This is a genomic window from Collinsella sp. AF19-1LB (genome assembly GCF_003459655.1).
Taxonomy (GTDB): Bacteria; Actinomycetota; Coriobacteriia; order Coriobacteriales; family Coriobacteriaceae; genus Collinsella.
The window spans coordinates 1-49547 of sequence record NZ_QRWO01000024.1 but is presented as its reverse complement, the minus strand read 5'-3'; the positions used below and the strand labels follow the sequence as shown (position 1 = coordinate 49547).

The 49547-nt window shown below is 59.7% G+C and carries 41 protein-coding genes, 1 tRNA gene and 1 other RNA gene; 10 read left to right on the top strand and 33 right to left on the bottom strand.

Annotated elements, in window-relative coordinates; all coding sequences use genetic code 11:
• On the top strand, nucleotides 1-684 hold a 684-nt coding region (locus DWX39_RS11035), incomplete at its 5' end, for a hypothetical protein (protein ID WP_199411473.1).
• Between the two features lie 348 nt (nucleotides 685-1032).
• Here DWX39_RS11035 and ffs read toward each other — a convergent pair.
• An RNA gene (gene ffs / locus DWX39_RS08105) (signal recognition particle sRNA small type) lies at nucleotides 1033-1128 on the bottom strand.
• A gap of 453 nt (nucleotides 1129-1581) precedes the next feature.
• Complete coding sequence (tadA, locus tag DWX39_RS08100; RefSeq protein ID WP_117759272.1) at nucleotides 1582-3363, bottom strand: tRNA adenosine(34) deaminase TadA; 1782 nt, start codon at nucleotides 3361-3363, stop codon at nucleotides 1582-1584.
• A gap of 51 nt (nucleotides 3364-3414) precedes the next feature.
• Here tadA and DWX39_RS08095 point away from each other — a divergent pair.
• A tRNA-Ser gene (locus DWX39_RS08095) sits at nucleotides 3415-3504 on the top strand.
• Nucleotides 3505-3507: 3 nt separating this feature from the next.
• On the opposite strand, the gene DWX39_RS08090 is transcribed toward DWX39_RS08095, so the two are convergent.
• A complete protein-coding gene (locus DWX39_RS08090) occupies nucleotides 3508-4092 on the bottom strand; it encodes a TetR/AcrR family transcriptional regulator (protein WP_158561641.1) in 585 nt (194 codons plus the stop codon).
• Between the two features lie 211 nt (nucleotides 4093-4303).
• On the opposite strand from DWX39_RS08090, the gene DWX39_RS08085 reads away from it, so the two are divergent.
• Entirely contained in the window at nucleotides 4304-4855 is a 552-nt protein-coding gene (locus tag DWX39_RS08085) for a LemA family protein (protein WP_082421874.1), read from the top strand.
• Nucleotides 4856-4884: 29 nt separating this feature from the next.
• Here the strand turns inward: DWX39_RS08085 and DWX39_RS11140 are convergent, their stop codons facing one another.
• The 6 genes from DWX39_RS11140 to DWX39_RS08055 form a co-directional block, all read right to left on the bottom strand.
• Nucleotides 4885-5334, bottom strand: a complete 450-nt coding sequence (locus tag DWX39_RS11140; protein WP_199411472.1) for a hypothetical protein — start codon at nucleotides 5332-5334, stop codon at nucleotides 4885-4887.
• Nucleotides 5335-5409: 75 nt separating this feature from the next.
• Complete coding sequence (locus tag DWX39_RS08075) at nucleotides 5410-5838, bottom strand: type I restriction endonuclease (RefSeq protein ID WP_117759270.1); 429 nt, start codon at nucleotides 5836-5838, stop codon at nucleotides 5410-5412.
• Nucleotides 5839-5847: 9 nt separating this feature from the next.
• A complete protein-coding gene (locus tag DWX39_RS08070; protein WP_117759268.1) occupies nucleotides 5848-6843 on the bottom strand; it encodes a YhcG family protein in 996 nt (331 codons plus the stop codon).
• Nucleotides 6844-6845: 2 nt separating this feature from the next.
• Nucleotides 6846-7031, bottom strand: a complete 186-nt coding sequence (locus tag DWX39_RS08065; protein ID WP_117759266.1) for a hypothetical protein — start codon at nucleotides 7029-7031, stop codon at nucleotides 6846-6848.
• A 547-nt stretch (nucleotides 7032-7578) separates the two neighbouring features.
• On the bottom strand, nucleotides 7579-8631 hold the full coding sequence (locus DWX39_RS08060; protein ID WP_035138743.1) for a branched-chain amino acid aminotransferase: 1053 nt from the start codon (nucleotides 8629-8631) through the stop codon (nucleotides 7579-7581).
• Between the two features lie 297 nt (nucleotides 8632-8928).
• On the bottom strand, nucleotides 8929-9567 hold the full coding sequence (locus tag DWX39_RS08055) for a VTT domain-containing protein (RefSeq protein ID WP_117759264.1): 639 nt from the start codon (nucleotides 9565-9567) through the stop codon (nucleotides 8929-8931).
• A gap of 224 nt (nucleotides 9568-9791) precedes the next feature.
• On the opposite strand from DWX39_RS08055, the gene cysE reads away from it, so the two are divergent.
• Nucleotides 9792-10496 (top strand): serine O-acetyltransferase, encoded by a 705-nt coding sequence (gene cysE, locus DWX39_RS08050; protein ID WP_117759262.1) that lies wholly within the window; start codon nucleotides 9792-9794, stop codon nucleotides 10494-10496.
• 112 nt (nucleotides 10497-10608) lie between these two features.
• On the opposite strand, the gene DWX39_RS08045 is transcribed toward cysE, so the two are convergent.
• The 4 genes from DWX39_RS08045 to DWX39_RS08030 form a co-directional block, all read right to left on the bottom strand.
• On the bottom strand, nucleotides 10609-12621 hold the full coding sequence (locus DWX39_RS08045; protein WP_199411471.1) for an ABC transporter ATP-binding protein: 2013 nt from the start codon (nucleotides 12619-12621) through the stop codon (nucleotides 10609-10611).
• A 1-nt stretch (nucleotide 12622) separates the two neighbouring features.
• On the bottom strand, nucleotides 12623-14347 hold the full coding sequence (locus tag DWX39_RS08040; protein ID WP_117759260.1) for an ABC transporter ATP-binding protein: 1725 nt from the start codon (nucleotides 14345-14347) through the stop codon (nucleotides 12623-12625).
• The gene (locus DWX39_RS08035) at nucleotides 14347-14847 is read right to left on the bottom strand and encodes a MarR family winged helix-turn-helix transcriptional regulator (protein WP_117759258.1); all 501 of its coding nucleotides are present in this window, start codon (nucleotides 14845-14847) and stop codon (nucleotides 14347-14349) included. Before DWX39_RS08035 ends, DWX39_RS08040 begins: the two co-directional genes overlap by 1 nt.
• Nucleotides 14848-15023: 176 nt before the next feature.
• On the bottom strand, nucleotides 15024-15314 hold the full coding sequence (locus DWX39_RS08030) for a hypothetical protein (protein WP_055251737.1): 291 nt from the start codon (nucleotides 15312-15314) through the stop codon (nucleotides 15024-15026).
• 294 nt (nucleotides 15315-15608) lie between these two features.
• Between DWX39_RS08030 and DWX39_RS08025 the strand changes: the two genes are divergently transcribed.
• Nucleotides 15609-16130 carry a nitroreductase gene (locus DWX39_RS08025; RefSeq protein WP_117759256.1) on the top strand — a complete coding sequence of 174 codons (522 nt, stop codon included), beginning with the start codon at nucleotides 15609-15611 and terminating at the stop codon, nucleotides 16128-16130.
• Between the two features lie 41 nt (nucleotides 16131-16171).
• Here the strand turns inward: DWX39_RS08025 and DWX39_RS08020 are convergent, their stop codons facing one another.
• From DWX39_RS08020 to DWX39_RS08010, 3 genes are all read right to left on the bottom strand, one after another.
• Complete coding sequence (locus DWX39_RS08020; protein WP_147336389.1) at nucleotides 16172-16747, bottom strand: hypothetical protein; 576 nt, start codon at nucleotides 16745-16747, stop codon at nucleotides 16172-16174.
• A gap of 84 nt (nucleotides 16748-16831) precedes the next feature.
• Nucleotides 16832-18049 carry a helix-turn-helix domain-containing protein gene (locus tag DWX39_RS08015; protein WP_117759252.1) on the bottom strand — a complete coding sequence of 406 codons (1218 nt, stop codon included), beginning with the start codon at nucleotides 18047-18049 and terminating at the stop codon, nucleotides 16832-16834.
• 273 nt (nucleotides 18050-18322) lie between these two features.
• A complete protein-coding gene (locus tag DWX39_RS08010) occupies nucleotides 18323-19357 on the bottom strand; it encodes a YeiH family protein (RefSeq protein WP_117759250.1) in 1035 nt (344 codons plus the stop codon).
• Between the two features lie 193 nt (nucleotides 19358-19550).
• Between DWX39_RS08010 and DWX39_RS08005 the strand changes: the two genes are divergently transcribed.
• A complete protein-coding gene (locus tag DWX39_RS08005) occupies nucleotides 19551-20252 on the top strand; it encodes a GntR family transcriptional regulator (protein WP_050766156.1) in 702 nt (233 codons plus the stop codon).
• A 118-nt stretch (nucleotides 20253-20370) separates the two neighbouring features.
• On the opposite strand, the gene glmS is transcribed toward DWX39_RS08005, so the two are convergent.
• Nucleotides 20371-22218, bottom strand: coding sequence for a glutamine--fructose-6-phosphate transaminase (isomerizing) (glmS, locus tag DWX39_RS08000; protein WP_117582939.1), 1848 nt, complete (start codon nucleotides 22216-22218; stop codon nucleotides 20371-20373).
• Nucleotides 22219-22535: 317 nt separating this feature from the next.
• Here glmS and DWX39_RS07995 point away from each other — a divergent pair, with 317 nt between their 5' ends.
• Nucleotides 22536-23669 (top strand): LacI family DNA-binding transcriptional regulator, encoded by a 1134-nt coding sequence (locus tag DWX39_RS07995; RefSeq protein WP_233508907.1) that lies wholly within the window; start codon nucleotides 22536-22538, stop codon nucleotides 23667-23669.
• Nucleotides 23670-23885: 216 nt separating this feature from the next.
• Nucleotides 23886-25091, top strand: coding sequence for an ATP-binding protein (locus tag DWX39_RS07990; RefSeq protein WP_117759248.1), 1206 nt, complete (start codon nucleotides 23886-23888; stop codon nucleotides 25089-25091).
• A gap of 138 nt (nucleotides 25092-25229) precedes the next feature.
• Here the strand turns inward: DWX39_RS07990 and DWX39_RS07985 are convergent, their stop codons facing one another.
• From DWX39_RS07985 to DWX39_RS07950, 8 genes are all read right to left on the bottom strand, one after another.
• Nucleotides 25230-26057 (bottom strand): PRD domain-containing protein, encoded by an 828-nt coding sequence (locus tag DWX39_RS07985; RefSeq protein ID WP_117759246.1) that lies wholly within the window; start codon nucleotides 26055-26057, stop codon nucleotides 25230-25232.
• 45 nt (nucleotides 26058-26102) lie between these two features.
• Nucleotides 26103-28004, bottom strand: a complete 1902-nt coding sequence (locus DWX39_RS07980; RefSeq protein ID WP_117759244.1) for an FAD-dependent oxidoreductase — start codon at nucleotides 28002-28004, stop codon at nucleotides 26103-26105.
• The gene (locus tag DWX39_RS07975; RefSeq protein ID WP_117759242.1) at nucleotides 28005-30284 is read right to left on the bottom strand and encodes a family 78 glycoside hydrolase catalytic domain; all 2280 of its coding nucleotides are present in this window, start codon (nucleotides 30282-30284) and stop codon (nucleotides 28005-28007) included. It abuts the gene before it with no gap.
• A gap of 82 nt (nucleotides 30285-30366) precedes the next feature.
• A complete protein-coding gene (locus tag DWX39_RS07970; protein ID WP_117759240.1) occupies nucleotides 30367-32043 on the bottom strand; it encodes a PTS transporter subunit EIIC in 1677 nt (558 codons plus the stop codon).
• A gap of 434 nt (nucleotides 32044-32477) precedes the next feature.
• Entirely contained in the window at nucleotides 32478-33905 is a 1428-nt protein-coding gene (locus tag DWX39_RS07965) for an arabinose isomerase (protein ID WP_117759238.1), read from the bottom strand.
• Between the two features lie 20 nt (nucleotides 33906-33925).
• A complete protein-coding gene (gene rhaD / locus DWX39_RS07960; RefSeq protein WP_117759237.1) occupies nucleotides 33926-34756 on the bottom strand; it encodes a rhamnulose-1-phosphate aldolase in 831 nt (276 codons plus the stop codon).
• Between the two features lie 199 nt (nucleotides 34757-34955).
• Nucleotides 34956-36440 (bottom strand): rhamnulokinase family protein, encoded by a 1485-nt coding sequence (locus DWX39_RS07955; protein ID WP_117759235.1) that lies wholly within the window; start codon nucleotides 36438-36440, stop codon nucleotides 34956-34958.
• A 220-nt stretch (nucleotides 36441-36660) separates the two neighbouring features.
• Nucleotides 36661-37311 (bottom strand): HAD family phosphatase, encoded by a 651-nt coding sequence (locus DWX39_RS07950; protein ID WP_117759233.1) that lies wholly within the window; start codon nucleotides 37309-37311, stop codon nucleotides 36661-36663.
• A 173-nt stretch (nucleotides 37312-37484) separates the two neighbouring features.
• On the opposite strand from DWX39_RS07950, the gene DWX39_RS07945 reads away from it, so the two are divergent.
• Nucleotides 37485-38363 carry an ATP-dependent sacrificial sulfur transferase LarE gene (locus DWX39_RS07945; protein ID WP_117759231.1) on the top strand — a complete coding sequence of 293 codons (879 nt, stop codon included), beginning with the start codon at nucleotides 37485-37487 and terminating at the stop codon, nucleotides 38361-38363.
• Between the two features lie 278 nt (nucleotides 38364-38641).
• Here the strand turns inward: DWX39_RS07945 and DWX39_RS07940 are convergent, their stop codons facing one another.
• From DWX39_RS07940 to DWX39_RS07920, 4 genes are all read right to left on the bottom strand, one after another.
• On the bottom strand, nucleotides 38642-39496 hold the full coding sequence (locus DWX39_RS07940; protein WP_117759229.1) for a Nif3-like dinuclear metal center hexameric protein: 855 nt from the start codon (nucleotides 39494-39496) through the stop codon (nucleotides 38642-38644).
• Between the two features lie 113 nt (nucleotides 39497-39609).
• On the bottom strand, nucleotides 39610-41040 hold the full coding sequence (locus DWX39_RS07935; protein WP_158561642.1) for a PTS transporter subunit EIIC: 1431 nt from the start codon (nucleotides 41038-41040) through the stop codon (nucleotides 39610-39612).
• Between the two features lie 303 nt (nucleotides 41041-41343).
• On the bottom strand, nucleotides 41344-42201 hold the full coding sequence (locus tag DWX39_RS07930; RefSeq protein WP_117759227.1) for a PRD domain-containing protein: 858 nt from the start codon (nucleotides 42199-42201) through the stop codon (nucleotides 41344-41346).
• A 411-nt stretch (nucleotides 42202-42612) separates the two neighbouring features.
• On the bottom strand, nucleotides 42613-43263 hold the full coding sequence (locus DWX39_RS07920; RefSeq protein WP_117759226.1) for an HAD family phosphatase: 651 nt from the start codon (nucleotides 43261-43263) through the stop codon (nucleotides 42613-42615).
• 287 nt (nucleotides 43264-43550) lie between these two features.
• Between DWX39_RS07920 and DWX39_RS07915 the strand changes: the two genes are divergently transcribed.
• Nucleotides 43551-44510 (top strand): DNA/RNA non-specific endonuclease, encoded by a 960-nt coding sequence (locus DWX39_RS07915; protein ID WP_117759225.1) that lies wholly within the window; start codon nucleotides 43551-43553, stop codon nucleotides 44508-44510.
• A 111-nt stretch (nucleotides 44511-44621) separates the two neighbouring features.
• Here the strand turns inward: DWX39_RS07915 and DWX39_RS07910 are convergent, their stop codons facing one another.
• From DWX39_RS07910 to DWX39_RS07895, 4 genes are all read right to left on the bottom strand, one after another.
• Nucleotides 44622-46697: a translation factor GTPase family protein gene (locus tag DWX39_RS07910; RefSeq protein ID WP_117759223.1), complete on the bottom strand. Its 2076-nt coding sequence runs from the start codon at nucleotides 46695-46697 to the stop codon at nucleotides 44622-44624.
• 310 nt (nucleotides 46698-47007) lie between these two features.
• Nucleotides 47008-47772 carry an amino acid ABC transporter ATP-binding protein gene (locus DWX39_RS07905; protein ID WP_117759221.1) on the bottom strand — a complete coding sequence of 255 codons (765 nt, stop codon included), beginning with the start codon at nucleotides 47770-47772 and terminating at the stop codon, nucleotides 47008-47010.
• On the bottom strand, nucleotides 47765-48418 hold the full coding sequence (locus DWX39_RS07900; RefSeq protein WP_006235606.1) for an amino acid ABC transporter permease: 654 nt from the start codon (nucleotides 48416-48418) through the stop codon (nucleotides 47765-47767). Before DWX39_RS07900 ends, DWX39_RS07905 begins: the two co-directional genes overlap by 8 nt.
• 139 nt (nucleotides 48419-48557) lie before the next feature.
• The gene (locus DWX39_RS07895) at nucleotides 48558-49418 is read right to left on the bottom strand and encodes a transporter substrate-binding domain-containing protein (protein ID WP_117759219.1); all 861 of its coding nucleotides are present in this window, start codon (nucleotides 49416-49418) and stop codon (nucleotides 48558-48560) included.
• Nucleotides 49419-49547 lie beyond the last annotated feature (129 nt).

Sequence of the window (49547 nt, the reverse complement as noted above, 5' to 3'; positions counted from 1 at the left end):
CCCCGCCTCTTACACCACATCTCTGCGCGCTACCAATCCCTTCCTACCATGCAAGCGAACGTCGATGCAGCTCAAGCCGAATGCGATAAGGCCCACAACCGGACAAGAGCCCTTGAGGCAGAATTAAATAAAATCGACTACACGACTCCTGCCGAAACTATTCGGCAGTTGCAAGAGGCGATCACAGAGGCAATAATGCAAGAAAATTCCTGTGAAGATGAGCTTGAGCACTGCCGAATGCGCCTCGAAAGTCATAAAAGCCTGATTTATTTCTTTGAAAGCGAAGTGGAGTTTAATAAAACCCATCTCGACGGAGAAACAGCCAAGCGGGATGTGCTCCTCGACGATTTGAAAAGAGCGCAAACGGCCTATGACGACGCCTGCAAGGCATACGAAGAGGCAAAGGCCGCGGCGGACAAGACCGCCTCGCCCGAGATAACGCAACCGACCGAGACGACGCCTCCCTCCAACTCGACGCAACCGACCGAGACGACGCAGCCCACCGGCTCGCCCGCGACCGGCAAATACGCTCCATCGAGCTCCACCAAGCAAGCAGATACGACCGCCGGCAAGCTCGCGAACACGGGAGATGCAGCGCCGAGTGCAATCGCACTCGCGGCAATCGCCGCCGCAGGCCTCGGAATAACCGCCACAGCCACACGCCGCATCAGGAACTCAAAATAGCCGCCAGCGGTTATTGTCTTCGCCAATCCACAAGCCCAGAGACAAAAAGAGGCCTGTTTCCCCACCTAGGGAAACGGGCCTCTTTAACTACAAAAATTCAAGCAACAGCACCGCCGCCTCTTGAACCACGTAGCCATCAATGCCCAAACAACGCCAACGAGCAGCAAAAGACACGGGATTAAATTATTCAGATAAATGTGACCCTTCAGGTGGTTTTGGTCGGCTACCCGCGAGTGCCGGCAGGGCGCTTGGTAGTCGAGCGATCCCGCAGGCAAAGCCGAGGACCAGCGAGACACCAAGCGCCCTGCCGGCACTCGCGGGTAGCCGCGGCACCAAAAAGCGCCTGCGCACTCGATGGATTCGGATGCCCGACAGAGGCTCCTTATGGCTGCTTCCTTCCGGACCTGACCAGATTCGGAACATGTCGTCATCCGAACCCATCGAACGCGCTAGGCGCTCGGTATATCTTACCTGCTCCCGCCCGATGGGGCAAGACAGCTAATTTGGGACGGGGCTTTTTTGACTACTTTTTGACTGGGGGCATCAGAGTGGCGAAAGTAGTCAAGAAAGCCCCGACCCAAAAAGACCGGTCTGACGCTGCACCACGAAAAGGGCCTATCTACTACGTTTTGGTCACAGGGGTCAACCATAGCCGGCTTTTTCGGAAATCGGCAAGCTCTCTACCTGCGGTTTTAATTTCACAAAATCCGGGATGGTCGAGGTAGCTCGGTCAAACGTAGTAGATGGCCGCATTTCGTGGCAAACGGTCCGACCCAAGGCCCAAGGCGGCCAGCCTCGGATGACCATTCACGAAGTTGCGGTGGAATACGGACTGAATTGGCGCCTTAAAGGCAAAAACACTCCGTATTTCACCGCAACTTATCGAGGGGATGGGTTTTAGAGGCGGGCGAGGTCGTAGGCTTGGGCGGCTGCCTCGCCGGCGCAGATGAGGTTGGTTGTGGCCTCTTGCACACCGAGCGCCTGGTCGAGGGGCATGGGCTTGCGACAGATCGGCAGTACAAGGTCGATGCCCTGCCCATACACCGCATCCAGGTTGACGGCGCGACCGCCCACGACGGCGACCACCGGCTTGCCATATCGCTTCGCACGACGAGCCACACCCACCGGCGCCTTGCCGGCAGCGGATTGCTCATCCATATTGCCCTCGCCCGTTATGACCAGGTCGACATCGCGCACGCGCTCGTCAAATCCCACGAGATCGAGCACCGTCTCCACGCCAGAGCGCAGCTCCGCACCGAGCGCCAGCAGCGCAGCACCTAGGCCGCCCGCAGCACCGGCACCGGGCACGCCGAGCACCGAGCCAAATGTCCGTGCGCCCTCGGGTGTGCGCATCAACCCCTGGGCTCGAGCTCCGGCAATCGCCGCATCGAGCAAACGACCGTAGCCGACCATCCAACTGTCGTACCTGCGTAGCGCCTCGGTATCATCTGTCGGCAGGCCCTTCTGCCCACCGAACACCGCTAGGGCACCTCGGCGTCCCACGAGTGGGTTCTCGACATCGGAAAGCACCACGACACGCACGCCGTTCAGCGCCCGAAGCGCTGGCGCCAAATCGATACTCACCACGTGTTCGAGACCCGCGAGACCGGGAGCGATATCGCGGCCGTGCTCATCGACCACACGCGCGCCCAGCGCCTGCAGCATGCCGGCGCCACCGTCGTTGGTGGCGCTGCCGCCCAAGCCAATATAGATAGTCTTTGCGCCCGTGCGAACCGCGCGAAGCATGAGCTCGCCCACGCCATAGGTTGTAGCGGCCAGCGCCGACGACTCCGTGCAAGGCGAGTACCCGATGCCTGCGGCTTCGGCCATCTCAATAACAGCCGACTCGTGCTCGCCGTCCACCAGTATCCGGGCGGACACGCGGTCGCCAAAGGGGCCTGCCACCTCGCAGGTCACAATCTCACCGCCGCACGCGGCAACGGCATCGAGCGTTCCCTCACCACCATCTGCCAGCGGCAACGTGGCCACCTGGGCATCGGACCACACACGGCGCACGCCTTCGGCAACCGCCGCCTCCGCCTGCGCGCTCGAAACGCTACCCTTAAAGGAGTCGATCGCCAACAGCACACGGCGGGGCCGGCGGCACGCGGCACCAAAATCGACCACCTCAACGGCGATTTCTTCGGCACACGCAAGCGCCTCGGCATGGGCGGCATGTGCCTCAAGATCGGCCCCGCAACCGCAGCCAGTACCATCGGTGCCACGCAACCCACTAAAATAGCCGCTCAACACCTCACGACACTCGTCTGCCAGCACGCCAGCCGTCACGTTAAACCGATGATTCAGGCGCGAGTCGGCATTCAAATCGTATAGGGATCCCAACGCACCCGCCTTGGCGTCGCTCGCGCCATACACGCAGCGCCCCACGCGCGCGTTGACCATAAGCCCCGCGCACATGCAGCAGGGTTCGAGCGTCACGTAGACCGTACAGTCGGAAAGGCGCCAGCGGCCAAGCGTCTGGGCAGCGGCGCACAGGGCCGCGAACTCTGCATGCGCCGAAGGGTCCTGGTCGAGCTCGCGACGATTATGCGCCCTCGCGACGATCTCGCCGTCGCGCACCACTACGGCTCCGATAGGCACCTCGCCCACCGCCGCGGCGGCTCGCGCCTCCGCCAACGCCTCGCGCATGAACTTCTCGTCGATTTCGGTGATCGTCATCGTTCGCCTTCCCTGTTGCAAATTCAAAACGATGCTATCATTACGACTCACGGAGAGATGGCAGAGCGGTTGAATGCGGCGGTCTTGAAAACCGTTGAGCGCGAGAGCGTTCCGGGGGTTCGAATCCCCCTCTCTCCGCCACTTTTAGTGATGCACCGGCGTCATGGTTCGCTCGAACAGCGCATCGACCACGTCGGCTATCTCAGGTCGACGCTCAAGATCGTGGCCCGATTCCCACCATATCGTGAAAAGTCGAATAATACCGCCGGCGACAAACTCAGACGTCGTCTCGAGTGACACGGGGGCCAGGGCATCCTCGGCAAGCACGTTCATCACACGCTCGCGGATGGAGCGGGCAATGCGGTCGCAAATAACGTTTGTCAGCATGCCCGACATGCTGCTTGCCAAAATGTTATCCATGAGCTGCTCGTGCGCCAAAATCAAATCCATGGCATCGTCCAAAATCGCGTGTCGAAGCGCGCGCACGTCCTCGGCAGACACTGCGCCGGCCTCGCCAACCCGCTTTTGCGGCAAACCCGACATAAGCTCATCGATATAAAAGGCAAAGTAATCGTTCTTGTCGCGAAAGTGCTTGTAGAACGTCGTGCGGCGAATCATGGCGCGGTCGCACAGCATGGCAACCGTCAGGTCCTCAAAACGATGCTCCTCGAGAAGCTCGGTAAAGGCATCGAACAGGGCACGGTAGGTTTTCTTGATGCGAAGGTCCACTGGTATCGCCATCCTCAGGGCAAAGACAACACTCGTCAATCTGTCGCATATCTTACACCTGTACCTCGCGCGCTTTGCCCCAGTGCCAACCCCACCGAAAACATAACGCTTACCGGAAAGTTCGGCACGGCAAAACGTTGCGGGTATACTAGTAGCGTTATACCAACGGCAGCTGGCGCATGCCGCCGCGGCCATTCGAAACGGAGACATCATGATTACCGTCATCATCGGCATCGTTGTTGTCATTGTGATTGTCTGCGCCATCGCCGGCATCTACAACAACATGGTCACCAAGCGTAACCGCATCGATAACGCCTGGCAGAACATCGATACGCAGTTGCAGCGCCGCAACGACCTGATCCCCAACCTGGTCGAGACCGTCAAGGGCTACGCCAAGCACGAGCAAGAGACGCTCTCCGCCGTGATCAGCGCGCGCAACACCGCCGTCAAGGCCACCACGCCCGAGGCCAAGATGGAAGCCGACAACGTGCTGACCGGTGCGCTACGCCAACTCTTTGCCGTGGCCGAGGCCTACCCCGATCTTAAGGCAAACACCAACTTTACGCAGCTGCAGGCATCGCTCGAGGATACCGAGAACAAGATTAGCTATGCACGCCAGAGCTACAACGATTGCGTGCTCAGCTACAACAACGCCATTCAGACGTTCCCGGCTGTCATCTTTGCCGGCATCTTCCAGTTTAAGGAGCGCCAGGGCTTCGAGGCCGCCGAAGCAGCCCGTCAGGCCCCGACCGTCAAGTTCTAAACAACAAGGCAGAGTCTTAAGCCAGTTCATCAACCCTTTGGGGCCCAAGGCGTAAACCTTGGGCCCTTTTCGTATCCCCGCACAACGCGCGGCCAAAAGGCCGCGCACCATCCCTCCCGGCGCACTCCGCAGGACGCAAGAAGCCCTCGCCGCACGAAGTGCGCAGCGAGGGCTTCTTGCATGTCCGAGGACGCGCCGGGAGGGAACATGGCATCGGCGGCGTCTTGTATTGCCTCGAGCTTTCCAAAGCCGTCTGCGGCGAGAAGTGTTTCCAACTCAAAGCCCCGATCGCTCATAAAAGAAGTGATCTGCCCCGTCAGCTCCCCAATACGCCTGATAAGTTCGTCCTTGCCCACCACCACATCGACCGGATCGCGGTCGTCACCTAAATCGCGCGTGTAGTCGGCCAGTGCCTGCCGCAGCGCCTTCACCACGCCCATGTAGTCCACGATAAGGCCGTTGCTCTTGCCCTCGGCCACGCGATTGGCGCGCGATGGCCTGCATAAGGCCGTGTGCCTTCATGGGCTTGTCGAAATACATCACCGACAGGGGCTTCACGTCAAAGCCGGTGAGCCACATGGCACACACGAACACGATACGAAGGGGATTGTGAAGTGAAATATTTGCGCAAGCTCGGTGCGGGGTGTGCCGTCCGCGTTTAGCTTGCGTACGGGAATGCCGTCGCGCAGCATGTTGTACTTGGCCTCGTTGATCTGAAGCAGGGAATCGCCCACAAACGTGTGCTCGAGCGTTTTGATCGCTTCAGCGACGTCGGCTTCATCCATCCATTCATTAAGTTCGGTCAGTGCGCTTTCCAAATCGCGCCTAAGCAGCACGTCATGGTAGCTCTCGCGCCCAAGTGTGCCATACAGCCCAAGCTTTTCCTCATCGAAGCAGTACTGGACGTCCCATCCAAGTTTCGCGAGCAGCTCGCCTGCTGGTTTCTGCACAGCCTCTTCTTCGGAATAACGGTTCTTGGACATGACAAGTTCCTAGATTCTTGTCTGCAGATCTTCTGGCGTCGGTAGGTATTCGAGGTATTGCTCCGGCAGCACATCCCCAAGCCGATACTCGCTCACGCCTATGGGCGCCGCAATGTCCCTGAGCGAGTATTCAGCCACCACGTTATCTTTTTCCTTACAAAGCAAAAGGCCAATCGTGGGGTTGTCCCCTTCGTTAGCAAGCTCACCATCCACGGCAGCAACATAGAAGCTCAATTGTCCGGTAAACTCCGGTTTGAACTTCTCGTTCTTTAACTCAATGACTACATAGCTTCGCAGTTTGACGTTGTAGAACAATAAGTCTATGTAGAAGTCCTCTTGGCCGACCGTTAGGTGATACTGCCTCCCCATAAACGCAAAGCCTGTTCCCAACTCCAACAAGAGCTTGGTCACATTGGAAACCATCTGCTCTTCGATGTCGTGTTCCTTTAGCCCTTGTTTAGCAGTGATGAAGTCAAAAACGTACGGATCTTTGAGCACTTGTTGAGCAAGCTCACTTTCAGGCGCGGGCAGAGTGCGCGTAAAATTGGTGGCCTTGCCCGCGAGCGCCTGACGCTCATAGAGCTTTAGATCGATCTGATGGTCGAGAACGGCTTGCGACCATCCATTTTCGACAATGGCATTCCTATACCATTCGCGACGGGCGCCCGGTTCAGTCTTGTCCAGGAGCTTCACGATGTGTCCCCAGGGAATTGTGCAATAGCTATTGCACAATTCTGAGTCAACCTCGCGCGCAAACTTTGCCATGTACTTGAGGCTGCGGACAGAAAAGCCCTTGATTCCGGGGAAAGCGGAGCGGATGTCTTGCGAAAGAGTGTCGATGAATTTGTTGCCCCATTCGGAACGCGCGACAACCTCATTGCCGATAAGCCAGTACATACGCACCATTTCGGAGGATGCTTTTTGCACAGCGTTGGCGCGTGCCTGATTGACGATAAGGACGATGTGATTAAAAGCGTCCTTGTACTCTTCGTTGTTCATCAGCATGGCTAGACCTCGATCTCGCCGGACATGAGTTTGGTGAAGCTCACGCCCGTAAGCTCGGCGGCCTGTTTGGCCACGTCGCGCATGTTCTTGGATATGCGAACCGTAACCGCCACGTTTTCGCCCTCGACCAAATAAGCCTTAAGCTCGCTTTCCGTAACGTTCCCGTCGATGAGGTCTGCGTAGCGCACGGCTCCTCCTTGCTTGCATGATGCAATACAGTATGTGGGCTCAATTTTATCAGACGTAGTAATGCGCAAAATGGCACTGTATTTACCGCACGAGCCATGGTCGCGGGGTTGCGCGCTAACGCAGCGGCGGTAAACCCAGTGCCTTATAGTGAACTCATAATGGACAGCGGCATCGCCCTGCGCTCGAGCGGCATCGCCCCGACCGCTTCATCGCCGTTTTCCACATGGGCCTGGGAGTCTCCCTACTCCTAGCCGGCCTCATCTTCGGCCGCAACTACGGCAAAGCCTTAGCAGCAAAGAAAACGGGGCGCACGGCCCATATATACAAAAAGCGCGGCCAAAAGGCCGCGCACCATCTTTTATTCAGACCCATCATTACCCGTCTCGTAAGTGCCGGGCTCACGCAGGCCCGAGGGCGACCTTCCTTTCCGGCGCATTCCGCAGGACGAAAGAACCTCCGCCGCACGAAGTGCGCAGCGGAGGTTCTTTCATGTCCGAGGACGCGCCGGAAAGGAAGGTTGCCCTCGGGCCGAACAGCTATGGCAGCTTACGCCACGGTGTAAACCCAGTTGTGCTTATCCTCAACAGCACCAGACTGGATGCCCGTCAGGGTCTCGCGGAGCTTCTTCATCACAGGGCCGATCTCGGTGTAGCCAGCCGGGAAGGTCACAGTCTCGTCGGCACCGTAGACCTTGTTGTCGATCTCGCCGACCGGGGAGATAACGGCAGCGGTGCCGCACAGGCCGCACTCAACAAAGGTGCCGGCCTTGACCTCGGCCCACTCGACGGGACGCTGGTCGACGGTCATGCCCAGGTCCTGAGCAACCTGAACGAGCGAACGACGGGTGATGGAGGGCAGGATGGAGTCGGTGTGCGACTGGGGAACGACGAGGGTGCCGTCCTCCTTCACGAACAGGACGTTGGCGCCACCGGTCTCCTCGACATAGGTGCGGGACTCGGAGTCGAGATACAGGTTCTCGGCATAGCCCTCGCGGTGAGCCTCCATCGTGGGCTTCAGGGACATGGCGTAGTTGAGGCCGGCCTTGATGTTGCCGGTGCCGTGCGGTGCGGCGCGGTCGTACTCGGAAACGCGCAGCTTGACGGGCTTAAGGCCGCCCTTAAAGTACGGACCGACCGGGGTCACGAGAATGCGGAACGTGTACTCAGGAGCGGGAGCCACGCCGATCACGTCACCGGAACCGATCATAAACGGACGCACGTACAGGGTCGCGCCGGAACCGAAGGGCGGAACCCAAGCAGCGTTGGCAGAAACGACCTGCTTGACGGCCTCAACGAACTTGTCCTTGGGGAACGGGGGCATCTCGAGGCGCTGGGCAGAGTTATACATGCGCTCGGCGTTCATGTCGGGACGGAAGCAGACGATGCTGCCGTCCTCGGCGGTGTAGGCCTTCAGGCCCTCAAAGACCTCCTGGCAGTAGTGGAAGATACCGCCGCACTCGGAGACGTGCAGGGTGTGGTCGGTGGTCAGGCCGCCCTCGTCCCACTCGCCATCCTTCCAATGAGCCTCATAGCTGTAATCGGTCTTCATGTAGCCAAAGCCGAGGCTACCCCAATCGATATCCTTCTTCTCGACAGTCATGTGTCGCTCCTTACATACACAGTTGCAAACTCGCGAACCTGCACGCAAGGACCGGGGCCGACCGCGTCGCAACGTCGCACGCCCGGAGCGTAGAGCCGGACGGGACACGCGAACGGCATCGAAGCCGATGGCACGTCGATTCGCATGCACGAGATTGTACTCCGCACGCGCGTCGGATAAAACGTTTTTCTTTAACTAACTAAAGTATTTTCATTTGACCGAAGCAAAAAGGCCCGCCACCGTAAGCGGTGACGGGCCTCAACTGCACGGTTTGCGCGCCGGCTCGATCTACGCGTTCTATTTGCCCAGCTTAGCCTTAACCAGACCGACCACGGTCGGGATGATCGACACGGCAACGATGCCGATAATCAGCAGCTCAAAGTGCTCCTGCACAAAGGGAATGCCGCCAAAGAAGTAGCCCAGCAGCGTAAAGACCGTCGACCAGGTAATGCCGCCCAGCACGTTAAAGATGACAAAGTTGCGCCAATGCATGCCGCCCATGCCGGCGATAAAGGGCACAAAGGTGCGGATAAACGGGAAGAAGCGGCCCAGGAAGATGGCCAGGTGGCCCCACTTGTCCAAGAAGTCCTCGGACTTTTTGATGCGCTCGGGCGTCATGGCCTTGACCTTGCCCGAGGCGATGATCTTTTTGCCAAAGAAGTGACCGATCATAAAGTTGCACTGGTCGCCCAGGATGGCAGCAGCCCATGCGACGGCCAGCAGGGCCACGATGTTAAAGCCACCGTTATGAGCAAAGAAGCCCGAAGCAAACAGCAGCGAATCGCCCGGGAGAAACGGGAAGAACACCACGCCTGTCTCAATGAAGATAATGAGGAACACGCAGCCGTAGGCCATAAGCGGGCCGGCGGCAATCCAGCTGGCGATCGCGGTGCGCGGGTCTTTGAGCAGCTCGGCGATAAAATTGATGAAACCCATGAAGTAAAACCTCTCAGTTGTGGGCGCGGATACGTCCAAGTTGACCAGTATACGGTTGTGACGCGGCAACGCACACGACCTTACAAAAGCGTGACTTCATTACCAGCAAGTTTGCATAATTGACACCTGTCGCGCAAAGCCGAGCAAGATTGCTCTTCCTAATCCCTAGCGAATCGCTATACTTTATTGAATTGCATTGTCGCGGCGCTAAGGGAGGGCGGCCGGTGAGCTTTATCAATACCATTCGCGAGGACATCAAGACCGTCCAGGCACAGGACCCCGCCGCGCAAAACGGCCTAGTCATCTTCCTTTCTTACCCCGGCCTGCACGCCAAGTGGAACCACGTGCCCGAGCACTGGCTGTGGGAACATGGACATCGCTCGCTCGCCCGCGTGCTCTCGCAAATCACCCGCCATATCACTGGCGTCGAGATTCATCCTGCCGCACAGATCGGCAAGCATTTCTTTATCGACCACGCCATGGGCGTCGTCATTGGCGAGACCACCATTGTGGGCGACAACTGCGTGCTCTACCAGGGCGTCACGCTCGGCGGCACCGGCAACGAGACCGGCAAGCGCCACCCCACCCTGGGCAACAACGTCACCGTGGGCACAGGCGCCAAGGTGCTCGGCAACATTCGCATCGGCAACAACGTCAAAATCGGCGGCAACTCGGTTGTCGTCAAAGACGTGCCCGACAACTGCACCGTCGTGGGCGTGCCCGGCCGCATCATCAAGCGCAACGGCTGCCGCGTATTCGAGGAAAGCTTCGACGCCAAGCAGCATCGCGAGTACATGCCCGACGATGCCGCCGAGCAGAGCGCCCTCAACCGCCAGGGCATCACCGAAAACGCCCGTCGCGTCAAGGAACTCGAGCGAGAAGTGGCCGAGCTTAAGGCCCTCGTCGCCAAACTCGTGGACGAGCACTAGGAACGCGAGCGGCACAAAACAACATCGGCACCGACGCAAAAGGCGCGCCAGGGAATCAATCCCCGGCGCGCCTTGTTTCCAATGTGACATGCGGGACTGTCCCTTTGTCACATTATGCGAACTGGCTCAGATAGAGGTCGGCGTAGGCGCCCTCGACTGCCAGCAGCTCCTTATGCGTGCCCTGCTCGATGATATTGCCGTGATCCATGACCAGAATCAGGTCGGCATCCACGATCGTCGACAGGCGATGCGCGATCACAAAACTTGTGCGCCCACGCATAAGTGCGTCCATGGCGCGGCCGATGGCAAGCTCGGTGCGCGTATCCACGCTCGACGTCGCCTCGTCCAGGATGAGAATCGCCGGGTTGTTGAGCAGCACGCGCGCGATGGTTAGCAGCTGACGCTGGCCCTGGCTGATGCTTTCGGCATCGTTGGCTACGCGCGTGTCGTAGCCCTGAGGCATGGTGCGCACAAAGAAGTCGACCTGGGCGGCGCGAGCGGCCGCAACAATCTCCTCGCGCGTTGCCTCGGGGCAGCCGTAGGCGATGTTCTCGGCAATCGTGCCGTCGAACAGCCAGGCGTCCTGTAGCACCATGCCAAACTGCTGCCGTAGCTCGCCGCGATCCATGAGGCGCGTATCCACACCGTCAAGCGTAATGCGGCCGCCGTCGATCTCGTAAAAGCGCATGAGCAGGTTGATGAGCGTCGTCTTGCCTGCGCCCGTGGTTCCCACCACGGCAATCTTCTGGCCCGGCTCGGCGGTAAACGACACGTCGCGCATGAGCGGCTTGTCGGGCGAATAACCAAAGCGCACGTGCTCAAAGGAGACGCGGCCCTCCACGCGACCCGGCAGCTTGGCGGCCTCGCCCGGCTGCGGATCGGCCTCCATCTCGGGCTCATCGAGCAGGTCGAACACGCGCTCCGCACTCGCCAGCGCGCTCTGCAGCGAGTTGAAGGTAAACGAGAGCTGCGTCATGGGCTCGGACGCCTCGTAGATAAACTGGAAGAACGCCTGGAACACGCCGACAGTCATCTGACCGGCCACCAGCATGTTGCAGCCCACGAGCGCGATCACGATCTGCGCCAGACGACCGATAAAGCGAACCGCGGGGCCCACAGCGTTAATCATAAAGTCGGCCTTGACGCTCACACGCGCCAGCTCGCCCGAGGCCTCGTGTACCTCGGCAGAACTCTGGCGCTCGCGGTTGAACGCGCGAATCACCAGACGGCCCGAGTAGCCCTCCTCGACCGCGCTCGTAATCTTGGACACCCACTCCTGGCGTTCGCCCGTTACATCATGCGTGCGGCGCGAAACCACTTTGGTCACCAGCAGCGACAGGGCCGTGAAGCCCAAAAAGACGAGCGTGAGCTTAACGCTATAGACGAACATCATGATGATGGCACCCGTCACGGTGCCGATCGACACAAGCAGCTGCAGCAATCCGCGCTGCATGCTCTCGGACATCTTGTCCAAGTCGTTGGTCGCACGGCTGACGACCTCACCGGGACGATGCGCGTCAAAGAAGGCAAGCGGCAGACGATTGAGCTTTTGTGCGATGCGGTTGCGTAGACGCAGGTTGAGGCGTTCGGCCACGCTCGACATCAAAAAGCTCTGGAGCGCATAGAACGAGGCAGCGGCAGTCCAGATCATAAAGTAGACGAAGATGGTCTTGCCGCAGTTCTCCCAGGTGATGTTGAAGGTGGTTCCGTTGGCAAACGCCACCTGCATATGCCCCCACAGCTCGTCGATGACGTGAGCGCTGTACGCCGGCGCGGCGGTGTTAAAGATGACGTAGAACACGATGCTCGCAAACACGATGTAAAAGCGCCAATGGTCGCCGGCGGCCTCGCCCCACAAGCGGCGCACCGTCGCCCAGGTATCCCGGGGCGTCTCGTCCTCGTCTTCGTCGTCCACGTCGCGCATACGTTCTGCCTCGGCACGGGCACGTTCGTCCTCGGCACGCTCGTTTTCCTCGTACAGCGCCTGGCGACGAGCCTCGCGCTCGGCCGCCTTGATGGCGACATCCAGCTCGAGCACCGCGGCAGCCTGGTCGACCGTTTTCTCAGCGGCGTCCGAATCGTTCGAATCGATAGCATCGCTGCACTTCTTGAGCTCCTCGGTCATGCTACTCACCTCCCTTCATCTGCGATTCCGCGATAGCGCGGTACACCTCGCAGGTTTCCATGAGCTCGTCGTGCGTGCCCAGGCCCACGACCTCGCCGTCCTTGAGCACCACGATCTGGTCGGCATGCAAGATCGTCGAGATGCGCTGCGCGATGATGAGCACCGCAGCGTCGCGCGTCTCCTCCTGCAGCGCATGGCGCAGCGCTGCATCGGTCTTAAAGTCCAAGGCCGAAAAACTGTCATCGAAGATATACAGATCGGCATGCTTCATGAGCGCGCGGGCAATGGCCAGGCGCTGGCGCTGACCGCCCGAAAAGTTCGTGCCACCCTGCGCCACCGGGGTATCGAGCCCCTGCGGCTGATCGAGCACAAAGGTGCTCTGGGCAACCTGGAGCGCGTGGAGCATATCGGCCTCGGTCGCGTCTTCGTTGCCAAAGCGCAGATTGCTTGCCACGGTGCCCGAGAACAGCCACGCCTTCTGCGGCACATAGGCAATGCGCCTGCGAATCTCGTCTTGCGAAAGCTCGCGCAGGTCGACGCCGTCCAGGCGAATGGCACCCTTGGTGGCATCGTGAAAACGCAGCAGAAGCTTTGCCACCGTCGACTTGCCCGAGCCCGTCGAGCCCACAATCGCGGTCGTCTGACCGCGACGACAGGCAAAGCTCAGGTCGCACAGGGTGTCCTCGTCGGCATCGTCAAAGCGAAACGACATGTGATCGAACTCAGCGACCGCATCCGCATCGCCCCCGGAGGCAGGCGCCCCGTCACCCAGCGTACGCTCGCCGTCCACGATGCTCGGCTCAATCTCCAACACCTGCTGCGCACGGTTCAGGCACGCCGCGGCGCGCGGCAGCGTCAGCACTACCATCTGCGCCATCATCACAAAGAACAGGATCAGGAGCGCATATTCCAGCACCGCCGAGATGCTCGCGATCTGCATGGCGTGGGCGCCCACGCGGTTGCCGCCAACCCACAGCACCGCTACCTCGGCGATGTTCATCAAAAAGAAGCTTGAGCTGTCGAGGCCCACAAACAGGTGGTTGACTTTGATGGCGTTGGCGGCGTAGTCGCTGAACACCTCGTCCAGGCGCCGCTCCTCGTGACGCTCCTTGTTAAACGCACGGATGACGCGCACGCCCACGATGTTTTCGCGCAGCACCACGTTCATGCGGTCGATAAAGCTCTGCAAGCGCATAAAGATCGGAGCCGCGTTGGCAACCGTAAAGACCGCCGCCACCAGCACAATCGCAACCACGACGCCCAGAAGCGTGCCCATGGCAGGATCGATAAACCAGGCGAAGATGATGCCCGCCACGGCCAAAAACGGCACGGGCAGCACCAGCTGAATGGTCTGCAGAATCGCCTGCTGAATCACGTTGATGTCGTTGAGCGAGCGCGTGATCATCGATCCGGTGCCAAAGCGCTCAAAGTCGCTGGCAGACAGCTCGAGCGACTTGTCGTAGACGGCGTTGCGAATGTCACAGGCCACGTTGGCCGCCAGGCGAGCCGAAAGATAACAGCCCAGCACCGCGCCACCGCTGGCCATGCCGGTCGCGATAAGCATGTACAGGCCGTTGCGCAGGATGTAGTCGACATCACCCGTCGTGATGCCGGTATTGACCATATTCGCCAACATCGTAGGTACCAGCAGTGTGCCGACGTTATCTATCAGCAGCACAAACAGTGTCACTGCAATCAGCCCGCGATACGGCCTCATAAACCTCATTAAGAGTCGCACGTCTCCCCCTCTTCTTGATTTTCCGCTTGGCTCTCGGCGGCCATCTGCTGTTTAAACGCCTCGCACTCCTCGTTGAGCACATGGGAAAACTTGCCGACCAAACGCATAATCTCACGCTGTTCCCAGGGCTCGAGCGCGCCAAAGGCACGCTGCTCGGCTTTAACCGCCGGCAACGCATACTGCTCGGCGAACCGCCGGCCTTCATCGGTCAAACAAACGACCTTGTTCTTACGACTGCCTTCGGCAAATTCCAGCGTCGCAAGCCCTCGCGCCGTTAGGGTTTTAATTGCCGAGTTAATGGTCTGCTTGCTATAGAACCATTCGCTCGTGAGCTGGCTCACGGCAACGTCTTCGTCCGCCGTGCTGATATCGACGAGCATCCAATGGGCGCAATCCGAAAGGCCGCAGGCACGCGCGAACTCTGAATAAATACGGTCGAGCCCGTTGAGCATTCGGTCAAAATCGACCGACGTAACCGCGCTATCCATCTCTCCCACCATTCGATAGTCCGAATTTTGACTAATTGAAGTTTCAGATTAGTCCGAGTTTTGACTATCGTCAAGGACTTCGTTCGCAGCGCACAGGCTATACAACATATCGACAAAAAAGACCGCCGGCGCAGGGGCAGCGCCGGCGGTCATGAGAGGAAATCGATTATTTGCTGCTAGGCGGCGACGGCCTCATAGACCGTAGCGCCCGAGAAGCTGTCATGCAGGCTCTTGCCGGCAATCCACGGCAGCTCGACGACCTCGCAGACCGTGTTGACCAGCTCGGAGCAGTCAGTAAAGTGGCCCTTGTCGTTGAGGGCCTCGCAATCCTGAACACGCCAATAGCCATCGGTGTGCGTGATGTAGTACTCGTGATCGTCAATCGTCACAAAAGCGCGCGTCTTGGAACGCAGCAGCTTCAGAAATCCTTCGAAGTCGGTCTCGACGACATCTCCAGCCTGGAACATGATGTTACCTCCTGGCCCGGCGCCACCACGGCGCATTGATAAACGTTGGTACTCCTTTAGTAAAACCTTTATCAGAGGTTATGCGTTCGTCATTTAGGCAAGTGGTAAAAAACCGCAGGGTAGACGGGATAAAACGTTTAACCATCCCATTTGTTTGTCACATTCTGAAGGTACTTTTATGCAAACCTACTTTCCCAATTGGAATCTATCCTTTTGGCCGGGCAATTGACCGTCTATCGTTTGAGCCCGACGGGTATGAACGGGGCATCTGCAACGCCACCGCAAGGAGACACCATGGAGACTATCGAAGCACTCATCCATCGCCGCAGCTGCCGCAAATACAGCGATCGTCCCGTCGAGGCCGAAAAGCTTGCACGTATTATCGAAGCCGGCCAATATGCACCGAGCGGCATGGGCCGCCAACCGGTGACGTTTGTCGCCGTCACCGACCCCGCGACCGTCGAGCGTCTCTCACAGCTCAACGCCCAGGTCATGGGCAGCAACAGCGACCCCTTCTATGGCGCCAAGACCGTTGTGGTGGTGCTGGTTGACCGCAGCGTGCCCACGTATCTGGAAGACGGCTCGCTCGCCATGGGCAACTTGCTCAACGCCGCCTATGCACTGGATGTCGATTCGTGCTGGATTCACCGCGCGCATGAGGTCTTTGACTCGCCCGAGGGCCTGGAGCTGCTGGCCAGCTGGGGCCTGCCCGCCGACGGCAGCCTGCGCGGTGTCGGTCACTGCATTCTGGGCTATGCCGAAGACACGCTACCCGAGCCCAAACCCCGCCGCGACAACGTGGTGTATGTAAAGTAATTAGTCCCGCCGTTCTAACGAACGGCGGACCCGCTCGCAACTTATCTTGCCGGTGGAGTTGTCGTCGTTTCGTTCGTGTGGGTCGTTTCGGCGCCGTCGCCCTGTTCGCCGTCGTCCTTTTGAGCGTCGGCGATGGTGGAGGCTGCCGCAACGATACCGCGCTGGGGCGCGACGCTCGTCTGGGTCTGAGCGCCCTCGACAATTTCTGTGCCTGCATGCGCGAGCTCGGGCGATTTAAACACTGCGTCCAAGTTGGCGCCGCCGCCGGCGTAGCCAAGCGCAGCGAGTGCGATGACGATCACTGCAACGACGACCGCGATCGGAACATAACGATGCCAACCAGCCGGATTGAGTCCGCTGCGACGAGCCGCCCCGCGGCTGATGTAGCCGAGCGTGCCGTCGTGCTTGAGCTTTGAGCCCACCACGCGTTTGCGGTCCCACAGCGAGGACTCTGCCTGCATTGCCAAGCGGGCACCTGTCGAAGGATAGCCGTATTTAGTGCGCTTGAACGAACCATCAAACCCCGAGGCGTGTTTGCCCCACGTCACCGATGTCGTGCGTCGGTTGACCGGTGCGGCGCTCCGCCTTCTGCGGCTCGGTTTTGTAGTCTCAGCCATACGCCCCCGCACGCCGTAACCAAATCGAAACAATAACGCTTTGGACTGTAGCACACGCGTCGCGCGCGGTCACGGGCGCCTCGCTCAACGGTCATCGTCCTTCAGCAAGCGCCACAGCGTTGTTCGGCTTATGCCCAGCACCTCCGCCGCACGGGTTCGGTTGCCGTGGAGATGATCTACAACCAGATGCGCGATATCTCGCTCGGTATCGGCCAACGGTCGCAGGATAAACAGGTCGCTTTCGAGTGTCGGGGCGCCAAAGGTTGCGGTCTTAATCACGTCCTCTTGGGCTAGCACTTCCTCCGCCACAGCGCGATCCACCGTGCCCGTCCCCACCAATATATACAGTCGTTCCGAGACCTCGCGGAGCTGCAGATAGTTGCGCGGCCAGCGGTAAGCATCGAGCGCCTTCGTCGCCGCGGCAGACAGCGTGGGCGCTGCCGTCCCAAATGCACCAGCGAGATATTCCAAATAGCGCGCAACCTTCGTCGACGCGGCTCCCTGCTCGACGATTGCCGGCGCCACGCTCACCGCACAGGCGAAGCGCTCGGTCACAAAGGCGGCTTGATCACTTTCGCTGCCGCCCGGCATGTCATTCGCCGTCAGCACCACATGGCAGCGCGTCGCCAACGCGGTGTCGGCCATCGTGGAAACGAGCTCGCGAAGGCGCTGGGGGCCAACCGCATTCCAGCCCGCAATGCAAAGTGTCAGCCCCGTTTGGAACAACGGCGATTCGGCGCTTTTGAGCACGTGGCGCCAACCGCGATCGGTAAGCTCATCGAGCGCAACGGCAACAAAGGGTTGATCGGCAAAAGGACCGTCCAGATAGAGGCGCTTGGCTATCTCGACCTGACCCGCTCCCAGCTCGCCCTCGAGCATAAGGGGCACACCGCGCGCGTAGCTCTCGGCGACCGGCGCAGCTACCGAGGCCGCCCCCTCAACGATGCCGTACGCGCTCGATTCGTAGCGGGCCTCAACTTCGTCGGCGTTGAGCCACTCGATGCCCGCATGTGCCGCGGCGCCGCGTACCTCGCGGACCACGACGACCCAAAGGCCCCCGCCTTCTTTGTCGGTGGGGCGAACGGTCAGGCTCAGGCGCGTACCCGCACGCCCCATAACCAGACGCGCGCCGTCTCCTATACGGTCGAGGCGCTCAGCGACAAAAGCCGCCACATCCCGCTCAAGCGCCGCGTCATTCATGGTCGAAATCGCGACATCCCCACGCGCATCGATTGCCAATGCCGAGGCCCCGGCAGCAGCCAGGGCCTCGGTCAAGATGTTCAGCTTGGCATCGCTATCCATGATTTGCCCCTGTCCGCGGCGACGTGCAACCGCCGACGGTCGCACGACCGAGTGTTTCAAAATTGAACGATATTGCTCACCAAACACTATAGGGCAGAAAGCGCCGTCCTGCGAGTATAGGTGTTGCCCCGCATCGCCATCCTGGCGGGGCGATAAGAGCTCTTCGGGACTTATAAACCTGCGGACAAGCCATACCCGCAAGAGCTCCTATCGCTCCACCGCAGGCTTGCGCTCACCAGCAACCAGCAACCAGCACGCGAATAAGCTACTTCTCTACCAGATTCCCAGCACGTGCTGCATTCCCAAACTCATGCACGCAATGCCAATCCAGCAGCAAAAGCCCAGCGCGATGGGCTTGCCGCCCTTTTTGACCAGCTCGACGATATCGGTATTAAAGCCAATAGCCGCCATGGCCATCACGATAAAGAACTTCGACAGCTCCTTGATGGGCGCCGTGATGGACACGGGAAGCTGAAGCACCGTGGTGATTACGCTCGCCAGCACAAAGAACAGCACAAACATGGGAAACGCGCGTTTAAGCGAGAACGTGCTTTTGGCGTCGCCGCCGGCCTTGCGCGCCAGATGCATCTGCCAGCATGCGAGGACCAACGTGATGGGAATAATGGCCAGCGTCCTGGTGAGCTTGACCACCGTGGCGCTCTCGAGCACATTGGCGCCGGGATGCATGCTGTCCCAAGCGCTCGCTGCAGCCGTTACGGACGAGGTGTCGTTGATGGCGGTGCCGGCAAACAGGCCAAAGCCCTCGTTGGTCAGCCCGAGCATACCGCCGAGCGTCGGAAACACGAGCGCCGCGATAACGTTAAACAGGAAGATGACCGAAATAGCCTGGGCAATCTCGCGATCGTCGGCATCGATGACGGGCGCGGTCGCGGCGATGGCAGAACCGCCGCAAATTGACGAGCCCACGCCCACAAGCGTCGCGATCTTGCTCGGCACGTTCATAACGCGGCAGAGCACAAAGGCGATGACAAGCGAGGTCGAGATTGTCGCCACGATAATCGGTAGCGACTGGGCGCCCTTGGACAGAATCTGGGAGAGGTTCATGCCAAAGCCAAGCAGGATAACCGCGTACTGCAAGACTTTTTTAGACGTATAGGTGACACCGACGGCGAGCTGTTCGCGGCGATTCTTGGGAAAGACGAGCGCCAGAACCATGCCGAAGAGGATGGCGAATACCGGCCCACCGACCACCTCAATCTGTTTGCCGAGCAGCGTTGCGGGGATAGCGATGATCAGGCAGAACAAGACACCCTTCCAGCGCTCGCGTACGATATTCGCCAGTTGCATATGGGATTCCTTCTTTCTCTTTCACGTTTGCGACGGCTTATGATACGGCAACATTGAGCGCAGCCTTGCGTAAACAAAGACTAAGATGCCGCAATAGTTCTTGGGCAACAGCCGAATTACCCACCGCGGAAAGCTGATTCGCGGCATAATTAACAACTGACATATGAGTTTGATAGAACAGTTGCGAGGCGCTATGGAAGAATCGATGCACGTCGGCGAGCAGGAAACGAGCCTACAGGACCAGTCCTACCACACCATTCGACGCAAAATCGTCTACCTGGACTACAAGCCGGGCGAAAAGCTGGGCGTCAAGCAACTTTGCGACGACCTGGATATGGGGCGCACGCCCGTGCGCGAGGCTTTGGTTCGCTTGGCGCAGGAAGGCCTGGTGCGCACCGTGCCCCAGAGCGGCACCTACGTCTCACCCATCAACCTCACCCTTGCCGAGAGTGCCTGTTACATCCGCGAGCATCTGGAAAAGCAGGTGATTGTGGAGTGCTGTGCGCGCGCCACGTCGGCCGGCATCGAGCAGCTCGACCGCGCCATCGTGCTGCAGGAAAAGGCCATGGCCGAAGAGGATCGCATCGGCTTCTTTTTGAGCGACAACCTCATGCATCACATGATTTTTAGCATCGCATGTCGCAGCACCGTGTGGTCGTGGCTCGAAGAGACCAATGCCGACCTGGAGCGCTTCCGCTGGCTGCGCGCCGCCACGCAGGTTCTCGACAATCAGGACATCGTGAACGAGCACAAGCAGATTCGCCGCGCTATCGCCGGTCGCGACCCCATCGAAGCGAGCTTTTTGGTCAGCAAGCACCTGCACATGATGTTCCGCAACCAAACCGAGGTTCTGGACCAGTTCCCCGAGTACTTCGAGACCAGTAAGCTCCGCTAACCTGCCAAAACCACCACAAAGGGGACAGGCACCTTTGTGCTGGTTTCTCCGTACAAAAAGGCCCGGCTCCGTCTGATGACGCGGAGCCGGGCCTTGGTCGTTAGAACGGCGGAACCAACTACTCGACAGTAACGCTTTTCGCCAGGTTACGAGGTTGGTCAACGTCGCAACCGCGCAGGATGGCGACCTCGCGGGCGAGCAGCTGCAGCGGGACGCTCGCGGTGATGGGGCTGAACACGTCGCGGACGGCCGGCACGCGGATGATGCAATCGGCAATCTTGTTGATCTCCTCGTCACCCTCGGTGGCAACGACGATGACCTTGGCGCCACGCGCCTTGCACTCCATGAGGTTCGACACGGTCTTGTCGTAGGTGGCACTCTTGGTGGCCACAGCGATGACAGGGAAGCCCGGGTCGATCAGGGCAATGGGGCCGTGCTTCATCTCGCCAGCGGCGTAGGCCTCGGCATGCAGGTAGCTGACCTCCTTGAGCTTGAGTGCGCCCTCGTAGGAAATAGCGGCACCCATGCCACGGCCCACGAACAGCGCCGACTGCGCGTCCTTGCACAGCAGGGCGGCCTCATGAACGGCCTCGGTCTGGGTATCCAAAATCCACTGGATCTGCTCGGCCGTATCGGAAAGCTCGCGGAACAGCATGCGCGCCTGCTTGGTGGTCAGACGGTACTTAACCTGCGCCAGCAGCAGAGCCAGCAGCGTAAGGCTCACGACCTGACCGATAAAGCTCTTGGTCGAGGCGACCGCGATCTCCTTGTTGGCCTTGGTGTAGATGACGCCGTCGCTCTCACGCGCCACCGGGCTGCCCACCACGTTGGTGATGCCGAAGACCTTGGCGCCCTTGATGCGCGCGTCGCGAATGGCGGCAAGGGTATCGGCCGTCTCGCCCGACTGGGACACGGCAACGACGAGCGTCGTCGGCGTAATGATGGGATTGCGGTAACGGAACTCGCTGGCCGCCTCAACCTCGGTGGGGATGCGAGCCCAACCCTCGATAAGGTTCTTGGCGATGAGTCCGGCGTGGTAGCTGGTGCCGCAGGCGATCACGTAGACGCGGTCGATGTCGTTGAGCTCCTCGAGCGAAAGGCCCAGCTCGTCGATGTCGAGCTCGCCGGCCGGCGTCATACGACCGACCAGCGTGTCGCGCACAACGCGAGGCTGCTCGTGGATCTCCTTGAGCATAAAGTCGGGGTAGCCACCCTTTTCGGCCATGTCTAGGTCCCAGTCGATGTGGGTGACCTTGGGCTCGATAACGTTGCCGGCCTCGTCGGTGTACTCGACGCCCGCGGGCGTGAGCTTGGCAAACTGACCGTCTTCGAGCACCACGACATCGCGGGTGGCGTCGATGAGCGCGATGACATCGGAAGCAACATAGGAGCCGGTTTCGCCCACGCCGACTACGATCGGGGAATCCTTGCGGGCCACGGCGATCACGCCGGGCTCGTCAGCGCACACGGCGGCCAGACCATAGGCACCGACCACGTGGGTGCAAGCCTCGCGCACGGAGGCCATCAGGTCGTGCGTCTCAGCATAAGCCTCTTCGATCAGATGCGCGAAGACCTCGGTATCGGTCTCGCTCTTAAAGTGGTGGCCGCGGCCCTCCAGCTCTTCGCGCAGCTCGGCGAAGTTCTCGATGATGCCGTTGTGGACGATGGCGATACGACCGTCGCAGCTGGTGTGGGGGTGAGCGTTAACGACGGAGGGCTTGCCGTGGGTGGCCCAACGGGTGTGACCGATACCGCAGGTAGCGTCGCTGTCGATGTTGGAAAGCTCGCTCTCCAGGCCCGCAACCTTGCCCACGCGGCGGATGACGTCGAGGTGTGCCGCGGCGCCCTCGCCCACCTCGAGCGCAACGCCCGAGGAGTCATAGCCGCGATACTCCATGCGCTTAAGGCCTGTGACCAGTATGTTCTTTGCAATATCAGAGCCGGTGTAGCCGACAATTCCGCACATAGGATAAATCCCTTCGTTCGCGTGACTGCAAGACGTCCACGCACAGGGGGCGCTGAGACGTATAACGTTCGAGTATTGTACTCACGCAAGCGCAAGCTGATATACCAGAAGTGGTATCTCAACTTAGATACCACTCGATGCACACATGCCCAAACCACCACGATGGGGACAGGCACCTTTGTGGTGGTTTGGGCTCCAGCGTTTGCCCAGATAAAACCTACCAAAATAAACCTGTCCCTAATTGGCAGGTTTTGACACCCTAGGGGTGGGCGATGCTACAATCTGCCTTGTACTTGAAACGCATCAAAGGGGCCGCTATGGCAAAGGTAAAAATCAGCGACGTCGCGCGCGAGGCGGGGGTCTCGCTGGGCACGGTATCCAACGCGCTCAACCACCCCGAAAAGCTGCGCCCCGAGACCCTCAAGCTCATCAACGAGACCATCAATCGCCTTGGCTACCTGCCCAACCAAAGCGCTCGCCAGCTGGCCGGCGGCACCACTAAGTCCTTTGGCCTTGTCCTCCCCCGTCTCGACCACGGCTTTTCGCTCCAGATTGCCAGCGGTGCCCACAACGAGGCACGCAAGCACGGCTATGACTTGCTCATCGCCAATGCCGATAACGACGACATTCTCGAGGATCATTACCTGCGCTATTTTATGGGCACGCAGATGTCCGGCGTCATGGTTCAGCCCATGGCGTCCCCCGACTGGCACCCCGCCATGGCCAAGATGCCCGTGCCGATCGTCCATCTGGACATCCACTGCTCCGAGCCCGGTTATTACGTGGCTGCCGACAACGAGGCACAAGGCCGCATTATCGCCGAGCTCGCCGTTGCCCGTGGCGCACGCCATATCACCGTTGTGGGCAGAGCGGCATTTATGCAGCTCACCTTGCGCGTACTTGGCATCCACAAGGCCCTCGCCCTGCATCCCGATATCAAGATCGAAGTCATCGACGCCGGCGAATGGAATACCGCTGCCGACGGCTACAGCATCGGTGCCCAGCTTGCCGAGCGCCCTGATGACAAGCGCCCCGATTTTGTCATCGGCCTGACCGACGTATTGGCCTCGGGCGTTATCGCAGCGCTGACCGACAAAGGCATCTCCGTCCCCGAGCAGGTCCGCGTGGCCGGCTGCGACGGCAACCCCCTTGCATGGAGCGGATCGGTCCCGCTCACTACGGTAGCGCCCCCGGGCTACGAGATTGGCCGCAAGGGCGTTCAATTGCTCATAGAGCAAATCGAGGATAAACCTGCCGCCAAGACCAAACGAGTCCGCATCGGCTCCGCCGCGCGCACCGTCACCACGGTCACGGCCAGCGAGGACATTAACCGTCAGGAGCTCGTGCGTCCCTTCTTGCTCGAGCGCGTAAGCACCCAAAATGCCAAGCCGCACCCGACGGGCCAACCCATGGTCCCAACAACCGACATCAACCTAGGCGCCTACTTGTGACAAAAAAACGCCGCAACGGAAACAGGCCCGCTGCGGCGTTTTTTACTGGCCCCATGTGCCCTCCCCGTTTAGCCGGACCTGCGGCTACGGATATTTACGGAATGTAATCCATTTTTCATTAACTTTTTTGTTAAAATAGACTCAATTCCATATTTTTAGATATTTCCTATAAGTATTGATTTTGCTCCAGTTTTTTCTCGCCAAGAAAGGGGTTTCATGAATCTGATTGATCGCAAACAGTACCTCGACTGGCTCATTTCGTGGAAAGACTCGCACGTCATCAAGGTCGTTTCGGGCGTGCGAAGGTCCGGCAAATCAAAGCTATTCGAAATCTACCGTAGCTACCTGCGCGATCATGGAATCACAGGCGACCAGGTTATATCCCTCAACTTTGAAGACCTGGAGTTCGAGTCGCTTACGTCGTATAGAGCACTCTACGACTACATTTCCGCCAGACTCGTCCCCGATAAGATGAACTACGTTTTTCTGGACGAGATACAGCACGTCGAGCATTTCGAAAAAGCCGTCGACAGTCTTTTTATCAAGGACAATGTCGACCTCTACATAACCGGTTCCAACGCTTATCTGCTCTCGAGCGAGCTGGCAACTTTGCTCTCCGGCCGCTACGTAGAGCTCAAGATGCTGCCCCTATCCTTTAAAGAGTTTTGCTCGGCAAAAACCAATGACGGAAAGGCTCCCGCGCAGTTGTTTGACGAGTACATCACCCGGGGCTCTTTTCCCTTTATCGCCGAGACGGGTATTCAGGGACCCCAGGCGCGCGATTATCTTATGAGCCTCTACGATACCATCGTCATACGCGACGTTATCGAACGCCTGAAGGTCTCGGACGTCCCGACCCTGCGCGATATCACCAAGTTCCTACTCCATAGCATTGGAAACCGGATCTCGATTAAAAAAATCTCCGACACGCTCTCGTCCAACGGCAACAAAACCGACCAGAAAACCGTAGCCAAATACCTCAAAGGCTTAACAGACAGCCTTGTGCTGTACTTTGCTCCGCGCTATAACGTGCGCGGTCGGCAGCTTCTTTCAACAAACGGCAAATACTACGCCGTTGACCTTGGACTTAGAGGTGCTCTCGTCAAAACCCAAAGCAGCGATATCGGTCATATCCTCGAAAATGTTGTTTATCTCGAGCTCCTACGCCGTGGATACGACGTCTACGTGGGCGATATCGACGGCGGGGAAATCGATTTTGTTGCCCTAAAGTCAGACGAGACAGCCTATTTTCAGGTTTCAGCCACAACGCTCGACGAAACTACCCTCAATCGAGAGTTGGCCCCCTTTAAGAAAGTCCGAGACAACTACCCCAAGACGCTTCTTACGCTCGACACGCTGTTTGCGGACGCGAACTACGAAGGAGTCCGCAAGCGCAACGTGATCGACTGGCTCCTGGAGTAACTCATAGCGCCCAAAGCCCTCCGCCGACCCCTTGCCAAGGCTGCACCCTCGATCGTTTAAAGCAAAAAAGCCCCTTTTATTCCACCCTAGCCACCCTCCGGGTCCCTTCCGGGAGGGGCCCATCCAAATAAAACGACCTTATCCTTCGATACTCGCCTTAAGTCGCTGAACATGCATCAGCAGGTAGAGCGTCTCGTTCTCGCTGCATTCCCAGCCGTGCTCGGAAATAAAGTAGGCGAGAATATCTGCCGTACAGGCATACGACTCCGGATACGTCTCCTTCATAACGGGAAGCATCGTTCCAAAGCCGGCATCCGCGTCCTCCCCCAGCTTGATACGGTCGAGCAAAAATCTCACATGCATCGCAAAGCGCGCATAGGTAAAAGACGAGGTATCGAGAGCTCCGATGTGCCGCACCACGATCTCTGTCAGGTCCTCAAGCACGCGCGTCGCCTCGATCGTAGCCTCCATGTTGCTCTGCTCGGACTCGCCGTCGATCAGGTGCAGAGCAATGTTGGTGACCTCGGCCTCGGGAAGCGCAACCCCCAGGCGGCTCTTTGCGAGCGTGAGCGCACGGCGGGCGACGGCGACCTCGCGCGGATACAGACGCATCACGTCAAACGAAAGCGGCGTCTCGATCACCACGCCCTGGCTCACGCGCTGGCAGGCAAAATTGATATGGTCGGCGAGCGTCACGGGCGCGTTGGGGTTGAACTCCGTGTCGAGCTTGGCGCTCGCGTAATCGACGATATCGGCCGCAAGCAGCAGCACATCGGACGGAATATCCTTGAGCGCGGCAACCGACGCCCCGCCCACGCCGTAGAACGTGCGCTCGACGATCGAAAGGTCCTTAAGCTCATAAGGGGGCCTGCGGTAGGCGATGCCCTTGCCAAAGACAACAAGGTCCTGCCCGTCGTCATCGCGGGCAAGCGCGCAGTTGTTGTTGATCTTCTTGAGGATCCACATCGCCTATCCTTCCTTTCTGACCCACTGTACAACCTAGCACATGTGCTAGATGGATGCCGCCGCAGAGTAGCCTTCAAACACGGCATCCTTGATGACGCGCGCCCGGCGGCAGTCACCCACAAGATACGTTTGGGGCACCACGCCCGCAAGGCCCTCGGCAAGCGCGGTGCGCGGCCGCACGCCCGCAGCGATCACCACGTTGTCGCAGGCGAGCACGCACTCGGCCCCATCGGGCCCGCTCACGCACACGCCCTCATCGCCGATCGAGGTGCAAGAAGTGTTGAGCAGCACCTCGATGGCCTTGCCCTGCCTGTCAAACATCTGGCGGAGCGCAATCCTAAAGAGTGAGTTGCCCTGCGCCGCGAGCGCAGACCCCATCTCGACCACCTTGACCTCGTGCCCTTGCTCGGCAAGCTCGAGCGCCAGCTCGGCACCGATCGTGCCGCCGCCGACGACCACCACGCGCGAGCCGAGGTCCTCCACATGCTCGATAGCCTGGGCAAACCCCATAACGACGGGCGCATCGACACCCGGAACGGAAGGCACAAACGACTCGGCGCCCACGGCGACGATGAGCGCATCGGGCGCCATCTCCTCCACAAAGACACGGTCCACCTCGCACCCAAAGCGCACGTCAAGCTCACCCGCGCGCTCGAGCCCGGCAATCTTGTGCTCGAGATAGTGCAAGTAGCGAGCGATATCCTCCTTGTGGGATTCCTGGGCGATAAGCCTCACATTGCCGCCCACGCGATCGGCGCGCTCCGCGAGCACCACCTTGTGACCGCGCGCGCAGGCTGTGATCGCCGCCATGCAGCCGGCAGGGCCGGCACCCACCACGAGTACGCGCTTCGAAACCTCCGCGGGCTCCACCGTGCGCGGAACAAAATCCTCGTTGGCAAAGCGCGGGTTCACGCTGCAGCCCACGTTCCAGCGGTCCGTCGAAATGTGGTAGCACTGCAGACAGCGCAGGCACGGCACGATATCCTCGGCACGGTCGTCGCGTGCCTTGGCGGGCCACAGGGGGTCGGCGGCCAGGGCGCGCGCGAGCGCCACCATGTCGCAGGCGCCCTCGGCGATGGCGCGCTCCGCCTCCTCGGGCGTCTCGACGGAGCCCACGAGCGTCACGGGGACATCGACTGCCGCCTTGACGGCACGGGCGAGCTCCAGGTTGAGCAGATGCGGGTCGAGGTTAGTTGCCGAAGTGTGCACGTTGGCCTCGTGCTCGATATCGAGCCCGCAGGAGACCTGAATGCTTGTCACGTAGCGCTGGGCCTCGCGGCAAAACGCGATGACGTCGTCAAGCTCTATGCCGCCCGGCATCCACTCGTCAGCCGAGATGCGCATCTCCATGGCGAAGCGCGGCCCCACGGCCTCGCGGCAGGCGCTCAGCACCTGCAAGGGAAAGCGCATGCGATTTTCGATGGAGCCGCCGTACCCATCCGTGCGGTGGTTGAACAGCGGGCTTAAAAACTGCCCCATGAGCCAGCCGTGCCCAAAGTGCAAAAACACCATGTCAAAGCCCGCGCGGCGCGCATCAACGCACGCCTGCACCCAACATGCGGCCGTATGCTCCATCATGGCGGGCGTCATGGCGCGCACCTCGATGCCATCGGCGCGCACAAAGCCGTCTGGTCCCATGGCGTAGTCCACGGTGCGCGCATACTGACCCGCATGCGCAAGCTCGATACTTGCCGCCGCACCACCCGCGCGCGCCATGCGGGCGCGGGCCACCGTGGACTCGCGCTCGTACTTGGAGAATGCATACGGCTCATCGGCGCTCATCCACGACGAGCGCCCGGGCTCCACAATGGTGTGCCCGCAGATCACGACACCGGCGCCACCGCGGCAGCGATCCTCGTAATGCTCGCTCATGGGGTTTGCGACGATACGGTTCTGCACAAGCGTGTCGCCCAGCTTAATGGGAGAAAACAGATGTGGGTAGCTCATCTAGCAGCCCCCTTTCTCTTCAGAAACGACCATGACGGTAAGCGTGCCCTCTGTCTTTGACGAGAGGACCTCCGAGCCCCAGGGGGACTCGATGGCCGTCTCGACGCCCTCGGGCACCTCGACGGCAACCGTGACCGCGCCGTCCGCGCGCTTCCACTCCACGCGTGCCGCGCCCTTGCAGGTCTTCCACGTACAGGCAAAACTGTCCGTGGCGTGCGAAAGGTAGGGCTTGACCGTGAGCTTGTCGCAGCCCTGCGCGTCGCGCGCAACTAAAAGGCCACCCAGACCCTCGTAGAACCACTGGTCGTAGCTCGAGAACATGGCATGGTCGCACGAGGCCAAAGGATCGTCGAACATCTCGATAAGCGCCCCGTTGCCGTCGGCGAGCATTCCGAGTAGGCTCGGGTTCTCCTCGCGCAGCAGCCAGCGCTCAAGAAGCTCGCTGTAGCCATACTCCGCAAGCAGCCTAAAGGCAAACGAGGTACCGAAGATGCCCGTGGTGAGCACGCCACCTTCGGCCTTGATCGCACGCACCAGTGCGCCCACCAGCTCCGACTGGTCGCCCAGGCCGAGCTCCGCGGCAAACGCCCAAGACGTCTGGGTCCCGTCGCCAAACGATCCGTTCTCGTGCTTAAAGCGATCGATGATCCGGGGCCGCAGCTCTGCGGCGGCCGCAGCAAAGCGCTCGACATCGCAGCCTAAGCGCTCCCCCGCCTCGCACACAAGGCCGAGCGCCCAAAGGATTGCGCACCAGCCCACAAACTCCTTGTCGGGGCTGCCGCTCGAGAAGCCCTGCGCAATCAGGCTGCCGTGGTCGCCCAGGCAGTGCGGAGCGAGCTCTGCCGCATCAAAGCCGAGCAGGTAGTCGCCAAAGCGCTCGATGCCCGCCCACTCCCGCTCGAGCAGGTCGCGTCGCCCGCAGACACGATCTGCAACAAGCGCCAGATACGGGTAGGCGATCTGCCATATAAGCGGCCCCTCGCCATAGGCGGGCCCGTTGGAGCCGATACCCATGAACGGCGCCGTCTCGGGAAGGCCGCCTCGCTCCGTCTGATCGCGTGCAAAATCCGCAAGCGTCTTGTCGATGAGGCCCGCGACGTTAAACGAGAACGTCTGGGACGCGGCGAGGGCCACCATATCGCCGCCGTAGCCAAAGCGCTCGCGCGCGCAGTCCTCAAACAGGCCGTGGTTGTTGTTGAGCTTGGTGCGGATCGCAGCCTCGTGCAGCCGCTCAAAGCGCTCGCAGCCCAGCTCAAGCTTACCCACCTGCGCAAGGTCCGTATGCACATAGGTCGCCACCGCCTCGACGATGTCGGCAGCAGACGCGCCCGTCACGCTCACGTATCGGAACGAATGCCAGCAGAAGCGGTTCTCAAACTCGTTGACGCCCTCGTGGCAGAGCACCGAGTCGTGCTGCTCGGCCGGCTCGGGAGCGTCGGGACCGCCGGGACACACGCCGCGCGGAGTCTCCATGCCGGCATAGCCCGCAACCGCCGTCCCTGTATAAGGGCCGCCATCGCGCCAGGTCTCGGAATAGAGAAGCTCGATGCGCGCACCCGCGTGAGCCGCCACGCGCATACGCAAAAATCCGGCGACGACCTCGCCAAAGTCGACAACCGTCGCCCCCTCGTGCTCAAAGATCCGCACGGGCGCAATGCTTCCCGCGCGCACGCACGGGGCGACCGGCGTGAGCTCGACCGAGCGAGTATCGTCATATACCGTCACAGGGCACGGGCCTGCCGCGGGAGCACCCCCGCGCAGGTCAAACACCTCGCCCAGATACACGTTATTGAACAGGAGGTCGCCCTCGCGCACACTCCACGAGGCATCGGTGGCAACGAGCACCTTGCCCTCGCCGTCGACGAGCCGTGCGGCCACGCGGGGCGTGCCGACCTCGGTCAGGCGCTCGCGCAGGTTGTACTTGCCAAACAGGCGTAAGGGCGAGGGGTTAAAAAATCCGTTGCCGAGCTCGATCTGGATCTCGTTTTCACCCTCATGCAAAAGGCCCGCCACGTCGACCTTGTGCGCATAGACCTTTTTGGTAAAGTTGGTCCACCATCCGAGAAGCTCGGAGCCATCCGCGCGCTTACCGTTGATGCGCACGCGCGCATAGCCCAGCACCGCCAGCTCGAGCTCGGCCCGTGCGGGCACGCTTTCAAGCTCAAACGACCCCATGACCACATGGTTTCGATATGTTTCGCCAAAAAAAGCCGACTCGGGCTCGTAGCAAAACGGCGCGCCTGCGATCCAGCGCGCCCCGTCCAATAACGTATGCTCCATCCTGACCTCTCAAGAGATAAACAGAATGGCGGCCCGCCACGTGGAACCGCCATTCTGGCTGGGGTGTAATCTGTACCGACGATTATTTGTCGGCGCGCTTCTTGCCCAGGTAGCTACCGTCGTCGTGATAGGTCGCCATGGTAAAGACAAAGGCAACGACCATGATCACGGCAAGGGTGCCCAGGTAGAACACGATATTGCTCGTGTCGGCGCCCGAGGGATCCATAAAGGTGGGGATACCGAAGAGACCGGCGCTGCCCATGCTGAAGGCGTGGACGTTAAGCGCACCCATAACCAGGCCGGCTGCTGCGCTGAAGACGATGTTCTGAATAAAGAGGAACTTGCTGGGGAGCTGGATACCGTAGAGCAGCGGCTCGCCTACGCCAAAGAACTGCGAGATGGTGGCCGGGATGGCAACGTTGCGGGTCTTGTCGCTCTTGGTGCGCAGGATCACGGCCAGGCCCTGGGAGACGCCCACGAAGCCGCCGATGGAACCGGCTGCCATGAGCGGGTCGTAACCGAGCATAGCGATGTTGTTGAGCATGATGGGGATGATGGCCCAGTGCAGACCGAACATAACGAGCGTGGAGAACGCACCACCCACGACGAGACCGACCACAGCGCCGCCCACGACGGGGATGTTGATGAGGGTCTCGGTGATGAGGGTGAGGACGCCCGAAATCATGGAGGCCACGGGGCCGATCACAAGGTAGGTCGCGGGAGCCATGATGGCAAAGCAGAGGAACGGCACGGCCATGGAGCGGATGAGCTGCGGGACGGCCTTGTTGAGCGCGCCCTCGAGCTTAGAGGCGGCCCACACGGCGATAAGGATGGGGATAGCGCTCGAAGTGTAGCCGGCCGCCGGGAAGATGACGGGAATGCCGAAGAAGGTGTTGTAGTAGCTCATCTGGAAGGCGGTGCCCTCGAGGATGGTGCCTGCGACCTCGGCCGTGGAGCTCAGGTTGACCATGGCCGGATACACGAGCGCCGCGCCGAGCGCCATGCCCAGAAACTCGTTGCAGCCGAACTTCTTGGCCGCAGTGTAGCCCAAGATGATGGGCAGGAAGTAGAAGAAGCCGTCGGCAATGGAGTACCAGATCATGTAGGCACCGCTATCGGCGGTGAGCCAGCCCATGGCAATGCAGAGGGCGAGCAGGCCCTTGATCATACCTGCGGCAGCGAGGGGCATAAGCGTAGGCGCCATACAGCCCGACACCGTGTCCATCAGCATGTTAAAGACGTTGCGGCTCTTCTCGTCCTCGTCCTCGGCCGCATCGTCCTCAGCGACCGTGCCCACGCCCGGGACCTTGTACTCGCTCACGAGCTCCTCGTAGACATCGTCCACGGCAGCGCCGATAACGACCTGGTACTGGCCGCCGGCCTTCATGACCTGGATGACGCCGTCAAGGTTGCTGATCGTCTCGTCCTGGGCGATCTTCTCGTCTTTGAGCGTAAAACGCAGCCTCGTGATGCAGTGGCGCACGTTCTTGATATTTTCGATACCGCCGACCCCTTTGAGGATCTCGCCGGCGAGTTCATGGTACTGACCCATGTGCTTACCCTTTCCGTGGATAAACGTACATTTGAGGACCGAGGACGTGAGCTTGGCGCTCTCCACGCCCGCTAGGGCGCAGATCTCGCTGAGCTTCACGGCGCTTGCGTCTTTGACCCTGATCTGCACGCCGCCGTCAAGCTCGATCACCGAGCTCACGTTCGTGTCGCCGCCGACCAGGGCTTTGATGGTCTCGAGAACATCCATCGCAAACCGCCTCTCCTTAGGTCCCAATCCATAGGGCCGCTGCCGTGCACTGCATCGACCTCAAGAATAGCTGCACAAAAAAGACCGAGCCAGAGGACTCCTAGAGCCTCTGACCCGGTCATGCTTCCAAATGGAATAACAATCCCACTGACACCTTGTCTCCGGCGCAGCTTTTCTTTCTGGCTACACTATAGCCATTGCGATGAAACGTTTCAAATGACGTACCGGCAAACGGTGGCTTTTACGCGGCAAACGGTTGAAACCCGTCGTTCCCCTTCAAAAAAAATGGCCATTTCTGTTGATAAGAGGCCATTTTGGGCCTACTTAACGACAAAAATGGCCATTTTTGTTGGCTGGGCAGCTAAGGCTGCTGTGCGCAAGTGGACCTCCCGCATCAAAACAGGCGGGAGGTCCACCCAGCTGTGGCTATTAATCTAGCGGCAGACGATCTCGACGGGCACATTCAAAATCTTGGCGACCTTAAGAATCGTGTCGGTCTGGCTGCCCAGGCAGGCGGCCATGTGGTGAGTCGGGCCCGTCTCGTTCCAGCGATCCATGAACTCACGGGCGCCGATCGAGAACTTCATACGCATGTTGGTGTCACCGAAGGTAAAGATCGGGCCGTCGACGTTCTCGCCCTCGGCAACCACAAACTTGAAGTTGCCGTCGCCGTCCTGCGTGATGCCCAGGAAGGTGATGGTGCCGTGGCCGGGATAGAACTGGGTGAGGTAGCCGCCGCCGGTCTTGCCGTGGAACACGGGGACGACCTTGAGCGTCGGCTTCTTGGCGGTCGAGATGTCGGCATCGCCAGAGCCGGAGTGGCCGATGATGACGATGTCCTCGGGGAAGTCGATGGAGTACATCTCGGAAAGCTGGCCGGTGCCAGAGATGGTCTTAAGGATGCTCATGGCGATGGCGACCTTCATATCGCCCTCGACCGCGCAGCTCGTGCCCTGCTTGATGAGCATGGAGAACGCCGGAATGAGCATGGAGTCGAGCACGCCGGCCTGACCCTTGGCATAGCCATCGTAGTGGCTGGCGACCAGACCGATCTCCTCGTCCTTGACCCACTGCTCAAAGGCAACGACGTACTTGGCCATCTCCTGGATGGGCTCGTCGCTCACCTTGGCGCCGCCCTCGACGTCGAAGGTGTCGAGAATCTCGGCAGCCTTGGCGTCCACGGCGGCCTGGTCATCGATGTTGTCGGCGATGGCCCACATCTTCTCCCAGTCAAACTGCTTGGTGTAGAGACCCAGACGGTTGTAGAGGTTGGTTTCGTCGATGTAGAGGTCCATCATGCCCGGGTACGGACGGCCGATCTGGGCGATGGTGGTGCGACGCAGGCGACGACGCACCTGGGCGGCGCGGCACCACTGCTCGAGCTGCTCGGCCACAGCCGGGTCGCCGCCCTCGACAACGCCGGTCACAACAGCATGACGCTTGCCGGCACGGTTAAGGTCGGCCACGACCTCGCCGGGGGCGCCGCAGGCGTACAGGTCGCCCAGCCACGTGGGGATGTCGGTGTTAGCGTAGTCGGGCTGGGCCTTCTTCTGCACATTGACCACGACGACGGGCACATCCAGGTCGCGCACGACCGGCAACACGTTGTAGCTCGTGGCATAGGTGAGCATCTGCAGGATGACCAGGTCGACGTCCTCGGCGCGGAACTTGTCGCCAGCGACCTGGGCCTGCTCCTTGGTGGTCACCATGCCGCCGTCAACAAGCTCGACTGTCGTGGGCAGCGTGGCCTTAAAGTCCTCGTACTGCTGCTCGAAGTTGGGAACGAGCTGCGGAAACTGCGGAAGATAGGCACCGAGGGTGATAGAAAAGACGCCAACCTTGGCCTTGGTGTTAACGAGCATCTATATCCACCTTTCTTGCGCTAGTCAACAAATGCTTCGTTGATCTTGATACCAAAGTCGCGGCAGGTGTTCTTGAGGCCCTCGTCGCAAATCTTGTTGAGGAAGTCATCCGAACCACCGTTGGCAGCACGTGCGGCCAGGTAAATCTCGGCGGCCTTCTCGACGGTGTGCGCCAGGCCAAAGGTCGTATCGAAGTCAGGGCCGGCGGCAAACAGACCGTGGTGGGCCCAGACGATGGTGTCGTAGGTCTTCATGAGCTCGGAGCTCGCCTCGGCGATGGCCGGGCCACCCGGGACCATCCAGGGCACCACGCCCACGCCGGTCGGGAAGACGACGACGCACTCGGTCATCATCTGCCACAGGATGCGGGTGAAGGCACGGTCCTCCAGCGGCACCACAAAGGACATCTCGATGATGCCGGGGGTGTGGGCATGGTAAATCACGCGGTCGGCGCCATCGGTACGGGCGGCGGCGACACAGTGGTTCATGTAGTGGCTCTCGAACTCGCTGGTCGGACGGGCGCCGTTGGCAAGGCCCCACACAATGCGGAAGGCGTCACCGGTCTCGTTGATCTCGACGATGCCGATGTTGGCATGCGGACTCTCGAGAACATTGCGCATGTACTTACCCGAGCCGGTGCTCACAAAGTACTGGCCAGCAAGATTCTCACCGCGCACGCCCATCTTGACCCACTCGCGAGGCTCCTCAAAGAACGGCTTGGCCTCGGCGACCTCCTTGTCGGTCATACGGTAAGTGAGGTTGCCGCCGTTGCGCTCATGCCAGCCCTGCTTAAAGCCGTCATCGCACAAGCGGCAGAAGCCCTTGATAAACGCCAGATCTTCCATTGCCATTGTTTGTCTCCTCTCCGGGACCCGCAGGTCCAATTGAAAAACGTAGCAAGCCGATTGACGTCGGCGCGGAGTATGGTTTCGTGTAGGGCCTCCGCGCCGTATGTCATCGGAGAGAGCCGCTCGCGCCCGGCAGGAGTCGTTTGCCGCACGCGGGGCTGGGGGTAGTTGAAAGGTGAGTCGGGGCAGGCCCTGCCCTCGTTTAGGCCTGGGTGCCCTTGGGGTCGATGCGCTTGACATTGAAGGAGCGGGCAACGCAGGCACGGGCATCGGCCAGGTCGGCAAAATCGCCGCCGGCGATCATCTGAACGATAAAGTTGCCGATGCAGGTACCTTCGATGGGGCCGGCGAACACGGGGAGCCCGCAGGTATCGGCCGTCATCTGGTTGAGGTAGTAATCCTGGCAGCCGCCGCCCACGATGTTGATGCTCGTGTAGTCGTGGCCCGAAAGCTCACGCAAGCCCTCGATGGCCTTGGCATACGAGCGCGAAAGGCTGCAGTAGTTGGTACGCATGATCTCGCCCACGGTGTGCGGGATCGGCTCGCCGCCCTCGGCACAGGCCTGCTTAATCTCCTGGATCATGGAGTCGGGGGCCAGGAAACGGTCGTCGTCGACATCGACATACGCCTCGAAGGGCTCAGCCTCGCGGCAGAGCGTACGGAGCTCGTCAAAGCCAACCTTATGATCCATGAGAGCCTTGTGCGAGGTCTTGCCCTCGACATAGTCTACGCCGTTGATCTCGCGACGGACGGACTGGTTCATCCACAAGCCCATGATGTTCTTGAGGAAGCGATAGCGCTTGAGGTAGCCGCCCTCATTGGTAAAGTTCTGCTTGCGGGCGAACTCGCTGGTGATAGCGTGCTGGTTCTCAACGCCCAGCAGGCTCCACGTTCCGCTCGAGATGTAGACGGCGTTGTCATCCTTGGCGGGAACGGCCAGGAAGGCAGAGCCAGTGTCGTGCGTGGCAGGCAGCACCACGGTCGCGGAGTAACCGATCTTCTCGGAGATGTCGGCCGTGAGCTCGCCGAGCACGGCGCCGGGCATGGTCGGATCCAGGAAGATGCTCTGGGGAATACCAAAGCGCGAAAGGATCTCGGTGTCCCACGTGCACTTCTCGGCGTCGAGCATGCCGGTAGTGCTCGCGTTGGTGTACTCGTTGGCCTTGATGCCGGTCAGACGCCAGTTGAGATAGTCGGGGATCATCAAGAAGGTACGAGCTGCCTCGAGCTGCTCGGGATGCTCGTTCTTGAGGGCGAGCAGCTGATAGAGCGTGTTGAAAGGCTGACGCTGAATGCCGGTGCGGGCATAGACCTCGGCCGGATCCATAATTTGGTCGGCAACTTCGTAGATGCCGTCAGTGCGGGCATCGCGGTAGGCGACCGTATCACCGACGATCTTGTTGTGCTCATCGAGCAGCACGAAATCAACACCCCAGGTATCGATTCCGATGGTGGCCGGAGCCTGTCCGGTCTGATCCTTGACGGCGCGCAGGCCTGCGACAACATGGTCGAACAGAGCCTCAACGTCCCAGCAGTCGTGGCCGTCTACGCGCTTTTGCTCGTTATCGAAGCGGTAGACCTCCTGGTAGGACATCTTGCCGTCCTCGATCCAGCCGGCAAGAACGCGACCGCTCGAGGCACCGATATCGACCGCTGCGTACTGCTTGGACTCGATGCGACTCTCCATGTGCTCTCCCCTTATTGAAGCGCTTCATTTACAGTTTTCATTATTATTTGAACCGTTTCAATTTCAATATGAGTCAACTTTAGTCCGGCGAGCGGTTGTTATCAATCGGTAAGCGGTAGTTTTTGGGTTAAAAACTCTTCTAAACAAAAGGATGCGGCCACCCACACTTAGCGGTTGGCCGCATCCTTAAAATGCTATTGAAATGATTCACATGCGAACGCTAACACACGGCCTTGACCGCCGCCGTCAGATCGAACAGCGTATCGAGCACAGCCTCGCAGCCATCCACCACGTCCTGCGGCAGCGGCACGATGTCGGGAACGGCAAAGACGTGGCAGCCGGCCGTGATACCCGAGACGCAGCCGTTGCGCGAATCCTCGACCACGGCGCACTCCTCGGGAGCAAAGCCCGCGCGCTCGCAGGCGAGCAGGTACATCTCGGGGTCGGGCTTGCCGTGCGCGACGTCCTCGCCGCAGGTCACCGTCTCAAACTTGTCAAAGAGGCCGACCGTCTTAAGGTTGCGCTCGGCGGTAACGTGGCGCGACGACGTCGCGAGGCCCACGTGATAGCCCGCAGCCAGCAGCTCGCCTAGGCACTCGGCAGCGCCAGCCTTAAGCTCCAGATCGGTCTTGACCATCTCGTCGCGAATCTCCTTATGGCGACGATAGATTGCCTCAGCGGTTTCGCTGCTGTCGTAATGCTCCTCAAGGATGCGCATGACATCGGGCAGCGTACGACCGATAAACTGATGGATCAGCGCATCATCAATCGCGAATCCCAGCTCGGCCGCGCCCGCCTTCCACGCCTTGATACCCAAACGCTCGGTGTCGACCAGCGTTCCGTCCATGTCAAAAATAACGGCCTTGATCATATCGGTCCCCCATCTCTTCGCGCTGCTGTACTCCCGCAACTTTACCGCACCTGTAAACTTGTATATAACGTATATAGCATATTGCACTTTCGTTACATAGATAGAAGTCTTATGACAAGCGGCTCGGTAGGATTATAGTTTTCGACCGAGTACTCAACGGCAAGGATCGATTCATGCTTTCAGACACCACCGCACCTGCAGAGGGGCTTCAGGACAAACTCACAGCGCTCGAGCAGCTGCTTTTGGCATACGGACGCGTCGCCATCGGCTTTTCCGGTGGCGTCGACAGCAGCTTTTTGGCCGCAGTCTGCGCCCGCATCATGCCCGCCAGCACGCTTCTCGTTCACCTCACCACGCCGCTCATCGGCACGCCCGAGCAGGCTTCGTTTGAGCGGGCGATTGACGGGCAGGCCGATGAGGGGCCGCATTTTAAGCTCCCCGTGCTCAACCTCTCGGTCGATCAACTGCAGCTCCCCCAGGTAGCCTGCAACGACGCCGACCGCTGCTACCACTGCAAGCGCGCCGGCTTTACCGCCATCGTCAACCACGCCAGGTCGCTGGGCTTTCCCACCGTCATCGACGGCAGCAACGCAAGCGACCGCAGCGACTACCGCCCCGGCATGCGCGCCGCCCAGGAGCTCGGCGTGCGCTCGCCGCTTATGGAGGTCGGCTTTACCAAGGACGAAGAGCGCGAGCTGCTGCGCGCCTGGGGCTATCCCGTCTGGAACCTGCCGGCAGGAGCCTGTCTGGCCACGCGCGTCCCCACGGGCGAGGAGCTCACACGCGAGAAGGTCGATGTGATTCGCGCCTGCGAGGACTACCTGCACGACCTTGGCCTGGACCAGGTCCGCGCGCGCTTGGTCGGCGGCTGCATGCATATCGAGGCCGCGCCGGCAGACGTTGCCAAGATTGCCGCCCTCGGCAACACCGCGGTCAACGACGGGGGCAAGGCCCCGCTTCCCGCCGCCATCGAATCTGCCCTGCACAACCTAGGCTGCGGCCATATCTCCCCCGAGGTCACCCCCTACATCCACGGCAACATGAACCTTTAGGTTACGCCGTTTTACAAACGGCGTAACCGCTCGGCGCTGCGCAGGCCCCGGGCACGGCAAACTGACGTTCAACTTCACGGGCGCGACCAAAAGGTCAGCGCCCGCTTGTTTCACGCCACCTTGCCGCACCCGGAACCTGCTCGCTCGCTTATGCTCAACCTGAACTACATAAATTGTCGCCAACCTGCCAAAAAGGGACAGGTTTATTTTGGCAGGTTTTATCTGGGGAAACGCAGACAAGGCCGCGACACCTATATGGCGTCGCGGCCCTGTTCTATTTATGCCAGCACGTACTGATACGTATCTCCCATGGGGACAAAAGTAACCAGCAGACCTGCGCCAGCGTCCCCGAGCGCGGCGGGCAGCCATTTCGCCATATACTCCATGCCCGGCTCCTCGCCATTAAAGTGACCCATATGGATTGCGCATTTTCCCTGACCGAGCATTGCGGCGTCGCGGATGTACTCGCTCACCGTAAAGTCGATAAACTCCATGGTCAAAATGCAATCGATGCCTTCGGAGTCGATATGGGCAATCTCGTCGTTATCTCGCCCCATGATGTGCATTGGAATCTCGACATTGCGGACGAGCGCGTCACCGTCGCCGATCAAGCGCGTCCCGTTTAATCCAAGCTTGTGTACGAGCGCCTGCGCAAGATCGCGGGCCGGCGTTGGCTCAATGCGGTACCTCATGAATGTCTCGTCTACCGCGGAGCCAAGCCAGTCCATCTTGACCGCGAATCCGTAAAAGATGCCGTCGACCATCGAACCGTCCGAGGCGAGCGGCACACCCGAGTGGATATAGTCATGGCAACGCCAGACCGCGCCACCCCATTCGTCAAGCAAAGCGCACTTTGCCTCAAAGGTCTTGTTCCCCGCAACCACTTCACGGCGGTCTCCGTGGTTCCAGAACAGTGCCTCGTGAGGAACAATCAGGTTAGCGCCAAGCTCCTTGGCACGACGAATCACCTCCGCCGTAGCCCAAATGCATGTAACTATTCCGGTACATTGCTGATCGATGTCGCCGTAAAGCACCTGATCGCGCGTCGTCGCAAGCTCGATGGGCTTCCCGGCAAAAGCATCAATGCCGTCACAGTAGTCCTGGATAGCTTGAATAGCCTCGCTGATAAGCATATGTAACAATAATCCCTTCGACATAATGTGCGGGGGGCAACATACATACCGCCCTGCAGAATCATCTTTAGACGGCACATTTTGAACTAGACCGCCTGTCTACGACCGCTTTTCTAGCGCTCGGAAATCGGACCGTTCTCGAGCTCATCCTCACTAAAGCCAAAGAACCAAGCCACAGCAAAGCTTACGACAAAGCCAGCCGCCGAAGCGATGACGGCACTGATCAGGTTCTCGTTGCCGCCGCCAACAAACGTCATATTATTGAGCACGTTGGAGGCAGCACCGGCGAGGTAAGCATTGACATGCAAGGCGAGCGCCACGGCACCGGCGACAAACGAACCCGCCATGCAGGCAACGAACAGTTTACGATAGCGGAACATCATGCCATAGATGAACGGCTCGCCGACGCCTCCGATGAGCTGGGCGACAACATACCCGGCACATTGGCTCTTTTCCTCCTTGTTACGGAGTTTGAGCCATGTCGCAATCTCCGCTCCATAGGCAGCCCACAGCGCAACCGTAGGGGCGACCAGAATAAAGCTGTCAGAGCCCGTCAACATAAAGTTTGCAATGGCAATCATGATGACCGCAACATGCATGCCCGTAATGACCATGGGCAACCAAATTGCTGCAAGCAAGCCGCCACCAATAATCGCCACGATACCTCCCTCGGCACCGAGGAACTCAAAGACAACCGCCAAACCGTTACCGCACCAAGAACCAAGAGGAGCAAGCAGGCAAAGCGCAAAGGGGACAGTCAGGGCAAGCGTGCAAAGCGGCGTAAAGACCGTGGTGAGCGAATCGGGCATGTGCTTGCGCAAGAACTTCTCGAACACGGACATCAACGCAACCGTGAGCAGAATGGGAATAACCGTCTGCGCATAGTTTGCAGGCACGCAAGGGATGCCATAAACGCTAAAGGCTTTTCCCTCGGCTGCCATTTGCATAAACGTCGGTTCGATAAGCACACCGCCCATAAAAGCGCCGTACATGGGCGTGGCGCCAATGTTCTTGGCAGCCGTAAAGCCCAAGAAGATCGGAATGAAATAGAACGTCACGTTGTAGAGCATATTGAGCAGGACATAAAGATCGCTCGTATCCGCAATGAGATTGAGCATCGTTGGCCCGAGTACGACGGCAACGGTTTTGAACATGCCCGACGCGAGCAGCAATGGAATCATCGGAACCATGGAGCCCGAGAGGTAGTTAAGAATCGCATTGCCAACGGCTGCCGGGGTAAGCGGTGTTTTGACTCCACTTGCGTCGAGGTTCTCGTCGATGCTCTCCTGCTTGGCCAAGCCGCTCATCTTGATGAGCTCGTCATATACCTTAGGCACGTTTTGCCCAATAATCACCTGGAACTGCCCGCCAGATATTTGAGCGCCGATGACGCCGTTAATTTTTTTAACAGCGTTAATGTCGGGCAACTCCATATCCTTAAGGTTAAAACGCAGACGCGTCATGCAGTGGGCTGCAAAGGTGATGTTGTCTTTGCCACCCAGCGCCTCGAGCACATCGGCTGCGATCTTCTTATTGTCAGCCATATCATCTTCCCTTTCGAACGATCCGGTTCCTCCCTCGCTGCGCGCGCGAGGAGACAAAGCGGACGGTGGCCCGTCGCCCGCACGGAAGTATTCGATTGTTGAGGGAAACGGCGTAAAGACAAAAGCTCCAAAACGAGACATCGACAGGTCGCTCTGTCTTTACGTCACGCTTCGGAAGCTCAGCTCTCGAATAACACCTTATGTCGCGCTAAGGGTATCAGCTTCACCATGCGAACGGCGGCCTCATGATGCCCAAAAGTCTGCGAACGGTACGCTTTCTTTGATGAACGGCATAGAAAGCGCCTATTTGTCGGCTGGCACCTTGCCCGTTACGTTGCCGGCATAGACCCGATTAACATGGAGCATGAGATACACCTTCTCCTCGGGCACGATGGAGGCATGATACGTTTCCTCGATAACTTCTGCCATTTTGTCAACACAAGCCGCTATAGCCGGGTGCTCCTCACAGAGAGGACGATAGAGCGCCGCATTATCGGTATTAAGCGGCTCCCCGGTGCGGACGCGCTCTAACAAGTAGCGTACATGAGTGTCATAGCGTGCATAGTCAAAAGCATCGCGGTCAACGGCGATAGCAAGATCTTTCTCGATGATCGCTACGAGCTTTTCGATCAGGCGTTCCTCGCGGCGGACGTCGTTTGACTTCGCCTTACTAGAACTTGCCATAACGCTGTTAACGATGCAGAGTGCGATGCCCGCCCTCTCCCCGCGTGGCATAGATATGCCGAATTCGCGCTCTATGCCAGCATGGGCAAGCATCGCGATCTTAAATTCAATGGGATATTGCTGTTGAACGTCACAAGAAAGCGGCATCTGAACAAACATGTGCTCACGGCAGCGCTTGATGGCAAAACTAATGTGGTCGGCGAGCGTAAAAGGAAGGTTCGCCGACAGCTCGCGCGAAATGTTGGTGCGCGCGACATCGGCAATCTGCGCACTAAACTCCATTACCTTGGGATCGATCTCGTTAAGAAGTGGCAGATAGCGCGCATCAACGTTGTAAAACGTGCGCTCAATCTGCGCAAGCGAAACCTCATCGGGGCCGTCAGGAAAACCAATGCCTTTCCCCAGTGCCACAAGCTCGGTTCCCTTATCGTTGACAAGCAAGGCGGCATTGTGATTAATGCGCTTAACGACCCTCATGATGCCTCCGAAAATAGGCGCAGCCGAAGGGCAAGCGCAATGAATTCTAGTTAAGATGGTTCGCCTCGATTATTCCACGCAACGTCACGCGAAACAAGCAAACCCGAGCCCCCGCAACCTACTAAAAAAGGGACAGGTTTATTTTGGCAGATTTTTATCGGGGAAAACGCGAAGAGGGACACGCCATATCACCGTTGTGGGCAGAGCGGCATTCATGCAGCTCGCTCTGCGCATACCTGACATCCACAAGACCCTCGCCCCGTATCCCGATATTAAAATTGAGTTCATTGGCGCCGGAGAGTAGAATACCGCATCCGACGGCTACGGCATCGGCAGCCAGATTGCCGAGCGCGTCAGCACCCGGGCAAGCAGCCACGCCAAAGCTACCGTCATCGACCTCGGCACATACCTTTAGCGCACGGCCTTGACCGCGGCCGGCAGATCGAACAGCGTGTCGAGCACGGCCTCGCAGCCATCTACCACGTCCTGCGGCAGCGGCAAGATATCGGGCGCGGCAAAGACATGGCAGCCGGCCGTGATGCCTGAGACGCAGCCATTGCGTGAGTCCTCGACCACGGCACATTCCTCGGGAGCAAAGCCCGCGCGCTCGCAGGCGAGCAGGTAGATCTCGGGATTGGGCTTGCCGTTCAGAGTATCCTCGTTGCAGGTCACCGTTTCAAACTTGTCAAAGAGGCCGACCGTCTTAAGGTTGCGCTCGGCCGCAACGCGACGCGACGACGTCGCAAGGCCCACGTGATAGCCCGCAGCCAGCAGTTCGTCCAGGCACTCGGCAGCGCCAGCCTTAAGCTCAAGATCGGTCTTGACCATCTCGTCGAGAGCATCCCTGTAGCGGGCTTCGACCGTCTCGACGATTTCGCGGCTGCCATAATGCTCCTCAAGGATGTCCCTGACATCGGGCATCGAGCGACCGATAAACTGATGGACCAGCGCATCGTCAATCGCGATCCCCAGCTCGGCAGCGCCCACCTTCCATGCCCTCATGTCCAAACGCTCGGTGTCGACCAGCGTTCCGTCCATGTCAAAAATGACAGCCTTGATCATATCGGCCCCCTTCGCCGGCTTGCGTTACCGCAACCCCATCCCACTTTGCAACTTGTATATAACGTATATATCATATCGCGACAACCTGCTGAAAAGGGCCAGGTTTATTTTGGCAGGTTTTATCTGGGGAAACGCCGAATAGCTCCATATGCACAACCGTCGCAGCTCCATATGAGGCAAATGAATCAGTAACGTCTATCCCAAATCTTGAGTATTTGTTCGATAGAACGGCCCCTGCCGGCACCTGCTAGACTGGTAGATTCCCAACCATCTAGCCAGGAGCCGCAATGTCGCGCAAGTCCGCCTACAAGCAAGTACTTTCCATCGGCACCGCCGTGGTGCTGGGCTTTGCGCTGTTTACGGGATCGCTCGACGGGGCGCCCAAGCTGCTCTCGCCGCAAAGCGATGAGCAGGCGGCGGCTCTAGCCGAGAAGCAAAGCGAGAGCCCCAACCGCACCGACGACGAAGCGGACTTGGTCGCCCGGCTCGAATCGGGAACAGCGAGCTCCGAGGACTCCGGCGATGGCTCCGAATCCGCCACGACCGGCACCGCTGACGATGCCTCTTCGAACGCCACCCCCGTCGACGAAGTGGAAAACCCCGACCTCAACCGCGCCCGCGGCGTATATCTCAGCAGCATTCCCGACTACGCCGGCAACCCCTACGTTGCCCTCCGCGCCGACGGCACGCATCCGCTCGGCACGCCGTCGTTCACGCTCGATGAATACGAACGGGCCACCGAAGAGGGCTGCTTTAAGAAGTTCTCTAAACTCGACAGCCTGGGCCGTACCCGCAAAGCGCTCGCCTGCATAGGACCCGAATCGCTCGGCCAAGGCAAGCGCGGCGACATCTCGCGCATCCATCCCGCCGGTTGGCACCAGCAGCGCTACGACTTTATTCCAGGCCAGAGCCTCTACAACCGCTGTCACCTTATCGCCTGGTCGCTCTGCGGCGAAAACGCCAACCGCAAAAATCTCCTCACCGGTACTCGCTATCTCAACGAGACAGGCATGTTGCCCTTCGAAGAGCAGATTCTCGGCTACATCCACGACACGGGCAACCACGTGCTCTATCGCGTCACACCCATGTATAACGAAGAGGAACTTGTCTGCCGTGGCGTGCGCCTTGAGGCACAGTCGGTCGAGGACCACGGCAAAACGCTGTGCTTCCACGTGTACTGCTACAACCTGCAACCGCATGTGCAGATTGACTACGCCACCGGCCGCAACCAGGCCTCGGGGGACTAGCCCTAACCACGACAAGAACCGATTTGCATCCCCCAGGGATCAAAAAGGGCCGCTCCGGATTACCCAGAGCGGCCCTTGCATCGGCATGCATGTTGCAGACAAAGCCACACGCTACTTGGCGCGGCCCTCCTCATAGCGCTCGACCAGCTTGGCCTGAACGTCATAAGGCACCTGCTCATAGCCTGCGGGCTTCATGGTAAAGTCGCCCGTGCCGCGCGTGATAGAGCGCAGGCGCGTCGAATAATCCGTCAGCTCGGCCAGCGGCGCCTGGGCAATGACCACGGTGTCTCCGCGCTCGTCGGTCTCCATGCCTGTCACGCGACCGCGCGAGGCCGAGATGTCGCCCATCACGGCGCCGGCATAGCTCTCGGGGATCGTCACCGTAATTTCCTCGATGGGCTCCAGCACCACCGGGTCGGCATCGGCGCACGCCTTGCGCAGGCCGATGCGGGCCGCCGCGCGGAACGCCATCTCGTTGGAGTCGACGCTGTGATACGAGCCGTCGTACACCGCGACGCGAATGCCCGTGAGCGGATAGCCGGCAATAATGCCGTCCTTCATGGTCTCCTGGACGCCCTTGTCCACGGCGGGGATCAGCGAGCGCGGAATGCGGCCGCCCACGACCTCATCCACAAACTCGTAGCCGTCGCTCGTGCCGTCGGGCCCAATAAGCGGCCCCACACGCAGCCAGCAGTCACCATACTGACCGGCACCACCGGTCTGCTTCTTATGACGACCCTGGGCACTTGCCGTGCGGCGGATGGTCTCGCGATACGGAATGCGGATCGGCACGCTCTTTGCCACAACCTTGGTACGGTCCTCCAAACGGTTGAGCAGCACCGAAACCTGCGCCTCGCCCACCGCCGAGATGATGGTCTGCCCGGTCTCCTCGTCGCGGTCGATACTCATGGTCGGATCGGCCTTGCAGGCCTTCTCGATAAACGTGTAGAGCTTCTCTTCGTCGCCGCGATTCTCGGCCTCAATGGCGATGCGGTACTGCGAGTTGGGGAACTTAAACGCCGCCGCCTCGACCTTACCGGTAATCGAGAGCGTATCGCCCGTCTCGGCCGCCAGCTTGGGCGCCACGATGATGTCGCCAGCATACGCGTGCCCGACCTCGGTCATGTCGCGGCCGCACATCACATACAGGTGAGCCAGACGGTCGCTCTTGCGCGTGCGGGCGTTGACCAGCTCAAGGCCCGGCTCAAGCGTGCCCGTCAGCACCTTGATAAAGCTGATGCGACCCTGCTGCGGATCGGCCAGGGTCTTAAACACAAACGCCACCGGACGATCATCGTCGCTCGAAATCTTGAGCGAATCGCCGTCGATAAGCGGCATCTCGCCGTAGTCGGTCGGCGCCGGGAAGTACGTCGCGATGTCGTCCATCAGCGAGTTGACGCCCTGCTCCTTAATGCAATCGCCCGCAAAGACCGGCACAAAGATGCGCTCGGCGATCGCCTTCGACAGCAGGCCTTCAAGCTCCTCCTGCGTCAGCGTCTCCTCGCCTTCCAGGTATTTCATCATCAGCTCATCGTCGGCCTCGGCCACCAACTCGCACAGATGGTCATGGGCCTCCTCGGCCTGGGCACGATACTCCTCGGGAATCTCCGACTCAACGGCTTCGGTGCCGTTGCAGTGACGCGCCTTCATACGCACCAGGTCGATGATGCCGTTAAAGTCCTCGCCCTCGCCCCAGCCCAGGGTCACGGCGCCCAAGCGCGTGCCAAAGCGCTCCTGCAGCAGGTCCATCGTGGTCGCAAAGCTGGCCTCGGAGCGCGACAGGCGGTTTACGAACACCGCACGCGCCAGGCGCAGGTCCTCGGCGGCATACCAGAGCTTAACCGTCGTAGGCTGCGGGCCGGACTCGGCGTCGACCACAAACAGAGCCGTCTCGCAGACGCTCATCGCGGCAAAGGCGTCGCCGATAAAATCGGGGTAGCACGGGGCATCGAGCACATTGATGCGCGCGCCCTTCCAGTCGATCGGCGCAATGGTCGTCGAGATGGAAAACGCACGCTTGACCTCTTCGGGGTCATAGTCGAGCGTGGGCTTGGTGCCGTCGTGGCCGCCCAGGCGGGCGGTCTTGCCGGAAAGGTGGAGCATGGCTTCGGCGAGTGAAGTCTTGCCCACCCCGCCTTGGCCTACGAGCACCACGTTCCTTACGTTACCGGTCTTGGGAGCACCCATGATGACCTCCTTGCAGGGCCGCGCGCAATGCGCGAGACCAACGGGGAGAGTTCGCGGTCGGTGCCGTCCCGGGAGCAGCATGGTCGGCAGCCGAGCCGACTCACCCTCCAAATGTCCTATGCCACCACCCTACCCTCACGGGCGGCTGTCCATGCATACCTTTCGGCGCACGTATGAATACAGGCGGCGAGAGGAAGAGACAAGCTTGTGAGGCGATTATTAAACCCCGTCGATGCAAACAAAAAGCCGCCACAGACCGTAAGACCTGCGGCGGCTTCGCCTCAATTAATAGTTGAGTAAATACCTGAGCCTATCCCTCGATACGGCTCAAGAACTCACGGGTGCGCTGCTCACGCGGATGGTCGATGACCTGCTCGGCAGGACCCTCCTCGACAATGCGGCCGCCATCCATAAAGACCACGCGGTCGGCAACATCGCGCGCAAACTGCATTGCGTGGGTTACAATCACCATCGTCATATTCTGCGCGGCAAGGTCTTTAATGACACGCAGTACCTCGGCCGTCAGCTCGGGATCGAGTGCCGAAGTCGGCTCGTCAAAGAACAAGATCTCCGGGTCGAGCGCCAAGGCGCGGGCGATACTCACACGCTGTTGCTGACCGCCCGAAAGCTCACATGGCACCTTGTTCTCGTTGCCCGTAAGCCCCATCTGCGCGATCAACTCACGCGCACGCGCTTCGGCCTGCTCGCGCGGACGCTTGAGTACGCGAACCGGAGCGTCGGTGATGTTTTTCATCACCGTATAGTGCGGAAACAGATTGTAATTTTGGAACACCAGGCCGAATCGCGAGCGTGCTTGTTTGGGCACATCGCCCTTCGCATAGACCGCGCCCGAACCCGCATCCGTCGCAACGGCAAGGTCACCAAACGAGAGCGAGCCTCCGTCGAGTGTCTCGAGCAGCGTGGCACACCGCAGCAGCGTGGACTTGCCGCCACCCGAAGGCCCGATAATCGCCACGACCTCGCCACGCTTGACCTCGAGCGAGATATCCTTGAGCACCTCATTGCCGCCAAACGCCTTGCGCGCGTTCGATATATTCATTACCGAATTAATCATGGTAGTAATCCAATTTTTTCTCGGCGGCGCCCAGCAGCATCTCGACGACGAAATTAAAGACCCAGTAAATCAGCGCCGCGATCGCAAACGGCACCATGCTCACTTGCGAGGCAACCAGCGCCTTGGCCGTCGAGAACATCTCCCCCACACCGATGGCAAACGCCAGCGATGTGTCCTTGACCAGCGTGATGATCTCGTTGCCCATCGCCGGCAAAATGCGTTTGGCAACTTGCGGCATCACGATATACAGAAACGTCTGCACGCGCGAATAGCCCAGCACCTCGGCTGCCTCGTATTGACCGCGCGGAATGGACTGCAAGCCCGAGCGATAGATCTCGGCAAAGTAGCCGGCGTAGTTGATGATGAACGCTACGACGCACGCCGTCCACTTGGAATCGGGCGTGAGCGAGATGCCGAACACGTAGTACGGGGCGAAGTAGATGGCAAACATCTGTAGCATGAGCGGCGTGCCGCGCATGACCGAAATATAGATGCGCGCGATCCAGCGAAGCGGCGCAATTTTGCTCATGCGCATAAACGCCACGGGAATTCCCAGCGGAATCGACCCCAACAGCGTCAGCACAAACAGCTGCAAGCTGACCAAGAATCCCTGGCCAAGCATCTGCATCATGACCTGAATAGACAACCCAAGCTCTCTTTCACAGTAACGGAACAGCGGATTTTACTCTCAAATAGGCACAGTGCCCAAGATTGCGAGCGACAAGCCCGACGAAGCGTACTTTGGTACGCGAGGAGGGTTGGAGCCGCAAGGTTGGGTGCTGTGGCTATTTGAGAACCCAGTTGTCGAAGGATAGACCGTAATCTGCATACTTATCGCACAGGTCCTTGACCGTGCCGCCCTCGTAGAGCGCCTTGAGTGACTCGGTTACAGCATCGGCCGACTTGGTGTCGCCCTTCTTAAAGCCGACGGCGTAGTGCTCGCTGGACAGCGGCTTGTCGAGCTGCGTATAGGCATCGGGCTTGGCGGCCAGCTGATACTGAGCGATCGAGAGGTCACAGGCAACGGCATCGACCGCACCACTCTCGAGCTGCATAAACGCCGTGTTGTACTCACCGATGGTATCGAGCGTGGCAAACGTCGCGGCCAGATCCTTCTGGTCGCCCTCGAGCACATCCTGCGCAGCGGAATCAGTCTGGGTAATCACGGTCTTGCCGGCAAGATCCTCCCAGCTCTTGATACCCGCGTCCTTCTTGACCACGAGCACCTGCTCATTGAGCATGTACGGCTCGGAGAACGTGTAGTCGTCCTCGCGACCCTCCATGGTAAAGCCGTTCCAGATGCAGTTGATGGCGCCTGAGTTGAGCAGCGTGTCCTTGGCATCCCAATCGATGGCCTCGTAATCGACATCCCAGCCCTGCTTATCGGCAACGGCCTTGGCAAGGTCAAGGTCAAAGCCCGTGTACTCGCCGTCATCGCCCACAAAGCCGTACGGAGGGTAGGACTTGTCAAAGCCCACCACGAGCTTCTTGGACTCCGCGGCGCCCTTCACATCCTTGGCCGCGGCAGAACCAGCAGCGGAGCCCTTGCCAGCACCACCGCCGCAGCCGACAAGACCAAGGCCAAGCACCGTGGCGAGCGAGCCGGCTAGACCAACAAACTGACGACGAGACATATCGGTATTCATGGTATTCCCCCTCGATAGCACTTTAGTTAGGTAAAGTGAGTCATGTAACGTTCAGAATCATACACTTTAGTGGGATAGAGTACAAGGGAGTGCCTGCCCGGCGCGGGCGGGGAGCGGCGCGGAATTAAG

What these genes read in the sequence shown, in the direction of transcription:
- tadA (WP_117759272.1), bottom strand. Translation starts at nt 3,363, where the DNA reads ATGACGATCACCGAAATCGACGAGAAGTTCATGCGCGAGGCGTTGGCG.
- DWX39_RS08085 (WP_082421874.1), top strand. Translation starts at nt 4,304, where the DNA reads ATGATTACCGTCATCATCGGCATCGTTGTTGTCATTGTGATTGTCTGC.
- DWX39_RS08075 (WP_117759270.1), bottom strand. Translation starts at nt 5,838, where the DNA reads ATGTCCAAGAACCGTTATTCCGAAGAAGAGGCTGTGCAGAAACCAGCA.
- DWX39_RS08070 (WP_117759268.1), bottom strand. Translation starts at nt 6,843, where the DNA reads ATGCTGATGAACAACGAAGAGTACAAGGACGCTTTTAATCACATCGTC.
- DWX39_RS08060 (WP_035138743.1), bottom strand. Translation starts at nt 8,631, where the DNA reads ATGACTGTCGAGAAGAAGGATATCGATTGGGGTAGCCTCGGCTTTGGC.
- DWX39_RS08055 (WP_117759264.1), bottom strand. Translation starts at nt 9,567, where the DNA reads ATGGGTTTCATCAATTTTATCGCCGAGCTGCTCAAAGACCCGCGCACC.
- DWX39_RS08045 (WP_199411471.1), bottom strand. Translation starts at nt 12,621, where the DNA reads ATGACCGAGGAGCTCAAGAAGTGCAGCGATGCTATCGATTCGAACGAT.
- DWX39_RS08040 (WP_117759260.1), bottom strand. Translation starts at nt 14,347, where the DNA reads ATGAGGTTTATGAGGCCGTATCGCGGGCTGATTGCAGTGACACTGTTT.
- DWX39_RS08035 (WP_117759258.1), bottom strand. Translation starts at nt 14,847, where the DNA reads ATGGATAGCGCGGTTACGTCGGTCGATTTTGACCGAATGCTCAACGGG.
- DWX39_RS08030 (WP_055251737.1), bottom strand. Translation starts at nt 15,314, where the DNA reads ATGTTCCAGGCTGGAGATGTCGTCGAGACCGACTTCGAAGGATTTCTG.
- DWX39_RS08025 (WP_117759256.1), top strand. Translation starts at nt 15,609, where the DNA reads ATGGAGACTATCGAAGCACTCATCCATCGCCGCAGCTGCCGCAAATAC.
- DWX39_RS08020 (WP_147336389.1), bottom strand. Translation starts at nt 16,747, where the DNA reads ATGGCTGAGACTACAAAACCGAGCCGCAGAAGGCGGAGCGCCGCACCG.
- DWX39_RS08015 (WP_117759252.1), bottom strand. Translation starts at nt 18,049, where the DNA reads ATGGATAGCGATGCCAAGCTGAACATCTTGACCGAGGCCCTGGCTGCT.
- DWX39_RS08010 (WP_117759250.1), bottom strand. Translation starts at nt 19,357, where the DNA reads ATGCAACTGGCGAATATCGTACGCGAGCGCTGGAAGGGTGTCTTGTTC.
- DWX39_RS08005 (WP_050766156.1), top strand. Translation starts at nt 19,551, where the DNA reads ATGGAAGAATCGATGCACGTCGGCGAGCAGGAAACGAGCCTACAGGAC.
- glmS (WP_117582939.1), bottom strand. Translation starts at nt 22,218, where the DNA reads ATGTGCGGAATTGTCGGCTACACCGGCTCTGATATTGCAAAGAACATA.
- DWX39_RS07995 (WP_233508907.1), top strand. Translation starts at nt 22,536, where the DNA reads ATGGCAAAGGTAAAAATCAGCGACGTCGCGCGCGAGGCGGGGGTCTCG.
- DWX39_RS07990 (WP_117759248.1), top strand. Translation starts at nt 23,886, where the DNA reads ATGAATCTGATTGATCGCAAACAGTACCTCGACTGGCTCATTTCGTGG.
- DWX39_RS07985 (WP_117759246.1), bottom strand. Translation starts at nt 26,057, where the DNA reads ATGTGGATCCTCAAGAAGATCAACAACAACTGCGCGCTTGCCCGCGAT.
- DWX39_RS07980 (WP_117759244.1), bottom strand. Translation starts at nt 28,004, where the DNA reads ATGAGCTACCCACATCTGTTTTCTCCCATTAAGCTGGGCGACACGCTT.
- DWX39_RS07975 (WP_117759242.1), bottom strand. Translation starts at nt 30,284, where the DNA reads ATGGAGCATACGTTATTGGACGGGGCGCGCTGGATCGCAGGCGCGCCG.
- DWX39_RS07970 (WP_117759240.1), bottom strand. Translation starts at nt 32,043, where the DNA reads ATGGATGTTCTCGAGACCATCAAAGCCCTGGTCGGCGGCGACACGAAC.
- DWX39_RS07965 (WP_117759238.1), bottom strand. Translation starts at nt 33,905, where the DNA reads ATGCTCGTTAACACCAAGGCCAAGGTTGGCGTCTTTTCTATCACCCTC.
- rhaD (WP_117759237.1), bottom strand. Translation starts at nt 34,756, where the DNA reads ATGGCAATGGAAGATCTGGCGTTTATCAAGGGCTTCTGCCGCTTGTGC.
- DWX39_RS07955 (WP_117759235.1), bottom strand. Translation starts at nt 36,440, where the DNA reads ATGGAGAGTCGCATCGAGTCCAAGCAGTACGCAGCGGTCGATATCGGT.
- DWX39_RS07950 (WP_117759233.1), bottom strand. Translation starts at nt 37,311, where the DNA reads ATGATCAAGGCCGTTATTTTTGACATGGACGGAACGCTGGTCGACACC.
- DWX39_RS07945 (WP_117759231.1), top strand. Translation starts at nt 37,485, where the DNA reads ATGCTTTCAGACACCACCGCACCTGCAGAGGGGCTTCAGGACAAACTC.
- DWX39_RS07940 (WP_117759229.1), bottom strand. Translation starts at nt 39,496, where the DNA reads ATGCTTATCAGCGAGGCTATTCAAGCTATCCAGGACTACTGTGACGGC.
- DWX39_RS07935 (WP_158561642.1), bottom strand. Translation starts at nt 41,040, where the DNA reads ATGGCTGACAATAAGAAGATCGCAGCCGATGTGCTCGAGGCGCTGGGT.
- DWX39_RS07930 (WP_117759227.1), bottom strand. Translation starts at nt 42,201, where the DNA reads ATGAGGGTCGTTAAGCGCATTAATCACAATGCCGCCTTGCTTGTCAAC.
- DWX39_RS07920 (WP_117759226.1), bottom strand. Translation starts at nt 43,263, where the DNA reads ATGATCAAGGCTGTCATTTTTGACATGGACGGAACGCTGGTCGACACC.
- DWX39_RS07915 (WP_117759225.1), top strand. Translation starts at nt 43,551, where the DNA reads ATGTCGCGCAAGTCCGCCTACAAGCAAGTACTTTCCATCGGCACCGCC.
- DWX39_RS07910 (WP_117759223.1), bottom strand. Translation starts at nt 46,697, where the DNA reads ATGGGTGCTCCCAAGACCGGTAACGTAAGGAACGTGGTGCTCGTAGGC.
- DWX39_RS07905 (WP_117759221.1), bottom strand. Translation starts at nt 47,772, where the DNA reads ATGATTAATTCGGTAATGAATATATCGAACGCGCGCAAGGCGTTTGGC.
- DWX39_RS07895 (WP_117759219.1), bottom strand. Translation starts at nt 49,418, where the DNA reads ATGAATACCGATATGTCTCGTCGTCAGTTTGTTGGTCTAGCCGGCTCG.